Source organism: Citrobacter sp. Res13-Sevr-PEB04-36 (assembly GCF_015672735.1).
Lineage (GTDB): Bacteria > Pseudomonadota > Gammaproteobacteria > Enterobacterales > Enterobacteriaceae > Citrobacter.
Map to the genome: position 1 here is coordinate 57672 of NZ_JADABY010000005.1, position 55036 is coordinate 112707.

56 protein-coding genes, 1 tRNA gene and 2 pseudogenes (1 of these 59 running past the window's edge) are annotated in these 55036 nt (G+C 48.6%); 25 read left to right on the plus strand and 34 right to left on the minus strand.

Annotated features, from left to right (window positions below):
• Together fliD and lafA are read right to left on the minus strand one after the other, a co-directional pair.
• Positions 1 to 911, minus strand: the 5' portion of a protein-coding gene (gene fliD / locus IMQ48_RS00915; RefSeq protein WP_196207521.1) for a flagellar filament capping protein FliD. It extends 415 nt beyond the left edge of the window; only the first 911 of its 1326 coding nucleotides appear in the window; the start codon lies at positions 909 to 911; the stop codon falls past the left edge of the window.
• A 204-nt stretch (positions 912 to 1115) separates the two neighbouring features.
• The gene (gene lafA / locus IMQ48_RS00920) at positions 1116 to 2030 is read right to left on the minus strand and encodes a lateral flagellin LafA (RefSeq protein ID WP_196207522.1); all 915 of its coding nucleotides are present in this window, start codon (positions 2028 to 2030) and stop codon (positions 1116 to 1118) included.
• 565 nt (positions 2031 to 2595) lie between these two features.
• On the opposite strand from lafA, the gene IMQ48_RS00925 reads away from it, so the two are divergent.
• Both IMQ48_RS00925 and IMQ48_RS00930 read left to right on the plus strand, forming a co-directional pair.
• A complete protein-coding gene (locus tag IMQ48_RS00925; RefSeq protein ID WP_196207523.1) occupies positions 2596 to 3549 on the plus strand; it encodes a transcriptional regulator in 954 nt (317 codons plus the stop codon).
• On the plus strand, positions 3527 to 4006 hold the full coding sequence (locus tag IMQ48_RS00930; protein ID WP_196207524.1) for a hypothetical protein: 480 nt from the start codon (positions 3527 to 3529) through the stop codon (positions 4004 to 4006). The genes IMQ48_RS00925 and IMQ48_RS00930 overlap by 23 nt, the downstream gene beginning before the upstream one ends.
• On the opposite strand, the gene IMQ48_RS00935 is transcribed toward IMQ48_RS00930, so the two are convergent.
• The 12 genes and pseudogenes from IMQ48_RS00935 to flgB all read right to left on the minus strand — a co-directional run bounded on the left by IMQ48_RS00935 (position 4003) and on the right by flgB (position 14110).
• Positions 4003 to 5004 carry a flagellar hook-associated protein gene (locus IMQ48_RS00935; protein WP_196207525.1) on the minus strand — a complete coding sequence of 334 codons (1002 nt, stop codon included), beginning with the start codon at positions 5002 to 5004 and terminating at the stop codon, positions 4003 to 4005. The genes IMQ48_RS00930 and IMQ48_RS00935 overlap by 4 nt on opposite strands.
• A 25-nt stretch (positions 5005 to 5029) precedes the next feature.
• Positions 5030 to 5959 carry a flagellar hook-associated protein FlgL gene (gene flgL, locus IMQ48_RS00940; protein WP_196207526.1) on the minus strand — a complete coding sequence of 310 codons (930 nt, stop codon included), beginning with the start codon at positions 5957 to 5959 and terminating at the stop codon, positions 5030 to 5032.
• A gap of 17 nt (positions 5960 to 5976) precedes the next feature.
• Positions 5977 to 7353, minus strand: a complete 1377-nt coding sequence (gene flgK / locus IMQ48_RS00945; protein WP_196207527.1) for a flagellar hook-associated protein FlgK — start codon at positions 7351 to 7353, stop codon at positions 5977 to 5979.
• A gap of 100 nt (positions 7354 to 7453) precedes the next feature.
• The gene (locus IMQ48_RS00950; RefSeq protein ID WP_230326238.1) at positions 7454 to 7762 is read right to left on the minus strand and encodes a rod-binding protein; all 309 of its coding nucleotides are present in this window, start codon (positions 7760 to 7762) and stop codon (positions 7454 to 7456) included.
• Positions 7762 to 8883 (minus strand): flagellar basal body P-ring protein FlgI, encoded by a 1122-nt coding sequence (locus tag IMQ48_RS00955; protein WP_304520290.1) that lies wholly within the window; start codon positions 8881 to 8883, stop codon positions 7762 to 7764. The genes IMQ48_RS00950 and IMQ48_RS00955 overlap by 1 nt, the downstream gene beginning before the upstream one ends.
• A 14-nt stretch (positions 8884 to 8897) precedes the next feature.
• Positions 8898 to 9563: a flagellar basal body L-ring protein FlgH gene (gene flgH, locus IMQ48_RS00960; RefSeq protein ID WP_196207528.1), complete on the minus strand. Its 666-nt coding sequence runs from the start codon at positions 9561 to 9563 to the stop codon at positions 8898 to 8900.
• Between the two features lie 57 nt (positions 9564 to 9620).
• Complete coding sequence (flgG, locus tag IMQ48_RS00965) at positions 9621 to 10406, minus strand: flagellar basal-body rod protein FlgG (protein ID WP_196207529.1); 786 nt, start codon at positions 10404 to 10406, stop codon at positions 9621 to 9623.
• Between the two features lie 30 nt (positions 10407 to 10436).
• A complete protein-coding gene (locus tag IMQ48_RS00970; protein ID WP_196207530.1) occupies positions 10437 to 11174 on the minus strand; it encodes a flagellar basal body rod protein FlgF in 738 nt (245 codons plus the stop codon).
• A gap of 11 nt (positions 11175 to 11185) precedes the next feature.
• Positions 11186 to 12418 carry a flagellar hook protein FlgE gene (gene flgE, locus IMQ48_RS00975; protein ID WP_196207531.1) on the minus strand — a complete coding sequence of 411 codons (1233 nt, stop codon included), beginning with the start codon at positions 12416 to 12418 and terminating at the stop codon, positions 11186 to 11188.
• 26 nt (positions 12419 to 12444) lie between these two features.
• Complete coding sequence (locus IMQ48_RS00980) at positions 12445 to 13329, minus strand: flagellar hook capping FlgD N-terminal domain-containing protein (RefSeq protein WP_196207532.1); 885 nt, start codon at positions 13327 to 13329, stop codon at positions 12445 to 12447.
• Positions 13329 to 13760 (minus strand): annotated as a pseudogene (gene flgC, locus IMQ48_RS00985) (flagellar basal body rod protein FlgC). The gene IMQ48_RS00980 and the pseudogene flgC overlap by 1 nt, the downstream one beginning before the upstream one ends.
• A gap of 2 nt (positions 13761 to 13762) precedes the next feature.
• Positions 13763 to 14110: a flagellar basal body rod protein FlgB gene (gene flgB, locus IMQ48_RS00990; protein ID WP_196207533.1), complete on the minus strand. Its 348-nt coding sequence runs from the start codon at positions 14108 to 14110 to the stop codon at positions 13763 to 13765.
• Positions 14111 to 14246: 136 nt separating this feature from the next.
• Here flgB and flgA point away from each other — a divergent pair, with 136 nt between their 5' ends.
• The 8 genes from flgA (at position 14247) to IMQ48_RS23160 (ending at position 21915) form a co-directional block, all read left to right on the plus strand.
• Complete coding sequence (gene flgA / locus IMQ48_RS00995; protein ID WP_370551822.1) at positions 14247 to 14963, plus strand: flagellar basal body P-ring formation chaperone FlgA; 717 nt, start codon at positions 14247 to 14249, stop codon at positions 14961 to 14963.
• A 96-nt stretch (positions 14964 to 15059) separates the two neighbouring features.
• Entirely contained in the window at positions 15060 to 15347 is a 288-nt protein-coding gene (flgM, locus tag IMQ48_RS01000; RefSeq protein ID WP_196207535.1) for a flagellar biosynthesis anti-sigma factor FlgM, read from the plus strand.
• 12 nt (positions 15348 to 15359) lie between these two features.
• A complete protein-coding gene (gene flgN, locus IMQ48_RS01005) occupies positions 15360 to 15788 on the plus strand; it encodes a flagellar protein FlgN (RefSeq protein ID WP_196207536.1) in 429 nt (142 codons plus the stop codon).
• A 145-nt stretch (positions 15789 to 15933) separates the two neighbouring features.
• Positions 15934 to 16878: a lysine-N-methylase gene (locus IMQ48_RS01010; RefSeq protein WP_196207537.1), complete on the plus strand. Its 945-nt coding sequence runs from the start codon at positions 15934 to 15936 to the stop codon at positions 16876 to 16878.
• 56 nt (positions 16879 to 16934) lie between these two features.
• Positions 16935 to 19496 (plus strand): glycosyltransferase, encoded by a 2562-nt coding sequence (locus IMQ48_RS01015; RefSeq protein WP_196207538.1) that lies wholly within the window; start codon positions 16935 to 16937, stop codon positions 19494 to 19496.
• 337 nt (positions 19497 to 19833) lie between these two features.
• Positions 19834 to 20733 (plus strand): CDP-glycerol glycerophosphotransferase family protein, encoded by a 900-nt coding sequence (locus IMQ48_RS01020; RefSeq protein ID WP_370551820.1) that lies wholly within the window; start codon positions 19834 to 19836, stop codon positions 20731 to 20733.
• 20 nt (positions 20734 to 20753) lie between these two features.
• Positions 20754 to 21476 carry a hypothetical protein gene (locus IMQ48_RS23155; protein ID WP_370551821.1) on the plus strand — a complete coding sequence of 241 codons (723 nt, stop codon included), beginning with the start codon at positions 20754 to 20756 and terminating at the stop codon, positions 21474 to 21476.
• On the plus strand, positions 21385 to 21915 hold the full coding sequence (locus IMQ48_RS23160; protein WP_370551823.1) for a polysialyltransferase family glycosyltransferase: 531 nt from the start codon (positions 21385 to 21387) through the stop codon (positions 21913 to 21915). Before IMQ48_RS23155 ends, IMQ48_RS23160 begins: the two co-directional genes overlap by 92 nt.
• A 104-nt stretch (positions 21916 to 22019) precedes the next feature.
• Here IMQ48_RS23160 and IMQ48_RS01030 read toward each other — a convergent pair whose 3' ends face one another.
• The 10 genes from IMQ48_RS01030 to IMQ48_RS01075 all read right to left on the minus strand — a co-directional run bounded on the left by IMQ48_RS01030 (position 22020) and on the right by IMQ48_RS01075 (position 31232).
• On the minus strand, positions 22020 to 23075 hold the full coding sequence (locus IMQ48_RS01030; protein ID WP_196207539.1) for a class I SAM-dependent methyltransferase: 1056 nt from the start codon (positions 23073 to 23075) through the stop codon (positions 22020 to 22022).
• A 434-nt stretch (positions 23076 to 23509) separates the two neighbouring features.
• The gene (locus tag IMQ48_RS01035; RefSeq protein ID WP_196207540.1) at positions 23510 to 23902 is read right to left on the minus strand and encodes an adenylyltransferase/cytidyltransferase family protein; all 393 of its coding nucleotides are present in this window, start codon (positions 23900 to 23902) and stop codon (positions 23510 to 23512) included.
• A gap of 35 nt (positions 23903 to 23937) precedes the next feature.
• Positions 23938 to 24618, minus strand: coding sequence for a class I SAM-dependent methyltransferase (locus tag IMQ48_RS01040; protein WP_196207541.1), 681 nt, complete (start codon positions 24616 to 24618; stop codon positions 23938 to 23940).
• 49 nt (positions 24619 to 24667) lie between these two features.
• Complete coding sequence (gene fliJ, locus IMQ48_RS01045; protein WP_196207542.1) at positions 24668 to 25105, minus strand: flagellar export protein FliJ; 438 nt, start codon at positions 25103 to 25105, stop codon at positions 24668 to 24670.
• A 2-nt stretch (positions 25106 to 25107) separates the two neighbouring features.
• Positions 25108 to 26448, minus strand: a complete 1341-nt coding sequence (gene fliI / locus IMQ48_RS01050) for a flagellar protein export ATPase FliI (protein ID WP_196207543.1) — start codon at positions 26446 to 26448, stop codon at positions 25108 to 25110.
• A complete protein-coding gene (fliH, locus tag IMQ48_RS01055; protein WP_196207544.1) occupies positions 26441 to 27151 on the minus strand; it encodes a flagellar assembly protein FliH in 711 nt (236 codons plus the stop codon). Before fliH ends, fliI begins: the two co-directional genes overlap by 8 nt.
• 3 nt (positions 27152 to 27154) lie before the next feature.
• Entirely contained in the window at positions 27155 to 28171 is a 1017-nt protein-coding gene (locus tag IMQ48_RS01060; protein ID WP_196207545.1) for a flagellar motor switch protein FliG, read from the minus strand.
• Positions 28149 to 29831 carry a flagellar basal-body MS-ring/collar protein FliF gene (fliF, locus tag IMQ48_RS01065; protein ID WP_196207546.1) on the minus strand — a complete coding sequence of 561 codons (1683 nt, stop codon included), beginning with the start codon at positions 29829 to 29831 and terminating at the stop codon, positions 28149 to 28151. Before fliF ends, IMQ48_RS01060 begins: the two co-directional genes overlap by 23 nt.
• A gap of 4 nt (positions 29832 to 29835) precedes the next feature.
• Positions 29836 to 30198 carry a flagellar hook-basal body complex protein FliE gene (locus tag IMQ48_RS01070; RefSeq protein WP_196207547.1) on the minus strand — a complete coding sequence of 121 codons (363 nt, stop codon included), beginning with the start codon at positions 30196 to 30198 and terminating at the stop codon, positions 29836 to 29838.
• 47 nt (positions 30199 to 30245) lie between these two features.
• Complete coding sequence (locus IMQ48_RS01075; RefSeq protein ID WP_196207548.1) at positions 30246 to 31232, minus strand: sigma-54-dependent Fis family transcriptional regulator; 987 nt, start codon at positions 31230 to 31232, stop codon at positions 30246 to 30248.
• Positions 31233 to 31829: 597 nt separating this feature from the next.
• Here IMQ48_RS01075 and IMQ48_RS01080 point away from each other — a divergent pair.
• The 7 genes from IMQ48_RS01080 to flhA are packed head-to-tail and all read left to right on the plus strand — an operon-like array spanning position 31830 to position 38074.
• Positions 31830 to 32693 (plus strand): FliM/FliN family flagellar motor switch protein, encoded by an 864-nt coding sequence (locus tag IMQ48_RS01080; RefSeq protein WP_196207549.1) that lies wholly within the window; start codon positions 31830 to 31832, stop codon positions 32691 to 32693.
• Positions 32686 to 33054: a FliM/FliN family flagellar motor switch protein gene (locus IMQ48_RS01085; protein WP_196207550.1), complete on the plus strand. Its 369-nt coding sequence runs from the start codon at positions 32686 to 32688 to the stop codon at positions 33052 to 33054. The genes IMQ48_RS01080 and IMQ48_RS01085 overlap by 8 nt, the downstream gene beginning before the upstream one ends.
• Positions 33051 to 33809: a flagellar type III secretion system pore protein FliP gene (gene fliP / locus IMQ48_RS01090; protein ID WP_196207551.1), complete on the plus strand. Its 759-nt coding sequence runs from the start codon at positions 33051 to 33053 to the stop codon at positions 33807 to 33809. Before IMQ48_RS01085 ends, fliP begins: the two co-directional genes overlap by 4 nt.
• Positions 33810 to 33811: 2 nt before the next feature.
• The gene (locus IMQ48_RS01095) at positions 33812 to 34084 is read left to right on the plus strand and encodes a flagellar biosynthetic protein FliQ (protein WP_196207552.1); all 273 of its coding nucleotides are present in this window, start codon (positions 33812 to 33814) and stop codon (positions 34082 to 34084) included.
• A gap of 1 nt (position 34085) precedes the next feature.
• Positions 34086 to 34868, plus strand: a complete 783-nt coding sequence (gene fliR, locus IMQ48_RS01100; protein ID WP_196207553.1) for a flagellar biosynthetic protein FliR — start codon at positions 34086 to 34088, stop codon at positions 34866 to 34868.
• On the plus strand, positions 34858 to 35997 hold the full coding sequence (flhB, locus tag IMQ48_RS01105) for a flagellar type III secretion system protein FlhB (RefSeq protein WP_196207554.1): 1140 nt from the start codon (positions 34858 to 34860) through the stop codon (positions 35995 to 35997). The genes fliR and flhB overlap by 11 nt, the downstream gene beginning before the upstream one ends.
• Positions 35981 to 38074 carry a flagellar biosynthesis protein FlhA gene (flhA, locus tag IMQ48_RS01110; protein ID WP_196207555.1) on the plus strand — a complete coding sequence of 698 codons (2094 nt, stop codon included), beginning with the start codon at positions 35981 to 35983 and terminating at the stop codon, positions 38072 to 38074. Before flhB ends, flhA begins: the two co-directional genes overlap by 17 nt.
• A 37-nt stretch (positions 38075 to 38111) precedes the next feature.
• Here flhA and IMQ48_RS01115 read toward each other — a convergent pair whose 3' ends face one another.
• Positions 38112 to 38873 carry a C40 family peptidase gene (locus IMQ48_RS01115; RefSeq protein WP_196207556.1) on the minus strand — a complete coding sequence of 254 codons (762 nt, stop codon included), beginning with the start codon at positions 38871 to 38873 and terminating at the stop codon, positions 38112 to 38114.
• Between the two features lie 348 nt (positions 38874 to 39221).
• Here IMQ48_RS01115 and dpaA point away from each other — a divergent pair, with 348 nt between their 5' ends.
• Positions 39222 to 39962, plus strand: a complete 741-nt coding sequence (dpaA, locus tag IMQ48_RS01120) for a peptidoglycan meso-diaminopimelic acid protein amidase (RefSeq protein WP_196207557.1) — start codon at positions 39222 to 39224, stop codon at positions 39960 to 39962.
• On the opposite strand, the gene IMQ48_RS01125 is transcribed toward dpaA, so the two are convergent.
• Positions 39933 to 40700 carry a class II glutamine amidotransferase gene (locus IMQ48_RS01125; protein ID WP_115259356.1) on the minus strand — a complete coding sequence of 256 codons (768 nt, stop codon included), beginning with the start codon at positions 40698 to 40700 and terminating at the stop codon, positions 39933 to 39935. The genes dpaA and IMQ48_RS01125 overlap by 30 nt on opposite strands.
• 111 nt (positions 40701 to 40811) lie before the next feature.
• Positions 40812 to 41390: a D-sedoheptulose 7-phosphate isomerase gene (gene lpcA / locus IMQ48_RS01130; protein WP_196207558.1), complete on the minus strand. Its 579-nt coding sequence runs from the start codon at positions 41388 to 41390 to the stop codon at positions 40812 to 40814.
• Positions 41391 to 41629: 239 nt separating this feature from the next.
• Here lpcA and fadE point away from each other — a divergent pair, with 239 nt between their 5' ends.
• The 3 genes from fadE to IMQ48_RS01145 all read left to right on the plus strand — a co-directional run bounded on the left by fadE (position 41630) and on the right by IMQ48_RS01145 (position 45517).
• Complete coding sequence (gene fadE / locus IMQ48_RS01135) at positions 41630 to 44074, plus strand: acyl-CoA dehydrogenase FadE (protein ID WP_196207559.1); 2445 nt, start codon at positions 41630 to 41632, stop codon at positions 44072 to 44074.
• Between the two features lie 110 nt (positions 44075 to 44184).
• Complete coding sequence (locus IMQ48_RS01140; RefSeq protein ID WP_196207560.1) at positions 44185 to 44952, plus strand: amidohydrolase; 768 nt, start codon at positions 44185 to 44187, stop codon at positions 44950 to 44952.
• Positions 44953 to 45106: 154 nt separating this feature from the next.
• Positions 45107 to 45517 (plus strand): Spy/CpxP family protein refolding chaperone, encoded by a 411-nt coding sequence (locus IMQ48_RS01145; protein ID WP_196207561.1) that lies wholly within the window; start codon positions 45107 to 45109, stop codon positions 45515 to 45517.
• A gap of 98 nt (positions 45518 to 45615) precedes the next feature.
• Here the strand turns inward: IMQ48_RS01145 and IMQ48_RS01150 are convergent.
• Both IMQ48_RS01150 and dnaQ read right to left on the minus strand, forming a co-directional pair.
• Positions 45616 to 45692 (minus strand) — tRNA-Asp (locus tag IMQ48_RS01150).
• A 133-nt stretch (positions 45693 to 45825) separates the two neighbouring features.
• Positions 45826 to 46554, minus strand: coding sequence for a DNA polymerase III subunit epsilon (gene dnaQ, locus IMQ48_RS01155; RefSeq protein ID WP_196207562.1), 729 nt, complete (start codon positions 46552 to 46554; stop codon positions 45826 to 45828).
• On the opposite strand from dnaQ, the pseudogene rnhA reads away from it, so the two are divergent.
• Positions 46508 to 47084: pseudogene (gene rnhA / locus IMQ48_RS01160) on the plus strand (ribonuclease HI). The gene dnaQ and the pseudogene rnhA sit on opposite strands and share 47 nt — an antisense overlap.
• Here rnhA and IMQ48_RS01165 read toward each other — a convergent pair.
• Positions 47081 to 47803: a class I SAM-dependent methyltransferase gene (locus IMQ48_RS01165; protein ID WP_196207564.1), complete on the minus strand. Its 723-nt coding sequence runs from the start codon at positions 47801 to 47803 to the stop codon at positions 47081 to 47083. The pseudogene rnhA and the gene IMQ48_RS01165 overlap by 4 nt on opposite strands.
• Before the next feature lie 33 nt (positions 47804 to 47836).
• Between IMQ48_RS01165 and gloB the strand changes: the two genes are divergently transcribed.
• Together gloB and mltD are read left to right on the plus strand one after the other, a co-directional pair.
• A complete protein-coding gene (gene gloB / locus IMQ48_RS01170) occupies positions 47837 to 48592 on the plus strand; it encodes a hydroxyacylglutathione hydrolase (RefSeq protein WP_196207565.1) in 756 nt (251 codons plus the stop codon).
• A 71-nt stretch (positions 48593 to 48663) separates the two neighbouring features.
• Positions 48664 to 50022 carry a murein transglycosylase D gene (gene mltD / locus IMQ48_RS01175; RefSeq protein ID WP_196207566.1) on the plus strand — a complete coding sequence of 453 codons (1359 nt, stop codon included), beginning with the start codon at positions 48664 to 48666 and terminating at the stop codon, positions 50020 to 50022.
• Between the two features lie 49 nt (positions 50023 to 50071).
• Here mltD and IMQ48_RS01180 read toward each other — a convergent pair whose 3' ends face one another.
• From IMQ48_RS01180 to IMQ48_RS01190, 3 genes are all read right to left on the minus strand, one after another.
• Positions 50072 to 50842 carry a class I SAM-dependent methyltransferase gene (locus IMQ48_RS01180; RefSeq protein WP_196207567.1) on the minus strand — a complete coding sequence of 257 codons (771 nt, stop codon included), beginning with the start codon at positions 50840 to 50842 and terminating at the stop codon, positions 50072 to 50074.
• Positions 50843 to 50920: 78 nt separating this feature from the next.
• On the minus strand, positions 50921 to 51721 hold the full coding sequence (locus tag IMQ48_RS01185; RefSeq protein ID WP_196207568.1) for an endonuclease/exonuclease/phosphatase family protein: 801 nt from the start codon (positions 51719 to 51721) through the stop codon (positions 50921 to 50923).
• A 131-nt stretch (positions 51722 to 51852) separates the two neighbouring features.
• Positions 51853 to 53028: an MFS transporter gene (locus IMQ48_RS01190; RefSeq protein WP_196207569.1), complete on the minus strand. Its 1176-nt coding sequence runs from the start codon at positions 53026 to 53028 to the stop codon at positions 51853 to 51855.
• Positions 53029 to 53132: 104 nt separating this feature from the next.
• Between IMQ48_RS01190 and yafC the strand changes: the two genes are divergently transcribed.
• Positions 53133 to 54047 (plus strand): DNA-binding transcriptional regulator YafC, encoded by a 915-nt coding sequence (gene yafC, locus IMQ48_RS01195; RefSeq protein WP_196207570.1) that lies wholly within the window; start codon positions 53133 to 53135, stop codon positions 54045 to 54047.
• A gap of 29 nt (positions 54048 to 54076) precedes the next feature.
• On the opposite strand, the gene dkgB is transcribed toward yafC, so the two are convergent.
• A complete protein-coding gene (dkgB, locus tag IMQ48_RS01200) occupies positions 54077 to 54880 on the minus strand; it encodes a 2,5-didehydrogluconate reductase DkgB (RefSeq protein ID WP_196207571.1) in 804 nt (267 codons plus the stop codon).
• Positions 54881 to 55036 lie beyond the last annotated feature (156 nt).

Here is a 55036-nt window from a genome sequence, read left to right on the forward strand (position 1 = left end):
TCACCGGCAAAAACCCCAGCCGCCGTATCGTCATCACCATAACTGGTCAGGGAATCGATGGTGTCCACTAGCGTGTTATAAGCATCGACAAAGGTCTGGACTTTGGCCTGCGATCCGCTGGAGTCTTCCGCCACAGTAAAAGTCGTCACATCATTAGGATCATCAGGATCGCTGACCTCAGAAAAAGTCATCGTCACGCCGGGGATAACATCATCGAAGGTATTGGTGCTACTGGTAATTTCAGGACCACTCTGGTTTCCCAGATGAATCTCCGCGTCCTGCGCTTCCGTAACATTATTCTTACTGGTAGCAATCGCATCAGAAAATGTATCATTTCCCGTTACGCTGACTGAAAATCCACTTTGCTCTCCCGTCGTATCAGAAGTCAGCATAATGGTGGTCGTATCACCCGTTTTGACCAGCGCCGCCGAGACACCGGGGTTGTCGTCAGAATCATTAATCGCATCGACCAACTCGCTGGAATCAATAAAGTTGTCACCATCCTGATCGGCTGCTGCCAGATCGATATCCATGGTCGTGCCATCATCCATAGAGAGTTCAAACGTACCGGATGCGCTGAACTGGTCATCGCTCATACTGAACGTTGTCTGCTGTGCCTGGGCCAGTTTTGTGACGTAAAATGAGTAGGTCCCCGGCTGTGCCTGCGAGTTTGCCGATACTGTATTCGACTCATTGTTCGACGTAGCTGAAAACGTCAGCGGGCCATCGGTGTCACTGTTCAGGGCATCAATAGCTGACTGAAAATCCGTAAGAGCCGTACTTAACGAGTCCAGTCCAGCGCTCTCTGCGTCCAGGTCTGCCTGCTCGTTCTGCAGGTTAGCCGCCTGCGTGGCAATATCCGCGTAGGCAAATTGTTGTGCTAATTTTTGGATCGGACTCGTAAAGCTCATGATTGATGACCCCGTGTAATGTTATTTATGTATTAGCAAAATACATGCCAAAATTTTTATTAATTAAATTCAATGGATTATTAGGGTAACGGAAGCCACCCTTCCCTTTTTCTGGAAGGTTTTCAGACGTATTCTCTGGGGCTGAAAGCACAACACCGCCAGTCGGCGGTGTTGTGAATGGCGTCATTTCACCACTAAACTGAATTACTGCAGCAGGCTGGAAACCATGCTGGACATGCTGTTGGACTGCTTCAGCATGGTGATACCGGTTTGCATCAGCACCTGTTGCTGGGTCATGTTGGACGCTTCCGTCGCGTAGTCGGTATCCATAATGTTACCGATCGCCACTTCAGTGTTGTCCTGCATGCTGGTCAGGTTAGCTGCGGTATCATTCAGACGGTTGATAGATGCACCCAGTTTGGACTGGATCTTAGACACGTCATCCATTGCAGTTGAAATGCTTGAGATCATTTTGTTTGCTGAACCTGACACAGTCAGTTCGGTACCGCCTGAAACACCCGCAGTTCCGCTAGTATCAGCCTGGTCTGCCCGGAAGGACGTACTGATACCTGACAGATGAACAGTCAATGTATCCAGTTGGCTAGAAATATTCACTGTCATGGTGTCGGACTCTTCAGCCCCGACCTGGAAGGTAACAGAATGCTGGAACAGACCGTCAGTTTTTGTATTGCTGGTACTAGAAACACCGAACAGATTGGTGCCGCCGTAGGTGGTGTTCTGCAGCATGTCAGACATCTGCTGACCCAGTTCGTCATACTCATCCTGCATTGACTGCAGATCTTCGTCGCTATACGTTCCGTTCGCTGCCTGGGTAGACAGGTCTTTCATGCGGCCCAGTACGTCGGTCATTTCATCAAACATGCTGTCTGCAGTCTGCAGCATTGCAGTTGCGTCCTGAATGTTGCTCAACGCAACGCCCATACCGCTGGACTGCGCAGTCAGGCGATTAGCAATCTGTTTGCCCGCGGCATCATCTGCAGAAGAGTTAATGCGGTTACCTGTCGCCAGACGTTCCATAGAGGTAGACAGAGATGCGCTGCTTTTATTAATGGCATTCACCGATGCCATTGAGGCGGTATTAGTATTAATCGATAACATGGTACAGCTCCTTGGTAAAAATCGTTTTCGTTTCGATACTCTGTAAAAACGACCAACCATCTGCAAAACTTAAAGCACGGTAAAAATTTTTTTCTCGGTATCAACATCTGTTCATCTGGCTTGATGAAGAACCTGCTCCATTGAAATTTAGCTTTTCATGCCATTCCTTATACATCAACCCATTACTACAGGAAGAACGCAATCAACATTAATTAAAAAATTATTAGAAATACCTAATCAAAGATAAATTAACTACAAATCAAAATAGCTAACATCATGAAAAAAATGAGATTAAACTCACCAGTGTTTTAATAAACCCAAACTTACAGGCCATTGATTTACATTTAGTTGCAAATACGACCAACTTTTGTATTGTGCGTTTCAGGCTCTTTCGTTACATTTCTAGTCCAATTTAGGACCGCTCAAAAAAAAACCAACACCAATGATGCTGGCATTTTTATCCGAACAGCCAGAAAGACATCTCCGTTTTTCATAATTCTAATACTTTGATTTTTAACAGTATGACGCAAGGGATATTAAAGATCTTTCACGGGCAGATAACACTATGAGTATTGTAGTCAACCACTGGCGGATGGATTCTTCGCTTAATGCATTAATCCATTGTGAGACAGGTGAAACGCGTCGTTTGGGCGAATACCATTTTATTCTGTTAGAAACATTAGCTAAAAATGCCGATACTGTTTTATCACGTTCATTTTTAATGACTGAGGTTTGGAAGAATCGCATCGTTGGTGGAAATAGCCTCCCAACAGCCATTCATGCGTTACGCGTCGCTATCGATGATGATGGCAAGCAGCAAGAAATTATCAAAACGATCCCTAAAAAAGGGTATTTGTTTAATAAAAATTACCTAACCGAAATCATTGACCTTAATATTAATGTGGTCGAAATCCCCAGCCATGATGAAGCGCTAGTTAATCCAGAAGATGAAGCGACTGACGACATAATCAGCATTAATAAAACAAACGATAAAAACATACAAAATCAGTCCATTACTGGAATGATTGAAGAAAAAAACAACAAGGTAGTGGGTAGCAAACAGCATACTTACCGGGCCGCTTTGATTACGCTGTCGGTTGTCGTGACTACTCTCTTTCTGCTGGCTATGATCTTTTATTTCAAAGTACCTTCCATGACCAAAACGGAAGAAACCCCTCAATTAGTAAAAGAGAGTCTTGAAAACGCCAATCGCATTACGGTTTTCCATCTTTACGATGCCGGTGAAAATAATAAAAAATCATCGCCAATCTCACAACATATCCTTCCCGGAGTACAGCAAGTTAATCAACTGTTGCAGACGTACGATGCCACAATGACGATGTATTACAGGGTCTCACTGAACAAATTTTCGCTGGATATGGTATTAAGCAATCAATGTAATGACCAGTGGCAGTTGGCCCTGAGTTTCGACGACTGGCTAAATAAAGATAATGAGATGAATGGAATTTTAATTAAAGAAGTGGAGAAAATGTTAAATGAAATACCAAAATGCAAATAGTTATTTTTTCTCCGCACTGTCTGTCTTGACGTTATTTTCCAGTTTCGTGGCGCACGCCCATATTGAAAACACGGTGATTTCTAGCTACAACCTTACCACGGGTAAAAATGTCCACTATGAACTGTTGGTCAGCCCACGAAATCAAAACACCACAGTTACTCTTGTTCCTCTTGAGCAAAATAACAAAGCGGCTTCAATTTTTAAGATTTCAGCGTGTATTAATCGTTATACGGGTTCATCTAAACAGGGTGAGTTTCATTTTAGTGCGGCAAAAGCTGCTCAAAATGACCCTCGCTTATCAAACTTTGGTACCTTTGTGACTGAGCATAATTTGCACACCTGGTGGATTCATTTAAATGCAAAACAGAATTTGCTTTTTACTCAGGATGTTGGAGGTCTGTTAGTCACAGACCCCTCTACATTTTTATTCTCAACAAAACCCTGTCAGACCAATTAACGTAATAAACTGCGAACGGTCTGACTGGACAGTCGGGCCTGGCCATTAACCGCTTGCGCTAACACCTGATAATTATGGTTAGCGTGATTTAATACCCCACCGAGTGACTCTGATGCTTTTACCGCACTTTCCGCCTGCGGAAAACGCGCCATACCGTCAATCAACTGTCGGGCCTTTTCCTGCTGGGCGGCCATTTGAGCACGCTGGTCGCCAATAAAATCCAGCGCCTGTTGTAACCCATCTTGCGAACGGGAGTTGCTCTGCAATACGCTTTGCTGCAATTCGTCCGTTCGGCAAGGATCGGCAAATGTCTTCAACACAGTGAACGCCGATGATTTCGCGTCCACATCACGCATACTCAACGTTTGCTCGACCTGCGGCCACTGTTTTTCCGTGGTAGAGAAGGCCAGCGCCCCCTGTTGTTCATGGATCTGCACGCCAACACGCCGCAGTGCATGGCTCATTATCATCTGGTACTGGCCAGGTTCAGAATTCTCATCTACCACAACAGCCGAGTGCTGAGTCTGCCGACCATCAGAAACACTAAACATTCGCGAGCCCATCGCACTTTTTTGTAGCATCTGAGCCAGGTCCGGCGAGTGAAATGTCACTCTCGCCTCTCCCTGTAGCATTGGGCGTAACTGCCTGTCGACTGCACCACCTGATAATGACGCTCTCTTTTCCAGCCATTGGGAAAGTTCAGCGCCCTTCTGCTGCTGCGCCTGTCCGCCCCGACGAGAAGCATGGCGGTAATCCAGTAAATGCTGCTCCAGTTGTCCCAGGTAGTGATCGGCCTGTTGCAGCGTGGTGAGCTGGTCGTTGAGCTGAACGCTGTAACGCTGAGGCCGGGTTGTAATGAGTGGGGAGGCCGGGTAATCACTCGCCGTGGCGGGTAACTTTTGACGGACAGGGGCATTCTGCGCAACCGCATGGGGCTGCACAGAAGGATTAAGTGCTCCGCTACCGGAGAGTGACGTTGTATTTAAACCGACCTGCATACTATTCCTGGGCTGCTGCTTACTGTTAAATCACACTGAAAAGGTTCAACTCACTCACTTTCGAGTAGGTTTTTAAGGTGGCTTCCATCGCCATTTCCAGACCAGTGAAGGTAATGGAGGCGGGACCGTAATCCAGATCGCTTAATTGGCCAATGAGCTGATCGTTAGAAGTGGAGATATCCGTCTGGGCACCGCTTAGCATGCTCATCGTATTCTGTGTTTCACCGATGGTGGCAATAGAGGCATTGAGCGCGTCAGACGAATCATCCACCGTATTGATGGCATTCTGAATGTCACTTTGCACCTGCGGATCTGAAGGGTCAACCGACGGGTCCTGGAGCTCTTTCGACAGCGACGTCAGGGTGTTCAATACATCCAGGCTGTCGCCGAAGAAATCGCTGACCGCAACGTTAGTGTCGACCTCAACGCCGTTAGATACCGTTGTTTGGCGATGATCGCTATTTCCCTGATAGGTATAGCTGTCAGTCACGCCATCTCCATCATCATCAACCGCGACAATCGGCGGCTGATCGTTGATCGTCCCACCAAACACATAGTGGCCGTCTTCGTCCTGGTAATTTAGCGCCGCCACCATAGCTTCAGTCATTGACTGAATATCCTGCCCCAGGCTGGATAACGACTCGGCAGTATTGGTACCGTTTGCCGCTTCCAGCAGATCGTCACGAATCGCTAACAGATCGTTATTAACACCATCAAGAATTGATTCCTGCTGGCTCATGCCCGCCGACGCGGAATCAATATTACTTTGATACTGGTCAAGGGCCGATTGCTGGCGATTAAGCTGGGTGATACGCGTTGCAGAGATCGGATCGTCTGACGGTAACAGAATACTTTTCCCTGTCGCCATCTGCGTGACGACATGGGACAGATCGCTGGAGAGGTTGTTAAAACTCTGCGTCATAGACACATAGGATTGTTGGGTAGATACGCGCAAAATAATAGCCCTCCAGGTTAGCTACACATTTCCAGCACAGAATCGAAAATATCCGCGCCCGTTGAGATGACTTTCAGGTTAGCCTCATAAATCTGCTGATAGGTAATGAGGTTTACCGCTTCTTCGTCCATACTGACGCCACTGACGCTACTTTGCTGGTTCTGTGCTTCGGAGTAGACGTTCGCCGCCGCTTCAGCTTCCGTCTGGTTTTGCTGGCTGTAGATACCAATGTTACTGATGATCGACGAGCAGGCTTCGCCCACGGTTACGCTGCCGAGACCGTCTATGTCCAACGGTTCGGTAGAGATGTTGATCAGCGCCTGCAGGTTATCGCTGTTGCCGCTTTCGTCAGGTGAACTGGAAAAAGCCAGTTCATCGGCGGTAATATCAGGGTTAACTTCCAGCGGTCCATCTGATGAGTTTTCATCATAAATAAACAGCGGTTCACCGGGATTACCGTTCAGATCATAACCCTGCGCCAGTTGAGTGTTCACCGCATCGGCAAATTGCTCTGCCATACTATTAATGGTGCCGGTCAGCGGTGTCAGCACCTCATTTTGGTAATCAAACAACGCGCCCATAGAACCACCTGTATCGGTGTCCATTGACGATGTTGTCCCCGCGAACGTCAGCGACATGCTCTGTGTGCCGTCGGCGTTGGTATCCAGCTCAATGGTGGAACTCTCCTGTCCGCTGACCAACGGCTGACCGTTTTGCAGCGTAACATCGTAGTTGCCCTCATCATCAATATTGACCTGGACATCCATGATGCCACTGAGCTGCTCAACCATTTGGTCGCGGGCATCGTACAGCGCAGACGCATTATCACCGTTGGCTTCCGCTTCAGTGATCTGCTGGTTGTAGCTGGCAATACCGCTGGTAAGCGTATTCACCTGCGCAACCATCGCCTGCTCCTGGCTAACGATTTCACTACTTTGCGAATCGATGTAATCCAGGGTGTTATCCACGCGCAGCGCCAGCGCGCCTGATTCACTGATCACCTGCTCACGCAAAGCAGAATCATCCGGGCTGGTCGTCGCCGCGTTCAGTGCGGAAAAAAAGTTATCAAAGCCCCCGCTAAGGCTACTGTTATCATCGCTAAGTACAGTTTCCAACTGGGTTAAATACTCCTGTTGGGTATTGTAATAACCGTAATCACTGGCGGCATACCAGACTTGATTAACCTGATACTGGTTTGAAACACGGCGAATGCTGTCTACTTGTACCCCATTCCCGGCACTGTTTGACGACCCCGAACTGGCACCAATAGTACTGGTCACAGCAACCTGTCTGGTGTAACCATCCGTCATGGCGTTTGCGGTATTCTGCGCGGTAACGTTAAGCTCCACCTGCGCCGTAGATGCGCCGCTGTAGCCAATATTAATCATATCCATCAAAGAGTCCTTGCCGGGTAATCATCCGGTCTGTCGTTAACAACCTTGCCGTTAAAGAGCGGCGAAAGTGGTTCAATTCTTAAGTCGCCGCCGGTGTTCATCATTTGTTATGCGGAGAAAGTTGCTTAACGAGCATGGCTGCAATCCCAATACCGTGATGCTGGGCCAGGCTGTTGCACAGCTGGTCATCATAAAAACCCTGCATCATCCGTACTGAATCGCTGTTAAACGGGTTATCTTTGGAATCAAAGATCTCATTGGTTTTACGCATCTCTTTCATCATGTTGCGTAAGAAAATCGCCTCAAACTGCTGAGCCGCTTTCTGTAAATCGTTATCTTTGATTTTGGGTCCCATTAACGCATCGCTACCGTCAACGCCCCCGCTATGCCTCACCTTGATATCAGACATTAAATCACCTCCAGGTCAGCATCCAGCGCACCGGCTTCATGCAGGGCCTGCAAAATAGACATAATGTCGTCCGGCGTCGCACCCAAGCTATTGAGGGCATTAACCAGCGTTTTCAGGCTGCTGGACTCCGGCAGGCTAATCATGCCCGGACGCGCGTGGTTAACCGAAATATTGCTCTGCGGTGTAACTGCAGTACGACCACCCGCAAAAGCGTTTGGCTGGCTAACATTACTGCTTTCATTGATAGATACCGTCAGGCTGCCATGAGAAACGGCCGCCGCATGCAGCGCAATGCCTTCGCCCATCACCACCGTGCCGGTACGTGAGTTAAACACCACACGAGCACGTACTTTTTCAGCCTGCACCTGCACGTCATCCAGTTGCGACATAAAGGCGACGCGTGCGCCTGGGCTGGTCGGTGCACGAACGCTGACGTTGGTTGAGCTTTGTGCTGTAGCAATGCCGCCAAACGCAGCATTGATCGCTCCCGCTATATTATTAGCGTCTTTAAAGGAGGGACGTTTCAGATTGAGCGTGATGGTATCGCCCATCTGGAAATCGCTGGGGATTTCACGTTCCACCGACGCGCCATTCGGTATCAGACCGGCCGTCGGCGTATTCACGGTCACGCTGGAACCACTGGCGCCGGTCGCATTCATCCCGCCAACCACCACGCTTCCCTGCGCCAGCGCATAAACCTCACCATCAGCGCCATGCAGTTGGGTTAACAGCAAGGTACCGCCGCGCAGGCTTTTGGCATCGCCAATCGAAGAGACCGTGACATCAATGGTCTGCCCACGTGAGTACATGGGTGGTAACGATGCACTGACTGCCACCGCCGCGACGTTTTTCACCTTTGGATCGATTTTACTCGGCAACTGCACACCAAACTGACGCAGCATGTTAGTAATAGTCTGGTTGGTAAACTTCACCTGGTTTTTATCACCCGTACCGTCCAGACCAACGACCAGACTATAACCGACGAGTTGGTTTTCCCTGACGCCCTGAACATTGACCAGAGACTCCAGAGATTGTGCCTGCGTCGTACCGGGCAGAATCAGGCTCAGGGCGATAACGAAGCCGTTTAACGCCTTCATCCAGCGCCCGCTTAAGTGTTGCATAGTAAAATCCTGCATTAGATCGGGAACAGTGGATGGTTAAACAGACGCGTCAGCCAACCCGCCGCATTGGCGTCGCTCAACGCGCCGCGTCCTGCATAGGAGATGCGCGCATCCGCAATTCGTTGTGATGAAACCGAGTTATCATTCTGAATATCATCAGCTCGCACCAGGCCACTCAGGCGAATGTACTCATCCCCCTGGTTGAGGGTGAGCCATTTTTCACCGCGAATTTCCAGAATGCCGTTCGGCTGAACGGAGTGTACCGACACCGTAATTTCACCGCGCAAACTGTTCTGCTGCTGCGACGTCGCCGTACCGTTGAAATCACGATTGGCGTCGACCGAGGCAGACAGATTATCTTTGGTATGACCAAAAATAGTCGGCGCGCCAATATCAACGGTATTGTTCTTCCCAAAGTTGGTTTTCGCCTGTTTGCTCGACTGGGTCGATTCTTCCAACATAACGGTCAGAATGTCCCCAACCCGATAGGCGCGTCGGTCAGCCGTCAGCGACCACTTGTAGCCTGTTTCAAACACACCACCCGCACGGCCATCCGCCGTTGGTTGCGCCTCCGTTTTGGGGGGCGCAAAGAATTCGTCATTTTTTTTGACCAGAATAGCCTGAGATTCGCACCCACTTAACAGGGGGAGCAGCACCATCAGCCAGAGATAATTTTTCACGTTCTGCCTATTTCTGCCGGATAGCGCCAGGCTTATCCGGCATTTCACGTTCTTGCTTTACAGCGTCTGACTAATAAACTGCAGCATATCGTCTGCCGCAGAGACCATTTTTGCGTTCATCTCATAGGCGCGTTGCACGGTAATCATCGCCACCATTTCGTTAACGATATCTACGTTCGAACCTTCCAGCGCGCTGTCCTGTAACGTTCCCAGACCATCTTCTCCTGGGATACCCTCCGTCGGTTGACCGCTAGCTGCCGTTTCCACATACAGGTTGTCACCTTCGGCTGAAAGCCCGGCCGGATTGGCAAAATTCACCAACGTCAGCTGCCCCAGTTCGGTTGGATCGCTGTCGCCGGGAAGAATCGCCGTGACGGTGCCATCTTCGCCAAATGCCACGTTAGTCGCCCCGGACGGCACATCAATTTCCGGTTGCAGGGGCAAGCCTTCGGCGTTAGTTAGCACTCCGTCAGCGTTGATCTGCATGTTGCCGTCACGGGTATAGGCGATATCCCCGTTGGCCTTTTGCACCTGCCAGAAACCCTGTCCCATGATGGCGACATTCATCGCATTGTCGGTCGTTTCCACATTCCCTTCAGTGAAGGTTTTCTGTGTTCCGACAATACGGACACCACTACCGAACTGCATACCCGTCGGCATGATGTTGTTTTGATCGAGCATCGCACCCGGTGCTTCCTGGGTCTGATAAAACAGATCCTGGAACATGACGCGGTCGCGCTTAAAGCCTGTGGTATTGACGTTTGCGATGTTGTTGGCAATCGCACTCATCTCAGCATCCTGAGCTGACAGGCCGGTTTTACTGATCCATAACGCTGCGTTCATAAAACTTTATTCCTGATTAAAGACAGCGACTCAGGAGCCGCGTAACAGCCGGTTACCTGAGTCGCTGAGATCTTCGGCGGTTTTCATCATCTTGATTTGCGCTTCAAACTGGCGGTTCATCGCAATGGAAGACATCATTTCGCTCACTGCGGATACGTTACTGCTTTCCAGAAAGCCGCCGCTCACTTTGATGTTTTCATCACGCTGCGCTGGCACGCCGTCTGCGGTTACCAGCATACCTTCGCCATTTTTCGCCAGATTTCCGACCGGGATATCCACCAGTTTGAGACGGTCAATATCCATTGTGGCGGTTACATCACCATCATCTGGCGTGACTGAAAGCGTGCCGTCGCTACCAAAAGAGGCAATCGAATTTGGCGGCAAAATGATGGGACCGTTATCGCCGAGGACAATATTGCCGTCGATCGTCAGTTGCCCCTGATCGTCCTGCTGAATATTGCCGTTGCGGGTATACACCTCATTTCCGGCTTTATCCTGTACAGCGATGTAACCAGTGCCTTGAATGGAAACATCTAACGGACGTTCAGTTTTTTCCGCCACGCCCGTGCTGTCATTCACGCCGCTGGGACTTTCCTTCGCCATATAACGTGTATCAAATCCACCGCCCTTCACTTTGTCATTACTCGCCATCGCCATGTCTGCACGAAAACCATTGGTATTAACATTAGCAAGGTTATTGGCACTAATTTGCTGTTCCAGCAGCGTCTGGGTAGCCCCGCTCAGTGCGGTATATATCAAGCGATCCATTTATTCATGCCTTACATCGCCTGGAAGAGAGCCTGATCCAGCTGCGTACTGGTCGAGATCACTTTCGTGTTTGCCTGGTAATTACGCTGGGCCGTCATCAGATTGACCAGTTCGTTGGTGATATCCACGTTGGAACTTTCAAGCATGCCGGAGGACAGCGTGCCGCAAGTCCCAGAACCAGGGACGCCAATCAACGGCGTGCCGGATTCACCCGTTTGCACCCAAGCGGTACCGCTCACCGCTTCCAGACCGTTCTCGTCCGGGAACGTCGCCAGCACAACCTGACCTTGCAGCATGCGTTCGCCGTTGCTGTAGGTGGCGTAAACTTTACCGTCGTCATCAACCTGTACGCCGTTCTGTGTTGCAGAGGCATAGCCGGTTGCGGAGTTAGTCGTTACCGAAAAATCAGAGCCGTATTGAGTACAGTCTGAGTAATCGATGGTCATAGAAATGTCTGCAGCTTCCCCAGTACTAAACGTGATAGTTTCCGGTGCGATAGGGTCTGTCAGCTTGCCAGTTGTCGGGTCAAAGATCAGCGTTTGCGTCGGGGCGGAGCCCTGCGCTTCACCATCGAAGGTATAATTCACTTCCCAGGTGCTATCCGCCGTCTTGGTAAAATACTGGCTGACCGAGTGCTCATTACCCAACGAGTCATACACGGTGGTGGTGTAGCTGTCGGTATAGGTATCACTGTTGTTCGGGTCAAAGGCGACCCCAGCAACTGGAGGTTCCGCAGTAGGATCACCTTTACGATCAATAATTTCATCGCTGGCATCAAAGTTGGCCGTGAAGGTCATGCTGTCCGTGGCCTGTGCAGGAATGTTACCGGTCTTAATCTGGATGTCGGTTACTGTACCGGTTTGCAGCGTGCCGCTGTCATCAACCGGATAGCCCTGCAGATAATCACCTGTCGCATTGACGATATAACCGTTTTTATCGGTCACGAAGGAACCGGCGCGGGTATAGGAGATGTTCCCGGCGCTGTCGCACATCACGAAAAAGCCATCATCGTTGATGGCGAGGTCTAACGCATTGCCGGTAGAAACCATGGATCCACCGGTGGAGATACTTTGCGCTGAACCCGCCACGCTCACACCCATCGCCTGAGTCCCGGCGTACATGGCAGAGAACTGGGTGGTCATCGATTTGTAACCCACCGTACCGGAGTTAGCGATGTTGTTACTGATCCCATCCAACTGTTCGTTAACGGCGTTCAACCCCGTCGCTGCAATTTCATAACTCATTGTTTATTCCTGTAATTTAAACGAAATCAGATCACGCTATCGCTGTCAGAATTATCACTGCCGCCGTCAGTATCGGGTGGCGTGGTGTCATCAGTACCGCCGCTGCCATCAGTGCTATCGGGTATGCCGAACTGAGTTATCATGGTGAAAGGCACTTCCCCAACGCCGTCCACGTTGAGAACCGGTGTGCTGCCATCAAGCGGAATACGTACGTCTTCAACCTCACCGGTAACTTCAATGGGTATTTCTTCTTCCCCGGTATTAGTCACCACTGACACGTTGTAATCCCCCGCCGGAATACCGTAATCAGCAGGGTTTATATCGAAATCAACCTGTCCTGGCCCGACGGAGGTTTCCCCTTCCGGGATCAGTGATACGGTGTAGTCATCACCGGCTTCATCAGTGAAATGCAGATCAACGTCCGTACAACTGTCATCCAGCGTGACGCGGCCCTGAATTTCTTTGCTGTTATCGGCAATATCCAGCGTGGTGGTTTGCACCATAATGTCGTCACCCACCAGATTCCCCAGTGCCATCACCTGAATGTTGCTCATCAGCACGGCATTGGTGTTTGCCTGAACACTCATTTCCTCCATCATCGCGACCTGCGCCATTGAAGAAAGCTGGTCGATGTAGGCCGTTGGGTCGGTAGGATCGGTAGGATCCTGGTTTTCGATTTCCGCCACGAACAGCGTCAGAAAAGTTTCCACCCCAGAGGTTTCTGTAGATACTGTCGTTGTTGGGGTGTTGGTCGTGTCGCTGGTATCCGTTGTTCCTGAAGTTGTAGAGGAACTGCTGTCCCCCAAATTTGTGCTTTGCGTCGCGGTGGCCACATTATTTTCTGCGACCGCCGTCTTCTCCTGAGAAGAAGCCAGAGCCTGAGATTGGGCATACAGAGCCAGGGTGTTCATTACACTTCTCCCAGTTTGAGTAAACTTTGCTGCATACTTTTGACGTTATTCAGTACATCTACGTTGGTTTCAAAATCTCGTGACGCAGACATCATGTCGGCCATTTGTTCGACCACGTTGACATCCGGATACCAGACATAGCCATCTCTATCCGCCATCGGATGATGAGGTTCATAGCGCTTCACCGCCCCACCGCTTTGCATCACGTCTTGCACCTAAACGCTGGCACCATCAATAGCATGATGGTTATGCCCTCCCATCAGGCTGTTGTTGTAAACAGCAGCAAAGACGGGGCTTCTCGCTTTGTAAGCCTGCGCCTCGCTGCTGGCAGGAGATTCTGCATTCGCCATGTTACTGGCGACGGTATTCAGGCGAATGGTTTGCGCCGTCATCGCTGAACCGGAAATCTGATAAATATCAGTAAACGACATGGTTATTTTCCTTCAATGGCCTCGTTGATACCGCTAAGTTGCAGATTCAAAAAGGTCAAACTACTTTGATAATCCATACTATTTTGTGAAAACCGGGCCTGCTCGGTATTCAGCTCTACGGTATTGCCGTCCTCTGAAGGTTGCATCGGCACGCGGTATTTCACGTCAACCTGTGGTTGCACATTAGTCCGACTTGCCCGTTGCATCTCAGCGGCAAAATCAATATCTTTAGCTTTGAAATTTGGTGTATCGACGTTTGCCAGATTCGCAGTCAGTAGCTCGGTCCTCTCAAGACGTAACTTCACTGCCTGCGGATGTACACCCAATGCCTGCTGAAAACTGATTCCCATTTCTTGCATCACTCCTGGATCAATATTGTTTATTTAAGCAATATACATGCCAACTTTTAAGTGACTGATGAGAAATGATTTTATGAAAGTACCGAATAACAGAAGGAAGCCATTTTTCCCCTTTGCCGCGGAAATCATGCTGGCTTTATGCTTTGTCTTACCCGTTCATGCCACCGTCCATCCCGTTCAACACAGCGCCCGGGAACAGATCAATGCTCAGGTACTCAATGCCGCAAGCCATGAAATTGAGGCCCTGGCGCAGAAACAGCAATGGCATGATTACCGTTACAGCTTCACTATCTATATCCCCTCAGCAGTGAGCACCCATATGCCTTGCGCTTCTTCTCCCCAGATAACGTCTGCCTCATCCCCAGAAATGGCTTTATCACGAATGAATTTCATCGTGAACTGTCCTGGTAGCGCAGGCTGGCAGGTTAACGTCGCGGTACGCCCCGACGTGTCGGTGCCGGTGGTGATGCCAAAGTCGTTGATTGCCCGGGATACGGTGATTACAGCCGACGACCTGCAGCTCAAAAAATTCAATATCAGCGGCCAGCGAGAAGGGTTGATGATGAATATGGATGAGGCAATTGGCCTCACCAGCAAGCGCGCCCTGCAGCCAGGCAAACCGCTTACGCGTTCCGAGCTGGTCCAGCCCGTGCTGGTCAAACGCGACCAACCCGTGGTGATCGTGTCTCATATGGCGGGGATCACCGCCTCAATGCCAGGCACGGCTTTGAAGAATGGTCGCAAAGGAGATGTGATAAAAATCCGTAACACCAGTAGCCAGCGGATAATTAGCGGCGTGGTTGAGGAGACGGGTATCGTCGCAACGCTCACAGCGGAACAGTAAGGTGATTTTTTGTGATGTGACTAAAGTTTTCTCCAACTGCGGTCGCTTTTAGCTGACAACAGCAAAACAACCCAACGGAATATACACGAGGTTGATATGAAGATTACACCAACCCTACCGGGTAACCGCCCAACATCGGCGACCGGAACAGAACGTTCAGACAAAAGCACCGCACAAACCAGTGCGACCAGCTCTACGACGCTATCCGCCGATGACATTACGCAGGCTGGATTACAGACAGCTCAGCAAACGCTGAACAGCGATACGCAAAGCGACGTTGATTACGACAAAGTGGCGCAAATGCAGGCCATGCTGGCATCTGGCAACATGCAGGTTGATACCGATCAGCTGGCTGGCGATATGCTCAGCTTTTTCCAGAAATAAGAGGCCAGAAAAGTGAGCACCAGGCTACAGCAGGTAAAAACCCTGCTTCAGGGCATTCGTGAAGACGAAACATTATATGACACGCTTCGAACCCAGCTTGAGCAGCAGCGTTTGTGTATGATCCGTCGCGCCAGCGAAGAGTTGTTGGCGGTAAATGACTGTATTCAAGAACATTATGAGCGTTTGAAAAACAGCAGCCAGCAGCGTCGTTCGATCCTGCAGTTATTAGGCGTTAGCGTCAATCGCGCGGGTCTTGAGCAGGTGTTTAGCTGGTTACCCACACCGCAGAAAATCGCAGCGCAGGTCTGGTGGCAAAACCTTGAACAAAAAGCAGAACGTTGCAAAGCCTATAACGAAAAGAATGGCGAACTGCTGATCCGGCAATATGAATTTATTCAGTCATTTTTAGGGACTGAGCCAGATTTTATCTACCACCGCTAAAATTTCCTTCCCTGACGCGGAAACCGGCTTTCCGCGACTCACCTAACTAATTGATATAAATATAATTAAAATTCAGGCATGGATATTGCATTACTAAAAAATAGTATAGCCAGATTTTGAATATTGGGATTGCTGAGAACAAATTATGAGTATGATTGATTGCTATGAACCTGACTTTGTCCGGTCGTTTTTATCCCACCATCCGGATTCCGCTTTACTGGTCAAAATACGCTGGAAAACGGAAGTTCGTCAGAGTCTGGCCTTAATCGATCCTGCCAGCTGTCAGGCTGCATTAGGCGATCCGAATGCCTTTGTCTTGCATACGTCAAAATGTGCGACCAATCCAGACTGCCGGGCGCTATCCCCACGCGATCAGGTATTAAATCAGTCAGCTCTGAATACCATCACTCTTCCAGGATTATCGCCGGAGCTGCGCCTGTATGCGCTGGGCATTATGCTGTCTTTTTCCGAGAAATGTCCCGGCGATAGCGAATCTACGCTGGAAAAATTGGCGTCGTTACCGCAGATTCTGGCGGATCATGCGCAAAGCGGAAAATTGCAGGATCAGTTCGCGCAACTGCCCAGCCTGCCCCAACTTCAACGTGAATTAATTACCCGCATGGGGAGTTGTGAATTTAACTGGGATCTACTACCGGAAAGTACGCGTAAGCTGACATTGCCTCTGCAGGTGAGCCTGCTGATGCTGCAGGATGCTAACAGTGAGGCTTTACTCCAGCAGCAGTTACAGGAGCAATGGCTTAAAACCCATGAGCAGTATTTCGCACAGGAAGCGTGGATCTTCAGTAACTATCTGATTTACCGCCTGTATCATGATACTTTCCCACAACATGACAGCGAAGCCGTTATTCAGCGTTATTTCGACCTCACCACCGATTTCTTTATGATTCGGACCTTGCTTTGCCTTTGGACAATGGATGACTCCACGCTGAGTCATGACGACATTTATGCTCTTTTTGCCTTGTTTGAAGACTGGCGAAGCAGCAGCGATGCTATTTCTCTGCGACAACACATTCTGAGTATGTTGCCGGGAGACCCCCTGCTCTCCGCATTTTCACTGCTCACACGTTAGCGCCTGTTGACCGGGCGAATGCCCGGTCCTTTTTCAAACTGCGAACACAACTCACCATGTCTGAATCCTCTAAAGCACGCCCTGTCATGTCTGGCATTGTTAAAACACTGGATACTGGCCGCAAAAAACCCTTTGTCAGCGTCGTCACCCCAACGTGGAACCGCGCAGCTTTCTTACCTTATTTGCTCTATATGTTCCGTTACCAGGATTACCCTGCCGACCGCCGGGAGTTGGTGATCCTCGATGATTCCCCGCAAAGCCACCAGTCGATCATCGATAAGTTGACCCAGAATCACCCTGAGAAATTCAATATCCGCTATATCTATCATCCAGAAAAACTCGATCTGGGTAAAAAGCGTAATATGCTCAACGCGTTGGCACAGGGCGAGTATATCGTTTGCATGGATGATGATGACTACTATCCAGCAGATAAAATCTCTTACACCATCGAGATGATGCAGCGCCATCGGGCATTAATTTCAGGTTCCGATCAGATCCCAATCTGGTACAGCCATATTAATCGCATCTTTAAAAGCCGTAGTTTTGGACCACAAAATATCCTTAATGGTACATTTTGCTACCACCGCAATTATTTAAAAAAGCACCGTTACAATGATGAATGTAATTTAGGTGAAGAAGAAGGTTTCACCAATAATTTCACCGTCAATCCTCTGCAATTGCCGGGTGAACGCACTATTATTTGCATCTCACACAGCCACAATACATTTGATAAAGATTTTGTACTGGGGGCAAGTGAACCACTGGATACGACCCTGGCCCAGTCTATCGCGGATCCTATGCTGAAAAACTGGTATCAAAGTCTTCATAATGCGACCCATAATCAACCGATCCGCTGGGATAACATTGATCAAGTCGTGATCGTGAATATGAATTCACGCCCAGATCGTTTGACGCTCATTCAGCAAGAGCTCGTGCAGCTCAATATTCCTGCAGAAAAAATAACCCGTCTGGCAGCATGTGAAGCTAAAAATGGACAAACGGGTCGACGCCAGTCCCACCTTCAGGCACTCAAACTGGCTGAACAACAGCGCTGGAAGAACTATCTGTTGCTGGAAGATGATAGCATTATCCTTAAACAGGAAAAGCATATACATGTACTGAATTCTCTACTCAATATTCTGCCAACTTTCCCATGGGAAGTGATCATCTTCGGTGGGGAAATCAAACGAGGGAATGAACTAAAAAGCCTTAACGGCATAATCCATGCGCGCGATTGCAATAAAGTCTGTGCCTATCTGGTAAACAGCCATTACTACCCTACGCTGGCTCACCAGATGGAAAGCGATCTATCACATACGCTTGAAAAACAATGGCAACGCTTACTGCATAAAGGTAAATGGCTCGCCTGCTATCCAAGCATTTGCTATCAACGCGCAGGTTATAGCGATATCGAGAAAAAAGAAACTGATCATATTGGCTATTACTTCAATAAAATAAATAAATCGCCAGAACCTCAGAAAGAAGCAACCTCCAGCCAAATACGACCGGCTTATACAAGTCACAATACGATTGGCTTCTATATGGAAACGTCTCTGCATTATGCCGTTTATCAGCCCATCATTACTGCGCTACAAGCTATGGGTCATTCTTGCTCACTGTTAGTGAGTGATAGAACCCATAAATCATTTTTAGATGAAATGTTAGCAACGATCAAAACCATTAATGATCCTGCACTGGGAGGTATGCCTCTTTCAGAGGTAATTGAACAACGCCTGCGCTACAAATGCCTTGTTAGCCCTTATTACACACCATTACTCTCCGGTCTTTCTGATCTTCACGTCCGCGCCATGTATGGGTTGGCAAAAGAAGAGTGGAATCATGCCTGGTGGAATGCTTTTTATCATCGCATTCTTTGCTACAGCCACTACAGTCAGCAGGCGCTTGATATTGGTGGAAGTGCAAAAGTGGTTGGCAATCCCCGTTTTGATGCCTGGCACAACGGCCACTATGATACCACGCTTCCTGCCAGCCTAAAGCTGGATGCTAAAAAACAGACGATCCTGTATGCCCCAACTTATGGTGCGCTAAGTTCACTCCCACACTGGGCGGAAAAGCTAGGCCGACTCAGTAATGAGTATAATATTGTCACCAAACTACACCACGGAACCCAATACAGACCAGAAGAAGCGTCATCTCTCGCATTGGCACACCGACATTTAAAGAAAAGGATCGATTGCCCTCAACATCTCCTGGCGCTTATCGCACACGTTGATTACATTCTGACAGATAGCAGCGGGTTTATTTTTGATGCTATTCATATGAATAAGCGCGTCATTTTACTGAGCTGGTCAGGTATGACTTCACTACTGGATGGCCAGCAAAGTTTCTCCACCCCCGATAGTGCAGATCAGCGTATCCGCGAGTTCCTGCCTGTTGCAAACGATATTCAGACATTACGCACCTCGTTATCTGGTGATTTTGACTGGGCTACATCGAAAATACCGCTAGATGAAATTCGCCACCACTATTGTGATGCGTTTATGGATGGCCGGGCGGGAGAACGAGCCGCTAAAGAGATCGATAGCCTGTTAAATCCTCCACTTCCGTTAGATATGAATACGTTACTGCAAAGTCTGCAGAAAAAACTGTTTAGTTGATAATCAATAAAAAATGAACCCATGGGAATTTAAGCATGACGATGAATAGCTACCCAGTTATAGACAGTCAACTTTGTCAGGTACTATCACAAGTTTCACGCAAAAAGAAAAAGAACAAAAAACGTATTCTTTTTTTTGATCGTGATGCTTTTTCTGATAATACGAAATACCTATATCTACATATGGTAAAAAATCAGCAGATAGAATGCATTTGGTGCACATGGAATGAGTCTGTCTATGACATGTTAATACAGCATAACCTTCCAGTGCATTTAATAGGGAAAATAATGATGCAACTATCAATTTATTTCTGGAAGCAAAAATAGCTATTTTTTGTGTGAACCCACATCATAGCTTACACCGTAATTGGTCATATTTCGCCAGTCTTGAAGGTGCCAAGCACATTCAACTTTGGCATGGTATCTCTGTAAAAAACTTATTATTACAGCTTACCCCTTATTTCAGCATGAGCGATCCAGGTTTTGGCACATCTTTGGCCTGGGCTTCTCGTGCGGACTATGTGTTAAGTACAGCAGAGATACTAAATGATTATTGGCAGGATGTCTTTGGCTGTCACAACATTATAAATACCTCTTATCCACGTAATGAAGTATTGCTACGTAATGTCACGCCACTGGAACTTTTGGGTTCAAAACTCGATACCAGAACCATGAAAGGAATCGCCAGTAAAAGGAAAAAGATTTTTATTGCCCCTACATGGCAACGTTTCGACAACACCGAAGTTTTAAGCAAAGAAATGCTCACACAGATCCTTCTGTACACGAGCAAAAACAACATAGATGTGTTTATAAAAACCCACCCATACCGCGCAGTCAATTTTGATAGTAATGCTTTGAATATTAATAACTTTTACTTTATCGATGCCGATACTGATGTCTATCCATTTTTAAATCGTTTTGATGCATTGATCACAGACTACTCATCTATCATGTTTGATTTTCTGTTAACTAAAAAACCGATCTTAACACTGGATATTGCGCCAGGCGCACATGCTAATTTTGAACCAAACTATGAACTATTGCCAATAAATAATGAATTCCGTTATCCATTCACTACAGATAATATTACCAGCGTGTTATCTAAAGCATTATTTAAAGATGACAAAACAATGGACAGAGAGCTGGCTTCCTCAAGATTATTCCCTGGTGACAGTACTCATGCCTGCCGGCAAATGGAGACTTTAATCATAGATATTTTAAACGATACTGTATGTTAGAAAAAAACAGGATTAACGTTATGAATATTTTGAAAATCTATCTTTCATCAGGTTCAGTCCCTGTCATCCCTCAGATGTTAGACTTTGCTGAATGTGCATATGATACAAGCATTCTCAAAATAATATGTTGGTATAGAAATGAGCTGACGCCATTCCAGCTAAAAGGCACTAATGCTTATTACATCAAACAAAAATACGCTGTCACCCATAATTTCATCTCAAAAATCATCAACATAATTAAAAAATATCATCCTGACACGGTCGAAATTCACTCGAATATTGTATTTACCAATGTTGAACTTTACCCGATCATTGCATTTATATCTAACATATTGAAAAGAGAGCAAATACGAATACATTTGTATGACGATGGTATCAGAAGTATAGGTGAACGATATGAACTTGATAAAATACGCAGTGACATTTTCCCTGAAGTAAGTAACGCCCACATTAATTATTTAAAAACTATTCTGCAAGATGAAACCAACCCTTTCTCCGATTATCTTAGAGAATCTTGGCCATTGTTAATGAATTATCTATGGCATAATTTTTTTAATGTAACCTATCATTTAATGGATTGGGAATCATCACCCCACTCACCTTTTCAAAAACACATACAAAAAAAATACGGCAGTATTAAAAACTGCGAATATCAAAACTCTCAACCCCAGAAATCTAGCATTTTGTCTATCACTGTTAAACTTAACAAACACCACTATCAACGAAATAAAAAGAGAAATTAAGCAAGAAAATAGTTTATTGTATATGGGGGCGGGATATTTTAATCGTCAAAAAGATGATGCTATTACAGAAAAACAAGTCACAAAAATCCATAAGTTGAAAGCGGCAGGAATCATCAAATCAGATGACAAAATCATTTTCAAGGCGCATCCAATTAATCATGCTGATAATAGAGAAAAAATAATTTCAGCATTAGGTGAAGATAGTATATACACGTTACCTAATAATATACCATTTGAGATTCTACCCGTGATCGGTTTAGCCCCAACTGCCGTCATATGTAATTTCAGCACTATCTTATTCACTGTAGAACCACGACTTTTCAAACATATTATAGTAGATGCCGACACAAGAGATAAGGCGCTCAAAAATCCGATTATCTTGCGATTAATAAAATCTGGAGTGATTAGAAAAAGAGTCGTTAGTGGTTGGTTTGATTGATTGATTGATTGATTGATTGAAAACAAATAGCCACATTCATTCAAAACAGTTTAATTTAAAATTTAAACTGTTTTGATTATTTAAAAATAAATTGATATACAATGTTATCTATTGTTTTCAAAAACTAGAGTAGTAATCCTACTATCTCGACCTATATTCCACGGAGACCTATTATAGCGTTCATATTCTCGCTTTATTGATTTCATTAGCTTAAATCCTAACTCAGACATTAGCAATATATAATCCTCAGGATCTCGGTTATAAACAGGTGGATTCCCCCCTCTACGCCATCTTGTATCCATAAGTTCAGAAATAACTATCTTAGTTTTATTATTACAAACTTCTTTTAGAAAATCATAAATTACACTATCTGATATATGTAGCAAGACTGTATACAATAACACTGAAGTAGCTTTTGGATAACAACACCCTTTATCATGAATTCTAAAATAGTGTGTTGGCAGTACATTTCTGGCTTTTACTAGTGCGTTTGGATTAACATCAACCCCTATATATTTGTCTGCATCAAATAACTTTGCAATTCGCCCAATTCCACAACCAATTTCCAAAACGGGAAAAGATCCCTCAATAGCATCAAAGAGCATATCTTTTAAATAGTCCCCTTCAGGATATTCAAATTTTGTATTCGGAATTATATTTGACACACCTTCATCAATCCAAAATAGCTCTTCAGGCGTTCGCCACAAACAATTTATTTGACGATTAAACTTACCTTCATCTGTAATTTTTAAAACTTCATGAAATACACTTTCATTTCTTTTTTTTAATAATCTAGATGCTTGCCAATATTTAATAACCGGTGGGCTAAACTCGGTAGCACCATCAATTTGCAAATATTCTCTTGCCAGAAAAAACGTCTTCAATGGATGCAAGCAATTAATATCACACCAAGCTGATGATAAATGTTCCTGGTCCCAAGTAAAAGGATCTGAATGACACCTTAAAACCCATTGCTTAAGCAATTTACCAGCTAAGTCAGTCTTACCAAAATATAACGTTCCTGATGCAAACTGCCATCCTGAGTCAGGATTTTCAATATCCCACGTCCATTTATGAATAGCAAAGTCTGCATTAAGACTAGAAAATAATTCTGGTTTTCTTTCTAATGTCGCGTCAGCATCCAACCAAACAACTGGCACATCGGATTCTTGCCATATCTTGTATATATAGTCGGCTTTATAGGCACAATTATTCTCCCAGTCACCATTGCTTTCAATAGCAGAAATAACATAGTCAACGTTATACTTTATTAAACTTTTTTCTAATCTTTTAGCATACGATGTATAATACTCATCCGTGGTATGAAATGATATTACTTTGAATCTACCGCTACCATTCCCAGGTTTAATATCACCAACTATCGTTACAGGCTCTCTATCATTAATTGTATCCCGGCCAATAAATCCACATTCTTTTTTTTGTTATTATAATCACCTTGATTTACTATTTCAGGAAAAGAGAACTGTGATATGAAATTCAAGTCATTATGTGAGAAAATATTTTTAACGCGCATGCAAACCTCAAAGCAGTCATTAATATAGGTTATAAGATATATTCAAGGATTAAATTAAAATCACATCCCCTTTGCAACTTCAATAATAGAAGCTGTTGAAATAGATGGCGTTCTAGGCAAGTAGACCACATCGCAAGCACAAGAAAAACTATCGAATTTACCTTGCCAGTCATCCCCCATCACAAGTACATCAGCATGGTAACGATTTATATACTCTAATTTTCTATCTAGCGATTCTTCATAAAAAACGTCATACACACATTTTAACCCATGAATAATTCTAAACCTATCAGATTGTCCATAAATTGGATTTCTATTTTTCTTATAGACATTTAATTCGTCTGTAGAAACCCCAACAATCAAACGATCCCCTAGTCGACTTGCTTGTTCGAGAATATTTAAATGTCCAATATGGAAGACATCGAATGTACCAAAGGTGATAACTATTCTCATAGTTCAACTCTCTCAGCAAAAAGTAATATGCAGAACTAAATATTAGTAAACCTTTTCATACGATCATGATGAATTCGTTCTTTTTCCAGCATAGCCACTTTAACCAATATCTCATCAGGCGCAATTCTGATGTTCTGTTCCTTCACTACAAACCAAGTTGGATACTGACAATATTTTTGAGATTCAACATTTCTGGTAACTGTTAGTTGTAGTCCTGTTTTTTTAACAAAATCGTTTACAGCCCATACGACTAATGGCCAATCAGCGTGGTAATCATCACCAGCAAGAACCCCACCTACTTTTAATTTGCAAAACCAATCTGCAATTGTTTTCCCTCCCTCTTCCCCCGTATGAGCAAAACCATCTATATAAATAAAATCAAAGTACTCATCATCAAATACATCAAGTGCATCATCAAAAGACATTCTAAGTAGTTTGTAATTGTTTTCAAATCCAACGTACTTTATTGTTTCCTTATATTCCTTAGTGTCATGAATATCACCATATAAATCCACACCATAGTATGAAGAAAACTTCCCACTTTCCATCATTCTCTTTGAGAAGATACCTTTTGCCACACCCAACTCTATACCAATGCACGAGAGATCATCAGCCCCATTGACAATCTCATGTCTGTACATGTTATCAATATAGTTTACTGTGATTGCCGGAGTAAGTTTTTTACTTAATTCCGCTATCCAACTTTCATTAAACATTAATACCTCTTAAATATATCTACAAATCCCGATGTGCTTATTTATAGTGTTAGCTCAGCATCTTCTGTCTTAACCAGCACTGCGTGGCAATCTCATCCACCACTTTTTGTTCTTTAACAATCGCCTCATGATTTAATTCGTGGCGCTTATCATCCAGCGTCATGGCGACAATTTTCTCTTCACATGCCGCTGATACCAGGTTTTTCTGAATACGCTGCTCTTTGATTTTAGCCAGCGTTTTCTCTTGCTCCTGCCAGGCAATAACCGTGCGCAGCGTGCCCTTGTATCCGGTCACATTTTTGAGTGATTCAACGGAAGGCGCCTCAACGCCGGTGCCGGTTTTTTGAATAAGATAGCCGAGGGCTTTGATGTTATTTTCAAACCCCGTACAAACCTGCTGCTGTTTAGCAAGCTGCACCGTCATATCTTTTACCGATTTATCTCGCAGACGCTGCAATTGTGCGAGGGTATCAATAATCTGCCGCATCCTTATTTACCTTCAGTTTTCTTTGCCACTGGGAAAAGGGCTTTCAAGCGGCTTTGTAACAGTTCAAGGGAAGCGGGCTCGCTGACTTCCTGGCGCAGAAAACGCTCAATGGCGGGGAACACTTTGACGGCTTTGTCGACACTTGGGTCGGCACCAGCCACATAGCCACCTAACGGGATCAGAGGCTTTATTTCCATGTAGGCTGCATAGTTTTGCTTTAATAACCGGGCCGACTGCTGGTGCTCGTTGGGGATCACTTGATTCATACAGCGGCTGATCGACTGACCAATATCAATAGCCGGGTAATGCCCGGCTTCCGCCAATTTGCGGGTCAAAACAATATGTCCGTCCAGTACCGCACGGGCGCAGTCAACGATCGGATCCTGCTGATCGTCCCCTTCTGCCAGTACCGTATAGATGGCGGTCATCGAGCCAGTGCTTTCACTGTTACCTGCGCTTTCCACCAGCTTTGGGATCATACCAAATGCCGACGGCGGATAGCCTTTAGTCGCCGGAGGCTCGCCCAGAGAGAGGGCTATTTCACGCTGCGCCATGGCGTAACGGGTGAGTGAATCCACCAGCAGTAAAACATGATGACCACGGTCGCGGAACCAGGCAGCGATTGAGTGGCACAGCTCGGTGGCTTTTAAGCGCATAAGGGGGGATTCATCTGCTGGAGCGGCAACAACAATCGATTTTGCCAGCCCTTCCGCACCCAGCGAGTGATCGATAAACTCTTTGACTTCACGCCCGCGCTCGCCGATCAGCCCAACCACGACAATATCGGCCTTGGTCTGGCGGGTGATCATTCCTAGCAGCACGCTTTTCCCCACGCCGCTGCCGGCCATCAGCCCGACACGCTGACCTTTACCGATAGTCAATAAACCGTTGATCGCTTTCACGCCAACATCCAGCGGTTGATTGACCGACTGGCGGGTAAGCGGGTTGATTGACGGGGCTTGAGACGGCAGCACGTCATTGCCGGTCAGTCGTCCTTTGGCATCCAGTGGTTCGCCAAGGCCGTTGATCACCCGGCCAAGCCAGCTTTCGCCGATCAAGATATCCTGGGCTTTTTCTTCCGGAAAAACACGAGCCCCCGCCATCAACCCAACGGGATGTTTGAAAGGCATCAGGTAGGTAATGTCGCGATTAAACCCCACCGCCTGCGCATCGATTAACGTGTGGTTAGCGCTTTCGACACGGCATAGCTGGCCGGTCATTAGCGGACAGCCCACGCTCTCCAGCAAAATACCGTTCATTCGTACCAGCCGCCCGGCAACTCGGGCGAGCGGGATCGACTCAATGGAACGCAGCGCGTTGTCAAAGAATGAAAGGTCACTCACCCTGTGACTCCGGTAATAGTGTCTCTTTTAATGCAGACATGCATTGGTCAAGACGGTGTTCGCAACCGATATCCAGCTCTGACTTATCGGTAATGACCCGGCATTCGCCCGCCTGCAAATCAGCTGAGGGGGTCAGTCCCCATTCATTGACCTTTTCCGGGGCAGCATCTTTGATGCGGTTAAACTCTTCGTTACTCAGCAGAACCTGTAATGACTCGGGCATGGTCGGGAAAGCTGAGATCGCCTCTTCGACCAGTGAGAGCAGTTGGGTGGGCTGTAGCGCCAGCTCACAGCGAATCACCTGCCGGGTCACCTTTTCTACCAGCTGTAACAGGTCTTCCCGCTGTTTACGCTGAATGTGTGCCAAATAGTCATTCACTTTGCCAGAAATACCATCCAGCGGTTGTGCTGCTTGGGCAAACTGTTTACGTCCTTCCTGCTGCCCGGCAAGGCTACCTTCGGTATACCCTTGACGCGTACCTTCTTCCTGCCCTTTTTGATAGCCTTCCTGAAAGCCCTGCTCCTGTCCCTCAGCCATTCCTTGCTCAAAGCCTTTTTGCAGCCCTTCCTGGAAGCCATCCATTAACTGACGCTGATAGTCCGCCGGGGTAATACCTGGCGTGAGCTGTTCAGCCTGAAGATGACGCTGACGAGGAGGAAAGCGGTGCAGCCGGTAACGACCACGAATGGTTTCAATCGCCATGGTTTACTCCGCAGTCTGTTCAGCAAACAGCTGTAGCTGAATTTCACCCGCTTCTTCAAGCTCACGGGCAATCCCCATGATTTCACGGCGGATTTGTTCAATACGGCTGACAGGTACCGGGCCAAGTCGTGAGGTAATCGATTCCAGCTGTTGGACCTGACGTTTCGGCATGACGGCATAAATAGAACGACGTAGCAGTGCTTCGGTTCCTTTCAACGCCACCGCCCAGTCTTCCATCGGTACTTCGTCGAGTAGACGACGGCGCACTTCGTCGCTTTGGCGACTCAGGATGAAGAAGTCATACATTTCATCTTGCAACTGTTCCAGAACATCTTCATCGCGTTCACGAAGCTGGTCGAGGATCTGCTGTTGATTACCCTGGAAGCGGTTAACAATATCCGCGGCCTGCTTGATACCCTTCACTTTCGAGCCATGTTCGGACAGTACCGACAGCCCGCGCTCAATCAGACGATCCAGTTCATCGACAACGTCACGGTTTACATCATTCAGTTTCGCCACCCGATAGAGGATTTCGTTTTGCACCGATTCACTCATGTAAGACAGCACTGTGGCGGAGATCTCCGGGGTCAGAAACGCCAGAAATACAGCCTGCAACTGCAAGTGTTCTTCTGAGATCAAAATGGCCAACTGACGCGGCTCAACCCACTGCAGACGCGCCATACGCGAGCGGATCTCATCGCCGTAAATCCCATTGATCACACTGCTGGCGATTTCGCTCCCCAGCGCTTTATTCAGGATCCCTTGCAGCATTGAGCGTGACGCGCCGTTGATGCCGCTTTGCTCACGGAACTCATCAAAAAAGTTATTAATCACTTTTTTCGCCATGCTGGTTTTCACTCCAGACAGACGCGCCATATTTTCACTCAGACGAACGACTTCTTCGCGACTGAGCTTCTGCATCACCGTCGCAGCCGCTTCCTCTCCCAGACACAGCAATAAAATTGCAGCCTGCTCCAGGTAGCTGTTGTTACTGCCGTTACTTATTGTCAATTCGCTCATTGCTGGTTATCCATTGTCTGAGAACTTCAGCTACGCGATCGGTGTCGCTCATCGCCAGTTTTTGCAGGAACTCCAGCTTCACTTCCAGGCCGGAACTCTGCGAAGGCAGGCTGTCGTCGCCAGGGAATGAAGGCAGTTCGATATTTTTGCGTTCGTCATCAGCCGCCGCAAAATTTGGCGCGACCACAGGAATAGCAACCGGAGAGGCGTCCAGCGCCAGCTCAGGTGCCGTAGTCTTGCGACGCTCAGCGGTAAGACGTTTCATTAATGGACGTACGACGAATACCAGTAACAGTAGAGCCAGCAAGCCGCAGCCAATCAGGCGAACCCAGGCCAGAATGCTGTCATCCTTCCACAGAGGGATTACCGGCTCGGCAGGTACCGACTGCGGAACAAAATTGAGCAGCGATAGCGAAAGATTATCGCCGCGCTGTGCATTAATCCCGGCGGCGTTATTTAACAAGGCCGTCAACTGCGCGATTTGTTCCGGTTTCCAGTCCTTCAAAGCTGGCGCACTCTGGTTGAGCACAACGGCTACATTCAAACGTTTAATCGCGAATCCAGGATGCTGAATATGCTCGACGCTACGGTCCCAGGAGTAATCCCGTTTATTTTCACTATGTTTCGACAAGGCAGCAGGTTGACGAGGCTCCGTCGCGTTATTCGCGCCATTTCCGGCGTTCGCAGGCTGGTTCTCAGCGACCGGCGGGCGGTTGCTTAACGAACCCGGTATCCCCATTGCGATTTGGCTGGTATCACTATCAAGAATATTTTCTTCACGATTCAGTTTCGGTGCGTCGCCATAATGCTCTTGAGTCTCATCAATATTGCTGAGATCGAGGTCCGGCATAACGCTCACCCGGTAGTTGCCAGCGCCAACCAGAGAGTCGAGGACATTTTCCATACTGGAGCGGGTTTTATCCTGAATATCCTTCAGAATCTGGTCACGTTTACGCGTCGCCGCAGAAACCGCTTCACCAGCGCCAATACCGTCAGACAGTAAATTGCCAGCCTGATCAACAACACTGACCTTATTGGCATTGAGATTAGGAACGCTACCAGACACCAAATGTACAACGGCATTGACCTGGTCCATATCCAGCTTACTGCCGTAATGAAGACGAACAACAACCGAGGCGCTGTTTTGCGGTTCGTCGCTAACGACAAACGAGCTATCTTCATTCAATGCCAAGTGCACACGGGCATTCTCTACAGAATCCAGTGTCATAATGCTCTGGGCCAGTTCACCTTCCAGGCTCCGCTTGTAGCGGATGTTCTGCACAAACTGGCTGGCACCCAGCACTTCATCTTTGTCCATCAGCTCATAGCCGCTGGGCAACATCGCCTGCACACCTTTGGCGGCAAGGGTCATCCGCGTTTTGGAAAGCGCATCTTCCGGAACCAGAATCTGCCCACTTTGCGGATCGATACGGTATTCCAGCTTTTCACCATCCAGCACCGTGACAATCTGTGAAACCGGCAGGTTTTCCTGGCGACCGTATAGCGAGACATAGCCATGATTCCCGTTCCACAGCATGCTGACAATAATCGCCGTGGCAGCAATAGCGGCTGCCGCCAGTAACGCCCAGCGCTTATTCCCGTCCAGTTTTAAGGATACAGCAGGGAAAGATTGCGTTAATTTTTTTATCAATTCATTCATAGCGTTAGACTGACATGCTCATCAGGTCGTTGAATCCAGAAGCCACTTTATTTCTTACTTGCACCAGTGCGGAAAACGATAATGATGCCTGCTGGCTGGCGATCATTGTCCCCGCAAGATCATCGCTTTTGCCCATGTCGATGTCCGTCTGCTTTTGTTCTGCAACCTGCTGGAATTGATCAACATGATTCAACGCGCCTTGCAGGATCTGACCGAATGAGACCGGAGATGACGCTGGCTGAGCGCCAACGGTGTTAATCTGCATTGGCGAGAGGACGGGTGCCTGCGCGATCGATTTCATCTGCTGCATGTCCTGCATCATCTGCGTCTGCATCGTGCTGGCTGGGGTTATCGTATATATGCTCATGACCTACTCTTAAAATTAAAAAAATGCTCGCTGCACCACCAACGGATTCAGGAGAAGATTTCGATTCCCTGTTTTCGCATTGACGCCAGACGATAACGAAGCGCGCGTGGAGTAATGCCTAACAAATCTGCAATTTTGGTTTTATTACCCTGATATTTGCGCATCAGATCGGCAATATATTGATATTGCGCACTACGGCCATGCTGACCCAGATTATCGCTTTCACTTATTTTCGGGCTAGTCTGAGGCTGCCATTCTGGCTCACTCCAGGAATCTGACTCCACTGACGGAAGTCCCAAGGTATCGGGATAAATTACGCCATCACGATTCAGGATCATGCCACGTTGAATAGCATTTTCGAGTTGGCGCACGTTACCCGGCCAGGTGTAGCTGAGTAATGCTCGCCGTGATGATTCCGAGAGTTTGATATTTTTTGCCAGCACCGTGGAGTATTTTTTGATAAAGGATTCAGCCAGCGGAATAATATCTTCCATGCGCTCGCGCAGCGGCGGCATCGTCACTGGTATAACCGACATACGATAAAAGAGATCTTCCCTAAAACGTCCAGCGGCAACTTCAGCTTCAAGATTTTTATTGGTGCAGGCAATTAAGCGAAAGTTAAGCTTAATTAAACGATTACTGCCCAGACGTTCAACCTGTTGCTCCTGCAAAACACGCAAAATCTTCGCCTGTAGCGCTAACGGCATATCACCAATTTCGTCGAGCAGTAAAGTGCCATTATTGGCTAATTCCATTTTTCCCGGCACGGTCGTGACGGCGCCGGTAAATGCACCTTTGTCATAACCAAACAACGTGGCTTCGAGCATGTTTTCAGGAATAGCAGCACAGTTAACACCGATATAAGGTGCCTGAGAGTCCTGTGCAAATGCAATAGAATGTATAAATTTTGCAACACACTCTTTACCTGTTCCTGTTTCGCCATGAATAAGAACAGGAACATTAAAAGCAGCAATACGTCTGGCCAGTGCAAATGCATTGATGCTGGAAGCAGCTTCGGCAATAAGTTCAAACATGATTATTTTACACTTAGAAGTAAAGTTAACATCCATAACGAGAAATATACAAATCATTCAAAAAAAAGCACATTATCGAATAATAAATATCGCCCGTGCCATGTTTTAATCCCATCCTTGTTCATGTTCTACCGCCCCTTCACAGAGCAGCCCTGTTGAGGACTATGCTCAAATAAGGTTTTTCCTAAAAAAATATTACCACTGGTGGTGAGAACAATCTTAAATTAAAAGATAATAAAAATATTATTACAATAAAAACAGCAAGTTACATATAAAGCAGAATAAAAAAAACGCTATTCAAACACCCCAAAAAGAGCGAACTCGCTGAAGGACAAGGTCACATTTATACAATTAATTATTTTTTAATTATAGAAGCGCGTCATTAATAACTTGCAGAGTGAAGTGACAAATAATCTAATATTCAGCCCTGCATCATAGACGATCGCAGGTAGCGTAACTCATAGGTAATGGATTCCAACGACAGGGGAAAAGCGTCAAGGATGAACAATAAATTAAATGGATCTGTATTTTTTTTGATAACTGCGGAACTCGATATAAATTCATCCGCTCCCAAATTTACAGCTGAGAAAGTGTACCATGCTGAAATATAGTCAAACTCCCGGAATCTTTAAACTTGAAGGAAACCGGCTTGGACGTCCATATCATCGTCTGCCGACTATGTTTACGGGTAATTTCGATACAATTGAATCACATCTCGGAAACTATTTTCTGAAAAAGCATCGCACAAATATAACACTTAAAAAAATACATTGTGAAATGGATGTTGTTAATAAGAGTGCTGAACTGTTAGTTTCTCAGATAGGTCATCTGGCCTTTGATATAGATCGTTCATTACTGTTAACGCTGTTAGGTAATTTTTACGGATTGGAATCTTCTATTAATGATGAAAAGCCGCAGGATGATTTACCAACTAAAACAGAAAGCAGGCTGAAAAGTCGACTGGCTGTGGATATCAGCAACCTCATTTTTAATAAAAATATCTCAGGTATTCCGCTCACGTTAAAACCTGACAGCAGCACGATACAAACGCACTGGGCCTACCAGCTCACATTTGTATTGGGTGATGACGAGAAGTGCAGTTTTAGAATCTTGCTGGATGATTCACATACGGATTACATTCTGAATTTAATTCGTCGTAGCGAACATGGCGATAAAAAAAGGCAGATTGATAAAGCAAGTACCGAAACGCGTAAAAAAGTTCTGATAAAAGAGATCATTAATACGCTGCCGCTCACCATGAACGTGAAGATTGCAGAAATCCCCCTCAATGTTGCCGATCTGACAACCATTAAGCCGGGGGATATTTTACCTATTGCAATGCCTGATAGTTTCCCTGTGTATATCGGGAAATCTGAATTATTTAACGCAATGATCGTAGAAGATAAAGACAAACTGTTTTTATCCGAGTTAACGAGTAAGACTGAGAAATCCTATGAGTAAGCAAGAAGATATTTTAGAGCAAAGTTTTGAGTTAGCCACTGAAGGTACGCCACCCGCACACTCTGTTACCGAAACGCTGGTGGCGCGTTTAGAGGATCGTTTTTCCGAGTCAATGACGCTACTCAAGCGTATTCCGGTAACGTTAACGCTGGAAGTCTCTTCTGTAGAAATAATGCTATCCGATCTGCTGAATATTGATGACGACACCGTTATTGAGATGGACAAACTCGCGGGCGAACCACTGGATATTAAAGTAAATAATATCCTGCTGGGTAAGGCAGAAGTGGTGGTGGTTAATGAAAAATATGGCCTACGGGTCCTTGAATTCAACACCCATGAAATCAACGACTTGGCCCCATGAAACGCGCGTCTACCTTCACCCTGGTACTGGGTATCTCGCTGCTCATCCTTTCTCCCTTTGCCTGTGCGCAAGGGGGAGATATCCCGTTACTGAACATCATTTCACACGGTAACAGCCAGGAATACAGCGTCAAGATTCAGGTTCTGCTGCTGATGACGCTGGTAGGCATTTTGCCTACGCTGGTGCTGATGATGACCTGTTTTACCCGCTTTATTATTGTCCTCTCTCTGCTACGTCAGGCGCTGGGGCTGCAGCAAACACCGCCTAACCGCATCCTGATTGGCATTGCACTGTCGTTAACCATGCTGGTGATGCGGCCCATCTGGATCAACATCTACGACCATGCGGTTGTGCCTTTTGAAAACGACCAGATCACACTCCCGGATGCACTCAGTACCGCCGCCTCGCCACTGAAACGCTTTATGCTGGCGCAGACCAACAAAAAAGCCATTGCGCAGATCATGACGATCGCCAATGCGCAAGGTAACGCAGCGGATCAGGATCTCTCCATTGTTGTCCCTGCTTATGTTCTGAGCGAACTGAAAACGGCCTTTCAGATAGGCTTCATCATTTACATTCCGTTCCTGGTGATCGACCTGATTGTCGCCAGTGTGCTGATGGCAATGGGGATGATGATGCTATCGCCGTTGATAGTTTCTCTGCCCTTTAAGCTGATGCTCTTTGTACTGATCGATGGCTGGGCGTTAACTGTAGGAACGCTCACCTCCAGTATTCGCGGTCTGGGGCTAGGATAATCATGTTAACTATTGATGTAGCAGCCGATATTGTCGCCAGCGGTATAAAAGTCGTGATTATCCTGGTCTGCGTGCTGGTCGTGCCCAGCCTGTTGGTCGGTATACTGGTCAGCATTTTCCAGGCGGTGACGCAGATTAACGAACAGACCCTCAGCTTTTTACCCAGACTGATTGTCACGCTGGCGGTATTAGGGATTGCCGGGAAATGGATGATCGTCCAGTTGAGTGATCTCTGCGTGCATCTGTTCACTCAGGCCGCCATTCTGGTGCACTGACATGCGCGAAACCGATATCACACAGCTAAGCAGCCTGATCCTGGGCATGTGGTTTCCGTTTGTGCGCATTATGGCGTTCATACACTATGCGCCTGTGCTGGATAACGCCGCGCTGACTGTCCGCGTACGCATTATTTTGTCCCTGGCGCTGGCATTCATTATTACGCCGCTGATCCCCCATCCCATCCCCACCAGCCTGCTGTCAATGAACAGCATCATCCTGACCGCAGAGCAGTTTCTGTGGGGTATGTTGTTCGGCCTGATGCTGCAGTTTTTGTTTTTAGCACTCCAGTTAGCCGGGCAGATCCTCTCGTTTAATATGGGAATGAGCATGGCGGTGATGAACGATCCCAGCAGCGGTGCGTCAACGACGGTACTGGCGGAAATGCTCAACGTTTACGCGGTAATTCTGTTCTTTGCGATGGATGGGCATCTGCTGCTGGTGAGCATTTTATTCAAAGGCTTTACCTACTGGCCGATTGGCAATGCGCTGCATCCACAATCTCTGCGCACTATTTCCCTGGCGCTGGGCTGGGTACTTGCGGCAGCCACACTGCTAGCGCTACCGACCACGTTTATCATGCTGATTGTTCAGGGCTGCTTTGGCCTGCTGAACCGCATTGCGCCTCCGCTTAACCTGTACTCCCTGGGTTTTCCTATTAACATGCTGGCAGGCTTGGTCTGTTTTGCTACCCTACTTTACAACCTACCCGATCACTATCTGCACCTGGCCAATTTTGTCCTGCAGCAACTCGATGCGCTGAAGGGGCACTATGGCGGATAGCAGCAGCGAAGAAAAAACAGAAAAACCCTCGGCGCAAAAACTTCGCAAAGCCAGACAAGAGGGGCAACTCCCACGCTCAAAAGACATGGGGCTTGCCGCCAGCTTGTTTGCCGCATTTATGGTGATTTCCAGCAGCTTTCCCTGGTACGAAGATTTCGTGCGCGAAAGCTTCATCAGCGTGCATCAGTACGCACAAAACATTAATGATCCAGACATCATCGGCCAGTTTCTCGAACATCATCTGCTGATTCTCGGGAAATTTATCCTGACGCTATTGCCGATGCCGGTTGCCGCCCTGTTTGCCTCGCTGGTGCCGGGAGGGTGGTTATTCCTGCCGAAGAAAATTTTGCCGGACTTCAGCAAATTAAGTCCGATGAAGGGAATAGGCCGTCTGTTCTCAACCGACCATCTGGTGGATACAGGCAAAATGACGCTGAAGGCACTCGTGCTTTTGGTCATGCTCTGGATAACCCTGCGCAACAATTTTGTCTCGTTTCTCGGGTTACAAGAACTGTTTTTTAAACAGGCGATTAGCGACGGCCTGTCGCTCTACAGTAGCGTGATGCGTAACTTTGTCATCCTGTTTATCTTTTTTGCTCTCGTGGACGTCCCTCTGGCGAAAAAAATGTTCACCAAAGGCCTGAAAATGACCAAGCAGGAAGTTAAAGAAGAATATAAAAATCAGGAAGGTAAGCCGGAGGTTAAGGCGAGGATCCGCCGTTTGCAACGGCAAATGGCGATGGGTCAAATTCGCAAAGTGGTACCGAAAGCCGACGTGGTAATCGTCAACCCGACGCACTACGCCGTCGCCTTACAGTATGACCAGGCCCGCGCCGCCGCGCCGTTCGTTGTCGCTAAAGGCACGGATGAAATTGCACTGTATATCCGCCAGGTAGCGGCAGAAAACAATATTGAAGTCGTTGAGTTTCCCAAGCTGGCACGCTCTGTTTATTACACCACCCAAGTGAATCAGCAAATTCCGTTTCAACTTTATCGGGCGATTGCCCACGTCCTGACCTACGTCCTGCAAATGAAACACTGGCGTGACGGTGCACAAGCACGCCCTTCACTGAACAGACATATTTCCATTCCAAAAGAGGTTCTTAAACTGGATGCCGAAAACAACTAAACAATTCCTGGCACTGTTGCGTAACGGCAATATCGGCGTGCCGCTGGTGATCCTGTGTATTCTGGCGATGGTGATCCTGCCGTTACCGCCTGCCCTTTTGGATATTCTGTTCACCTTTAACATCGTGCTGGCGGTGATGGTGCTGTTGGTGGCCGTTTCCGCTAAACGACCGCTTGAATTCAGCCTGTTTCCAACCATTTTGCTGATCACTACCCTGATGCGACTGACGCTAAACGTGGCGTCAACACGCGTGGTGTTGCTGCATGGACATATGGGTGCCGGTGCCGCTGGTAAAGTAATTGAGTCTTTCGGTCAGGTGGTGATCGGCGGTAACTTTGTGGTCGGTTTTGTGGTGTTTATCATCCTGATGATCATCAACTTTATCGTGGTCACCAAAGGTGCTGAACGTATCTCCGAGGTGTCCGCCCGCTTCACGCTGGACGCAATGCCCGGTAAACAGATGGCGATTGATGCAGATCTGAATGCCGGGTTGATCAACCAGGCACAGGCGCAAACGCGACGTAAAGACGTCGCAGGTGAGGCTGATTTCTACGGTGCAATGGACGGTGCCTCAAAGTTCGTGCGCGGGGACGCCATAGCCGGGATGATGATTCTGGCGATCAACCTGATCGGCGGCGTCTGTATTGGGATATTTAAATATGATTTAAGCGCTGAAGCGGCGTTCCAACAGTACGTGCTGATGACCATCGGTGATGGCCTGGTTGCACAGATCCCGTCTTTGTTGCTGTCGACGGCGGCGGCGATTATCGTCACGCGCGTCAGCGACAGCGGCGATATTGCCACCGACGTACGTAGCCAGTTGCTGGCCAGCCCCTCAGTACTCTACACCGCCACCAGCATTATGTTCGTGCTGGCCGTTGTGCCGGGTATGCCACATTTCCCGTTCCTGGTTTTTACGGCGTTGTTAGGGTTCACCGCCTGGCGCATGAGCAAGCGTCCGAAAGTCGCCGAGACCGAAGAGAAAAATCTCGAAACGCTGACCAAAACCATCACCGAAACCACCGAGCAGCAGGTCAGTTGGGAAACCATTCCGCTCATTGAACCTATTAGCCTGAGTCTGGGCTATAAGCTAGTGGCGCTGGTCGATAAATCCAAAGGTAATCCGCTGACCCAGCGTATTCGCGGCGTGCGGCAGGTGATTTCTGACGGCAACGGCGTGTTGTTGCCTGAGATTCGTATCCGCGAAAACTTCAGATTGAAACCCACGCAGTACGCCATTTTTATCAATGGGATTAAAGCGGATGAGGCGGATATCCCTTCGGATAAGCTGATGGCACTGCCCTCCAGTGAAACCTACGGTGAAATAGATGGCGTATTAGGTAACGACCCAGCCTACGGTATGCCCGTCACCTGGATTGTACCGGCGCAAAAGGCCAAAGCGTTAAATATGGGGTATCAGGTTATTGATAGCGCCAGCGTCATTGCCACGCACGTGAATAAGATTATTCGTCGCTACATTCCCGATCTGTTTAATTACGATGATATTACGCAGTTGCACAACCGCCTGTCCTCCATGGCTCCGCGTCTGGCGGAAGATCTCAGCGCGGCGCTGAATTACAGCCAGTTATTGAAGGTCTATCGGACGCTGCTTATTGAAGGCGTTTCATTGCGCGATATCGTCACCATTGCCACCGTGCTGGTCGCCAGCAGTGCAACCACCAAAGATCCTATTTTGCTGACAGCAGATGTGCGTCTTGCGCTGCGCCGTAGCATTACCCACCCATTTGTGCGCAAAGATGAGCTGGCGGTCTACACCCTCAATAGTGAGCTGGAGAACTTACTGGCAAACGTGGTCAATCAGGCACAGCAAAGTGGTAAAGTGATGCTCGACAGCGTACCGGTCGATCCGAATATGCTTAATCAGTTCCAGACCAATATGCCGCAGATAAAAGAACAAATGAAAGCTGCGGGTAAAGAACCGATATTGTTGGTCGCTCCACAGTTACGTCCGCTGCTCGCTCGCTACGCACGCCTGTTCGCGCCGGGGTTACAGGTACTGTCTTATAATGAAGTGCCGGATGAGCTGGAATTAAAAATCATGGGAGCGTTGAGCTAACGTGTGATTAGGCGGTGCTGAAAGTACCGCCTTTCTATTAAAGGATCGTATTCTCCGTAAGAATACGACGGGCGCCGAGATAATGATCCTGCCAGAAAGGTTCAGACAAGGTGCTGATTCGGATCGTTTCGCCGGTGCGTGGTGACTCAATAAATTGCCCCTGCCCCAAATAGACGCCCATATGATCGGCAATATCCCGGCTGTGAATATGGAAAAACAGTAAATCTCCGCGCCGTAGATCGCGGTTAGAGACAATCGTCGCCCGCCGGTAGTGATACATTTCATTAGCAGTACGGGGCAGTTTCGCCGCCAGAATTTTATTGTAGGCATAGAAAATCAGACCGCTGCAGTCAAACCCCTCGTCCGGACTAGTGCCACCCCACTGATATGGTTTACCTAACTGCTGCTCAAGACGATGAATCGCCACTTCGGTGATGTTGTGCAGGTGATCGCTGCTGAGGAAATGGGGATTTTCAGCAAGTTCCTGCCAGCGATGATCGCTGGCTTTAAGCGGGCCTGGGAACCATTCCGGGTGCTGTTTTATCAGTACACGATTCTGCTGGCGCAGCGCTTTTTTACTTTCCGCATTACCTTCTACCACGTAGCTGGCCTGTTTTTTTACCTGCGCATGATACTGCTTCAACAACCGGGCACGATTACGCATACGCGACTGCGCCGCATAGCTTAAGGAGGCATTAGATAAGGGTGGCTGAACTTTGGCGATACACGGTAATGACAACACGACACACAAAGACAGCAGTCCCGGCAAAAGGCGTCGGGATGCAGTAGCAACAGACATGAAAAAAGAATACCTGGTCAAACACGTTCGGCGCAGTCTATCGCTATTGGCGGACAATCTTTTTTAATATTTGATTATTAATAGATTAATTTTTTAAATTCAATAGATTAGAAAGTCAGTATTAATCTTATACGGCGGACGGATAGCGCCGACAAATTACGCCGCTGTCTGACTGCCTTTAAGTCCAATTTTGCGTATAAAGAGAAACTAAAGTGTAAACGCAGCACGAGAGACTTGCGAAAAACTTTCTTGGTGCTAATGTGAGCGCTCCAAATCCAGATTTTTCCGATTTGGCGACTCTATTTGCCGTCCTGGCGTGTGTAACCGTTTTATCAAGGAATAAGCAGTATGCGTAAAATCGCATTTTTTCTTGCGATGCTTTTATTACCGTGCGTTTCATTTGCCGGTTTGCTGAGCAGTAACAGTCCGACCACGCCTGTCAGCAAAGAATATAAGCAGCAATTGATGGGGTCACCTGTCTATATTCAGATCTTTAAAGAAGAACGCACGCTGGATCTGTACGTCAAGATGGGCGAACAGTATCAATTGCTCGACAGCTACAAGATCTGTAACTATTCCGGCGGGTTAGGACCCAAGCAGCGTCAGGGTGATTTTAAAAGCCCGGAAGGGTTTTACAGCGTACAGCGCGGTCAGCTCAAGCCGGATAGCCGCTTCTATAAAGCGATTAACATTGGCTTCCCCAACGCCTACGACCGCGCGCACGGTTACGAAGGCAAATACCTGATGATCCACGGCGCCTGCGTTTCCGTCGGCTGTTATGCCATGACCGACAACGGCATTGATGAGATTTTCCAGTTTGTCACCGGGGCATTGGTATTTGGTCAGTCCAGCGTGCAGGTAAGCATTTACCCGTTCCGCATGACCGATGCCAACATGCAGCGCCATAAGTTCTCTTATTACAAAGAGTTCTGGTCGCAGCTAAAACCGGGATACGACTACTTTGAGCAGACGCGTAAGCCACCGACCGTTTCCGTCATCGATGGCCGTTACGTTGTCAGCAAGCCGTTGAGTCATGAAGTCGTTCAGCCGCAGCTGGCGTCAAACTACACGCTCCCCGAGACAAAATAGCGCCCACTCGCCTGGCATAATCTTTTGCCAGGTTTCATTGCCCGTTAGCGGTTGAGTGGCAATCACGGTGACCACATCATTCGGTGTGGTCTCTGAGCTAAAGTCGATTTCCACATCCTGATCCAGCAACGTGGCCACACCGAATGGCGCACGGCGGGTGATCCAGAACAGATTGGTCGAGCAGAAGGCCATCACATAGCGCCCGTCGGACAACAACATGTTGAAAACGCCCTTCTCACGTAATTCCCCGGCCAGCACGGCAATATATTTAAACACCGCAGTCATGTTGCCAGGCGTACGCGGATAACGCTCAACCAGCTTGTGTAGCAACCAGCAGAATGCTTTTTCGCTGTCGGTTTCACCGACCGGCCGGAAATTGCCGGTTTCCAGCGACTTATAGCCGCTTAGCTGCCCGTTATGAGCATAGGTCCAGTTGCGTCCCCACAGTTCACGCGTGAAAGGATGGGTATTTTCCAGCGCCACCTCACCACGATTCGCCTGACGAATATGGGCGATCACGGAACAGGATTTGATGGGATAGTCTTGTACCAGTTTGGCGATAGGCGAATTAAAGCTGGGTTGCGGATCTTTAAATGTACGGCAGCCCTTACCTTCATAAAACGTAATCCCCCAGCCGTCTTTGTGCGGCCCGGTACCTCCACCACGCTGAACCAGCCCGGTGAAGCTAAAGCAAATATCGGTCGGCACGTTGGCGCTCATCCCGAGCAGTTCGCACATATATCACCTACCTTAAAACGCTGAACTGCCTGATGGCGTTACGCTTATCAGGCCTACGCAAAACGCAAGTAGGCCGGATAAGGCTTCAGCCGCCATCCGGCAATAGCCTTCTTACTTAACCATCTCTTTTTCGATCAACTGAATCAGAATATGAATCACTTTAATGTGAATTTCCTGAATACGGTCAGCATAGCCAAAGTGCGGGACGCGAATTTCAATGTCGGCGCTGCCAGCCATTTTGCCGCCACCTTTCCCGGTCAGGGTGATCACTTTCATTCCTTTCTCGCGCGCAGCGGCAATCGCTTTGATCACGTTTGCTGAGTTACCGGAGGTCGAAATGCCTAACAGGATATCCCCTTCACGCCCTACCGCTTCAACATAGCGAGAGAAAATATAATCGTAACCGAAATCGTTGCTGACGCAGGAGATATGGCTGACGTCAGAAATGGCGATCGCCGGGTAGCCGGGACGGTTTTCGCGATAGCGCCCGGTCAGCTCTTCAGCAAAGTGCATTGCATCACAATGGGAGCCGCCGTTACCGCAGGAAAGTACCTTGCCACCCGCTTTAAAACTGTCTGCCAACAGGACCGCCGCGCGCTGAATGGCGTGAATATTGGCGTCATCTTTTAAAAAATTAGCCAGCGTTTCCGCCGCTTCGCTCAGTTCGTTACGAATAAGATCCTGGTACATGAGGATATCCTTCAGCATGAATGTAAATGACAAGATGCAGTGTACCGGATAGCGCTACAGGCGAGAAGCACAAGCCACAGGAATGGCTGTGGCTTTTGATTTTTTGTGCCGGTGAAAACAACAACAATGTGAGCTTTGTTGTAATTATTTTGTAAACACATTGCTAAAAGAATTTACATCCACTACAACCATATCATCACAAGTGGTCAGACCTCCTACAAGCAAGGGAGCTTTTCGATATGATGATTTTGAGTATTCTCACAACGATTGTTCTGCTCGGCGTATTGTTTTATCACCGCGTGAGCTTGTTTCTCAGCAGCATAATTTTGCTCGCATGGACGGCTGCGCTCGGCGTAGCTGGCCTGTGGTCAGTCTGGCTGCTGGTCCCTCTGGCCATTATTCTGGTGCCGTTTAACTTTACACCGATGCGTAAATCCATGATCTCTGCGCCGGTGTTCCGTGGTTTCCGTAAGGTCATGCCACCGATGTCACGCACTGAGAAAGAAGCGATTGATGCCGGTACCACCTGGTGGGAAGGCGATCTGTTCCAGGGCAAACCGGACTGGAAGAAACTGCACAGCTATCCGCAGCCTCGTCTGACAGCAGAAGAGCAGGCTTTTATTGATGGTCCGGTTGAAGAAGCGTGCCGCATGGCAAACGACTTCCAGATCACCCACGAATTAGCGGATCTGCCGCCAGAACTGTGGGCGTATCTGAAAGAACACCGCTTCTTCGCAATGATCATCAAGAAAGAGTACGGCGGTCTGGAATTCTCTGCCTATGCACAGGCTCGCGTTCTGCAGAAACTCTCCGGCGTCTCCGGGATCCTGGCGATCACCGTTGGCGTACCTAACTCATTAGGCCCGGGTGAACTGCTGCAACACTACGGCACCGAAGAACAGAAAAACCATTATTTGCCGCGTCTGGCGCGTGGTCAGGAAATCCCTTGCTTTGCGCTGACCAGCCCGGAAGCGGGTTCCGACGCAGGGGCGATTCCGGATACCGGCGTAGTTTGCATGGGTGAATGGCAGGGTCAGCAGGTGCTGGGTATGCGCCTGACCTGGAACAAACGCTATATCACGCTGGCCCCTATCGCCACCGTGCTGGGCCTGGCGTTTAAACTCTCCGACCCGGAAAAACTGCTGGGCGGCGAGGAAGATCTGGGCATTACCTGCGCGCTAATCCCCACCTCAACACCGGGCGTAGAAATTGGTCGTCGCCACTTCCCGCTGAACGTCCCGTTCCAGAACGGCCCGACACTGGGTAAAGATGTCTTTGTACCGATTGATTACATTATCGGCGGCCCAAAAATGGCCGGTCAGGGCTGGCGCATGCTGGTGGAATGTCTGTCTGTCGGTCGTGGCATTACACTGCCATCGAACTCAACAGGTGGTGTGAAATCGGTCGCCATGGCAACAGGTGCCTATGCGCATATTCGTCGCCAGTTCAAAATCTCTATCGGCAAGATGGAAGGTATTGAAGAGCCGCTAGCGCGTATTGCTGGTAACGCCTATGTGATGGACGCCGCGGCGTCGCTGATTACCTACGGCATTATGCTCGGCGAAAAACCGGCGGTGCTTTCCGCTATCGTGAAATATCACTGTACCCACCGCGGGCAGCAATCAATCATTGATGCGATGGATATCACTGGCGGTAAAGGCATTATGCTGGGCGAAAGCAACTTCCTGGCGCGTGCTTACCAGGGTGCCCCAATCGCCATCACCGTTGAAGGCGCCAACATTCTGACCCGTAGCATGATGATCTTCGGCCAGGGGGCGATTCGTTGCCATCCGTACGTGCTGGAAGAGATGGCGGCGGCGCAGAACAACGATGTGAATGCGTTCGACAAGCTGCTGTTTAAGCATATTGGCCACGTCGGCAGCAATAAGGTGCGCAGTTTCTGGCTCGGCCTGACGCGCGGGCTCACCAGTAGCACACCAACCGGTGATGCCACCAAACGTTATTACCAGCACCTGAACCGTCTGAGCGCCAACCTGGCATTACTCTCAGATGTCTCCATGGCCGTGCTGGGCGGTAGTCTGAAGCGTCGCGAGCGTATCTCCGCGCGTCTGGGTGACGTGTTAAGTCAGCTGTATCTGGCCTCTGCCGTACTGAAGCGTTATGACGATGAAGGCCGCAATGAAGCCGACCTGCCGCTGGTTCACTGGGGCGTACAAGACGCGTTGTATAAAGCAGAACAAGCGATGGACGACCTGCTGCAAAACTTCCCTAACCGTTTAGTCGCTGGGTTGTTGAATGTGGTTATCTTCCCGACCGGTCGCCACTATCAGGCGCCTTCTGACAAACTGGATCATAAAGTTGCGAAGATTTTGCAGGTGCCGAGCGCAACCCGTTCACGCATCGGTCGCGGTCAGTACCTGACGCCAAGCAAGTACAATCCGGTTGGTTTGCTGGAAGAAGCGCTGCTGGACGTGATTGCTGCCGACCCTATCCACCAGCGTATCTGCAAAGAGCTGGGTAAAAACCTGCCGTTTACCCGTCTGGATGAACTGGCGCGTAATGCGCTGGCAAAAGGGTTGATTGATAAAGACGAGGCCGCCCTTCTGGTGAAGGCCGAAGAGAGCCGTCTGCGCAGCATCAACGTAGATGATTTTGACCCTGAGGAGCTGGCGACCCAGCCGGTAAAGTTGCCAGAGAAAGTCCGTAAAGTCGAAGCCGCTTAACGTTCACGCTCGACTTTTCAGCCCCGCTTAACGCGGGGCTTTTTATTGCCACATTTTCAGTAATGCTCATGCTACAGTGTCAAAATGCTGTTCAACGAGGAGCCTCGATCGTGCCTGGTTTGAAAATTACCCTGCTGCAACAACCGCTGATCTGGATGGATGGCCCAGCCAATCTGCGCCATTTCGACCAACAGCTTGAAACCATCACCGGACGTGACGTCATTGTATTGCCCGAGATGTTTACCAGTGGGTTTGCGATGGAAGCAGCCAGCACATCGCTTACGCAAGAAGAGGTTGTTGGCTGGATGCACGCCAAAGCGCAGCAGACAAATGCGCTGATCGCTGGCAGCGCCGCGTTACGCTCAGAGCGTGGCCCGGTAAATCGTTTTTTACTGGTAGAACCCGAGGGGCACGTTCATTTTTATGACAAACGCCACCTGTTCCGCATGGCGGACGAGCACCAGTATTATCAGGCTGGAGAAGAACGCACCATCGTTGAATGGCGCGGCTGGCGTATTTTGCCTCTGGTCTGTTATGACCTGCGCTTTCCGGTATGGTCGCGCAATCTCGATGATTATGACCTGGCGTTATATGTCGCCAACTGGCCTGCACCACGCTCGCTGCACTGGCAGGCGCTACTGACCGCCCGGGCGATTGAGAACCAGGCTTATGTAGCAGGATGTAACCGCGTGGGCAGCGATGGTAATGGCCATCATTATCGCGGGGACAGCCGGGTAATCAACCCACAGGGTGAGATTATTGCCACCGCCGAGCCGTATCAGGCCACACGGATAGATGCTGAGCTGTCGCTTGCAGCATTGCGGGAGTATCGCGAGAAGTTTCCAGCCTGGCAGGATGCCGATTCGTTCACACTATAATTATCTCCCTAATCTCCCGCTACGGAACATTATCCTCGTGGCGGGATTGTTTCACTCCGTAACTAACCGCAAAACAAATTCGCGTGGCCACATCCCTCAGGCAACGTATTCTGAAAATGATAATCACACGTAAATTCCCTTTCAGGATATTAAGATGAAGAAATTCGTACGCATGACTTTGCTGGCCGCTACCCTGGCGGGCGCCTCTTTTAGCACACTTGCAGCAAACGTATCCAACGTTCCGGCCCCGGCCCAGGATCCAGTGGTACAACACCTGAAACTGAGCAACGACCAGGTGGCGCAGATTAAAAAACTGCACCAACAGCTGGAAACCAATGTCAGTCAGATTTCGGTGAATGACGTTAAAGACGGCGTGCTGATTGACGTGATCAAGTCCGGAAAATGGGATGATGCCGCCGTTAAGAAACAGCTTGCCGCGTTCAGCAACATCGAACAACAGGCGCGTTATTACCGCGTGAAATACTATTTTGACCTGAGCAAAGTCCTCACACCTGAGCAGCGTAAGCAGGTGCAAAAAGATATCGCCCAGACGCTGAGCGAGTAATGCTGAAAGCTCGTTACCTCTGGTAGCGAGCTTTTATTTTTTTGGCAGACTGAAACGACGAAAGCCTGAATCATTGCTGATTCAGGCTTTCTTAATAGTGGCGGAATGGACGGGACTCGAACCCGCGACCCCCTGCGTGACAGGCAGGTATTCTAACCAACTGAACTACCACTCCGCGTTGTGTTCCGCTTGGGAACGAAGCGAATATTACGGATTGCCTCGCGACTCGTCAACGCTTTTTCTCACGTTTTTAATCGTTTGCTGCAAAAATCACCCGAATAGCCATTTTTGCACGTTAAACACGCAAACTATGCCCGCCAGAGGCAACTTCCACCTTTCTTCTGAACCAGGTCGAGGCGAGACTCATGGGCCGCTAACTCTTCATCAGTGGCGAAAACAACGCGTAAATTGCCGGACTGACGGACAACCCGTTGGATCCCTGTGTCATTCTGCTGCTGACTGTCACCCTCCATTGAAAATGCCATGGCGGTCTGCCCGCCGGTCATCATCAGATAAACGTCAGCCAGAATCTGGGCATCGAGCAATGCGCCGTGCAAGGTACGCTTGCTGTTGTCTATCTCATAACGCGAGCATAGCGCATCAAGGCTGTTACGCTTGCCAGGAAACATCTTCCTCGCCAGCGCCAGGCTATCGGTCACTTTACAGAAGGTGTTCGTTTTCGGAATATCACGATGGAGCTTCGCGAACTCGTAGTCCATAAAGCCGATATCAAACGATGCGTTATGGATGACCAGCTCCGCACCGCGGATATAGTCGAGAAACTCATCGGCAACATCGGCAAAAGTGGGTTTATCGAGCAGGAATTCATCCGCGATGCCGTGTACGCCAAACGCTTCCGGGTCCACCAGCCGATCGGGCTTCAGGTAAACGTGGAAGTTATTGCCGGTCAGGCGTCGGTTCACCACTTCAACCGCACCGATCTCAATGATCTTGTGGCCTTCGTAGTGGGCACCGATCTGGTTCATACCGGTGGTTTCGGTATCGAGGACGATCTGCCGTGTAATTCCAGTGCTCATAGCGGTCATTTATGTCAGACTTATCGTTTATATCGATCTCTAAAACAGGAAGTCTACCAGAGATGCTTAAACAGGTAGAAATTTTCACCGATGGTTCTTGCCTGGGAAATCCAGGACCCGGCGGCTATGGGGCAATTTTACGCTTTCGCGGGCGGGAAAAAACCTTTAGCGAAGGATACAACCTCACCACCAATAATCGTATGGAGCTGATGGCGGCCATCGTCGCGCTGGAAGCGCTTAAAGAACAATGCGAAGTGGTACTCAGTACCGACAGCCAGTATGTGCGCCAGGGTATTACCCAGTGGATCCACAACTGGAAAAAACGCGGCTGGAAAACCGCAGACAAAAAACCGGTCAAGAATGTCGATCTCTGGAAACGTCTGAATGCCGCGCTGGGCCAGCACCAAATCAAGTGGGAATGGGTCAAAGGCCACGCGGGCCACCCGGAAAATGAACGCTGCGACGAGCTTGCGCGCGCAGCTGCGATGAGTCCTACACAAAATGATATTGGGTATCAACCCGAAGCTTAAACGTCCGGTTTACGGTATTGCCGGGTTGCACCAACGGCCTGGCGGATACGCGCTTTGCTTTTGTTTTGTTTCATCGGGTTAAGCGTAAGCGGAATAGTTCGCTTGCGCGCGACAACCAACTGTATGCATCCCAACGCAGGAATATGTGCGCTTAACATTTTACCCCCGAGCTTCTTCCAGGGTAAAACGTGAAAACGGCTGGCGTGCAGCACTTCAAAATTCAGCAGTGAGAGCCAATCCAGTTGGCGCATCAGCGTAAACATCCGGCTGTTATAAGGTGGCGTTTTACGTAATACCGGCACCAACTTGCGCAACCCCATCAGGCTGACCGGATTGAATCCGCTCAGAATTAACCAGCCATCATCGATAAGCACACGATCGGCCTCACGCAGTAACCTGTGAGGATCGGAGCACCACGGCAGCGTATGCGCCAGCAGGCAGACATCAACGGATTTATCGGCAAAGGGAAGATGTAGAGGATCCGCCAGCACCTGCATCGGCGAGCCTTGCGAAGAAATATTCACCTGATGAGAAACCGCGCACGCTTCAGAATTGATTTCTGCGCTTAAATTGCCAATCTTAAGCAGATGAAAACCGTACATTTTTGCGAACCACGGGTTAAGCTGATGCTCCAGCGCCTCACGATAGTGTTCGCCCCAGGGTAAATCATCCCAGCTCACGGGCGCTACGACAGTTTGAGGGAGCCTTGCCGGTTTCATCACAACCTTCCGTTTCGCATTGAGAGGTAATTTATGAATCTTAACAGTATTCCCGCCTTTGATGACAATTACATCTGGGTCCTGACCAATAATGAGAACCGTTGCCTGATTGTCGATCCCGGCGAGGCGACTCCGGTACTGCAAGCCATTGCTGAGCACAACTGGGTGCCAGAGGCCATTTTACTCACCCATCACCATCATGATCACGTTGGCGGCGTGAAGGAACTTGTGCACCGCTTTCCACAGATAGTGGTCTACGGACCAGCTGAAACGCAAGATAAGGGAACCACACGCGTAGTCGAAGATGGCGATACCGCACTCGTTTTAGGGCATGAATTTAGCGTATTTGCTACTCCGGGTCACACTTTAGGACATATCTGTTACTTTAGTCATCCTTATCTGTTTTGCGGCGATACGCTCTTTTCCGGTGGCTGCGGTCGACTTTTTGAGGGTACAGCATTACAGATGTATCAATCACTTAAAAAAATATGTGCACTTCCGGATGATACGTTAATTTGTTGCGCACATGAGTACACTTTAGCAAATATGAAGTTTGCCTTAAGCATCCTCCCGCACGATCCGTCCATAAATGATTATTATCGTAAAGTTAATGAGTTACGCGTAAAAAAACAAATGACACTACCCGTAACTCTGAAAAATGAGCGCAGAAATAATATTTTTTTAAGAACGGAAGACATTGATTTAATTAATGAAATTAACAAAGAAACAATATTGCAACAACCTGAAGCGCGTTTTGCGTGGTTAAGGTCAAAGAAAGATACGTTCTGACAATTCCGGGTTGCCTTTTGAAAACTTCGCCGTTATGATCGGTCGTCTTTTAAGCAACTATTGACACACACATGAAGGCAAAAGCGATATTACTCGCCTCTGTCCTGCTTGTTGGGTGCCAGAATACTGGTAACGTCCAACAACACGCACAGAGCCTTTCTGCAGCTGGTCAAGGGGAAGCAGGAAAGTTTACGAGTCAGGCGCGGTGGATGGACGATGGGACATCTATCGCCGCCGATCAGGATTTGTGGGCTTTCATTGGTGACGAGCTAAAGATGGGAATTCCGGAAAACAACCGGATTCGCGAACAGAAACAGAAGTATTTACGCAATAAGAGCTATCTCCACGATGTAACGTTACGGGCAGAGCCGTATATGTACTGGATAGCCGGGCAAGTTAAGAAACGTAACATGCCGATGGAGCTGGTACTCCTACCCATAGTGGAGAGCGCTTTTGATCCTCACGCAACGTCTGGCGCCAATGCCGCAGGTATTTGGCAGATCATTCCGAGCACGGGGCGCAATTATGGTTTAAAGCAGACTCGCAGTTATGATGCACGTCGCGACATTGTGGCTTCCACCACTGCCGCGCTGGATATGATGCAGCGTCTGAACAAGATGTTTGATGGCGACTGGCTGCTGACCGTTGCCGCTTATAATAGCGGTGAAGGTCGCGTGATGAAGGCAATGAAAGCGAACAAAGCTCGTGGCAAGCCCACTGATTTTTGGTCGCTCCCTCTGCCTCAGGAAACGAAGCAGTATGTGCCCAAAATGCTGGCATTGAGCGACATCCTCAAGAACAGCAAGCGTTATGGCGTGCGTCTGCCAACCACAGACGAAAGCCGCGCGTTGGCACGTGTTCGCTTGAACAGTCCGGTTGAGATGGCCCAGGTTGCCGATATGGCGGGTATTTCCGTCAGCAAGCTGAAGACCTTCAATGCTGGCGTGAAAGGCTCCACGTTGGGTGTCAGCGGCCCGCAATATGTGATGGTGCCAAAGAAGCACGCGGAGAAACTGCGTGAGTCTCTGGCGTCAGGCGAAATTGCAGCCGTACAGTCAACGCTGGTCGCGGATAACACGCCGCTGAGCAGCCGTAGCTACAAGGTTCGTTCTGGCGATACGCTTTCCGGCATCGCTTCACGTCTTGGCGTGAATGCGAATGAGCTAAAGCAGTGGAATAATCTGCGTAGTTCGACTCTGAAAGTGGGCCAAAGCTTGACCGTAGGTGCAGGCACCAGCGCGCAGCGACTGGCTAAAAACAGCGATAGCATTACCTATCGTGTACGTAAGGGCGATTCGCTTTCGAGCATTGCTAAACGTCACGGGGTTAACATCAAGGATGTGATGCGCTGGAACAATGATACCGATAATCTGCAGCCGGGCGATCAGCTGACGTTGTTTGTGAAAAACAACGGTATGCCGGACTCCTGATAGCAGCATAAACATTAAGGCACTGGTTTCCCCCCAGTGCCTTTTTTATTTATGCTGCTTTATGCGCCTCAACCATAATCGTGTCACTGGTGAACGACCCGTCCTTCTGTAACGCAAAGTAAGCCTGCACTTCGGCAGACGCACTCTGCTGGTATAAACGAACCGCGTCGATCAACACCTCAGGGGTACGCATGCGCGCAACCCATGAGCTAAACACCAGCGGCAGGCGGTCCGTCAACACCGTATCGGCAATCAGATTGGCATCATTCATCAAGGACAACCACTCACCGCTGGAATAGTTGCGCACATGTGAGGTATCGCGTAACGCTTCAACGGTTTGCAGCCAGATATCCCGTACCGGGTGCCCTGGTGACATGACATCCATCACAATCACCACGCCACCTGGTTTCAATACACGATTCACTTCCCGCAGCGCGCGTCCGACATCATGCCAGTGATGCGCAGAGTAGCGGCTAATCACCACATCAAAAGAGCCATCCTCAAAAGGCAGACTTTCGGCATACCCTTGCCGGGTAGCGATATTGTCTAATCCCTTCTCTTTTGCCGCCTGCACGACCACATCGAGCATCTGCGCCGATAAATCATACGCCACGACCTGTTTTACATGCTGTGCCGCCGTAAAACTGGCGTGCCCCGCACCGCATCCCATGTCGAGAACGCTGGCCTGTGGAAATGCCGACAGCCTATCCGCCAGCCGTTGTAAATCATGGCCGGAGGCGTGTACCGTGCTGGTTAAATAGGCGTTCGCCTGCGAGCCAAACTGTTTTTCGACATTGTCATGATGAGAGCGTGTTGTCATTGTGTTGTCCTTCGGTTGTGGTGAAATATAAAGGGCAGCACCATGACAGGCCTGCCCCACGGCAGACCTGACACACCTTTATTGTTCAGGTTTGCCGGGACTAAATTCAACGAGTAGTGGATTATGATCGGATGCGCGCGTCACCAGCACAGAGGCTTCACTGACGTTCAAACCACGATAGAACACAAAATCAAGCGGGCGACCAAATGCGCGTCGGCGCTGATCGTCGGTAAAGCGCACCTGACGCAGTGACATTTCACGCGCAAAACGGTACAGCGCGTTCATCCGTCGACGGCTCCAGGCATTGAAATCACCGGCCATAATCACCGGGCCGCTGTGATGAGCAATCTGATCGCCGATGGGAAGTAACTGCTTACTATAGACATCAACCCCGAGACTAAAGTTAACCGCGTGGATGTTCACCACCATCAATAAACGTGAATCAGGCAGGGGATATACCGTCACCAGCGCAGACTTTGCCAGCCGTAAAATAGGCTCACGTTCGCGCAGAGGACAGCAGTAAACAGGATGTGCAGCAGAAAGCGTCATGACGCCAGAGGGGTGCTGAGGTAGTACAAAAGCAGGAACCTGATCGGCAGCAAGATAGTTAGCGGTCGCAAACTGCACCAGCTCCGGCGTGGTTTGGGCTTCCTGCAATAACACCAGATGTGCGTCTTTGCCAAAATTCTTCAGCACCGACAACCATTCTGCCCGCTGCTGTTTAAAAATATTCCACACCAGCACGCGAATACGGTCTTCACTGCTTAAGGGTACGCCGGCGGGTAATGCCTGACCAATATGCGCAAACGACCCTGGCGGTAAAATCCGCTCAACGGGTTGTCCGGCAACATAGCGCATAGCATAAGTGTTTTTTCGCACTGTAGACTTTCAAACCTCTGTAACGTCAACCAGTCCGCAGCCGGACTGGTTCTTCAGTTATAGGGACTTTAGGGCTTACTTTCAACGAGCAATTGCAGTTTGTTTTGTAAGTAGGTACTTACATCAATGATTTATCCCAGCGTGATACGCGCAGGTTTATCAAGACGACCGCTGATACCCATCAATAAGAAAGCAGCCAGGACGATAAGCGCGCCAATCCACGGCGTCTGCGCTAAGCCATAATACTCTACCGTTTGCCCGCCAATCACCGACCCCAGTGCAATACCGACGTTAAACGCCGCAATGTTCAGTCCGGAGGCAACATCAACCGCGTTGGGGGTAAATTGTTCTGCTTTCTGAACAACATAGACCTGCAATCCCGGTACGTTACCGAAAGCAAAGATCCCCATCACCAGTATTGTTGCCAGCGCTGCATACTGCGTGGATGCCGTTAACTGGAAAAGCATCAGCAGAACAAACAGTGCAGCAAAAATGAACTTCAATGCAGGGACAGCGCCATGTTTATCCGCCAGTTTACCACCCCAAATATTACCGATAGCCACAGAGACGCCGTATCCCAATAAGATCCAACTTACCGCTGTCGGGGAGAATCCGGCCAGATCCTGCATCATCGGTGCAAGAAAGGTAAACGCAGTAAAGACACCACCATAGCCCAGCGCCGTGACTGCATAAATCAGCAGCAGACGAGGATGGGTTAAGACTTTCACCTGATCGCGGATGCTGGCGGCAGCCCGACCTGGAATATTCGTCGGGATCAGTAACTGGCTACTAATTAGTGCAATGACGCCCAGCATTGAGACTGCGAGGAAAGTTTCACGCCAGCCAAAATGCTGACCGATAAATGTGCCCAGCGGAACGCCTGTCACCAGGGCCACCGTTAAACCACCAAACATAATGGCGATGGCCGAAGCCGCTTTCTCTTTGGGCACCAGACTTGTTGCAATGGTTGAACCAATCGAGAAGAACACGCCGTGTGCAAGGCCGGTCAGCAGACGGGCAACAATTAAGGTCATATAGCCCGGTGCCTGCCATGCCAGCAAATTACCGGCAGTAAACAGCACCATCAGCGCAACCAGCAGCTGTTTACGCGGCAGACTCCCGGTCAGAGCGGTCAGCACTGGTGCGCCAATAGCCACCCCCAACGCATAAATTGAAACCAGCATCCCCGCAGAAGGCAAAGAGATTGCCAGTTGTTCAGCAATGGTCGGTACCAGGCCAACAATCACAAATTCGGTCGTGCCAATGGCGAAGGCACTTATCGTCAGTGCAAATAAAGCGAGCGGCATAAATAACTCCATATCATCAGTAATCAGATGACACGCAGTATGCCGGGATGCTTTAATAACAAAAATATTTAAAATATCAATATAATTTTGCTTCAGGTGCAAAAATGAAAGCAACCTCAGAAGAACTGGCGATTTTTGTGGCTGTTGTGGAAAGCGGCAGCTTTAGCCGCGCCGCAGAGCAGTTAGGACAGGCCAATTCCGCCGTCAGCCGGGCCGTCAAAAAACTGGAGATGAAGCTGGGCGTCAGCTTGCTCAATCGGACCACCCGACAGCTAAGTCTGACCGAGGAAGGTGAACGTTACTTCAGGCGCGTACAGCTGATCTTGCAGGAAATGGCCGCCGCAGAGACGGAAATTATGGAGTCTCGCAATACACCGCGTGGCTTACTGCGCATTGACGCTGCAACGCCGGTCATGCTGCATTTTCTGATTCCCCTCATCAAGCCTTTCCGCGAACGCTACCCTGAAATGACGCTGTCGCTGGTCTCTTCAGAGACGTTCATCAATCTTATTGAACGAAAAGTGGATGTAGCTATACGTGCAGGCACGCTGACTGATTCGAGCCTACGCGCACGTCCATTATTTACCAGCTATCGTAAGATTATTGCTTCGCCTGACTATATTGCGAAATTTGGTATACCAGAGAGCGTCGAAGCGCTTAAACAGCACCTGTGCCTCGGTTTTTCTGAACCGGTTTCACTCAATACCTGGCCGATTGCCTGCAGCGATGGACAGCTTCATGAGGTTGAATGCGGACTATCTTCTAACAGCGGCGAAACACTAAAACAGCTTTGTCTGAGCGGAAACGGTATTGCCTGTCTTTCAGATTATATGATTGATAAGGAGATCGCACGAGGTGAACTGGTCGAGTTGTTGACGGATAAACGCCTGCCGGTAGAGATGCCGTTCAGCGCCGTTTACTACAGTGATCGGGCAGTAAGCACTCGCATTCGGGCATTTATCGACTTTTTGAGTGAACATGTAAGAACAGCTCCCGCAGGAGCTGTGAAAGAGGGGTAAAGTGCACAGAGGGTCGCAGGGTCAAGCCATTAGTCCCACTCGGGTGCCAGACCTTCCGGGCTAACCAGGCGATCGTTGCAGTCCAGCGCCGCGATCGCCGCGTTGTCTTCAGCATCCAGACGCAGGTCCAGCGCCAGCAAGTTACTAGACAGATTTTCGCGCTTGGTCGAAGAAGGGATCACCGAGTATCCCTCACCCATCGCCCATGCCAGGATCACCTGAGCCGGTGTCGCATTATATTTCGCGGCAATACCGGCAATGACTTCATCTTTCAGTGCCTTACCGTATGCCAGTGTCATGTAAGACGTGATGTGAATACCGTGCATTTTGGCCCAGTCAACCACCTGACGGCTTTGCAGATACGGGGACAACTCAATCTGGTTAGTCGCGATGTTCTCTGCACCCACTGCAGCAATGGCTCTTTCCATCAGCGGAATGGTGAAGTTAGAGATACCAATTTCGCGGGTCAGGCCCTGTGCTTTAGCTTCCAGTAGTGCCTGCATAAATTCTTCAACAGAAACAGCATCGTTTGGAGAAGGCCAATGGATCAGCGTCAGATCAACGTAATCAGTACGCAGTTTCTTCAAACTCTCTTTCAGACTCGGGATCAGTTTTTCTTTGCTTAGGTTCTCAATCCAAATCTTGGTGGTGATATACAGCTCACTGCGCGGCACACTGCTTTCAGCAATCGCCTGGCCAACCGCGGCTTCGTTATCATAGATTTGTGCGGTGTCGACGGCACGATAGCCCAGCTCCAGAGCCGTTTTAACAGAAGTGATAACGACGTCGTCTTTCAGGCGAAAAGTCCCTAAACCGAATGCAGGGATAGTCATAAATTTCCTCTTTTTAATCATAGTGTTCGCTACTGGGAGGAGTATGACCTTCTAACGTGTAGATAAAAAGAGCGTAAAACGCAGAGGATTTTTGCAGATTTAGCAATAATTGAATGACAGGAAAAGAAAAAGCCCTGAGCGTTAGCTCAGGGCTTT

Excerpts from the sequence above, each read along its gene's own strand:
- lafA (WP_196207522.1), bottom strand. The coding sequence starts at position 2,030 with ATGTTATCGATTAATACTAATACCGCCTCAATGGCATCGGTGAATGCC.
- flgB (WP_196207533.1), bottom strand. The coding sequence starts at position 14,110 with ATGGGAATCAGTTTTCAGCAGGCATTGGGTGTACATCCGCAGGCAGTG.
- IMQ48_RS00980 (WP_196207532.1), bottom strand. The coding sequence starts at position 13,329 with ATGAACACCCTGGCTCTGTATGCCCAATCTCAGGCTCTGGCTTCTTCT.
- flhA (WP_196207555.1), top strand. The coding sequence starts at position 35,981 with ATGCCGAAAACAACTAAACAATTCCTGGCACTGTTGCGTAACGGCAAT.
- IMQ48_RS01180 (WP_196207567.1), bottom strand. The coding sequence starts at position 50,842 with ATGACAACACGCTCTCATCATGACAATGTCGAAAAACAGTTTGGCTCG.
- lpcA (WP_196207558.1), bottom strand. The coding sequence starts at position 41,390 with ATGTACCAGGATCTTATTCGTAACGAACTGAGCGAAGCGGCGGAAACG.
- IMQ48_RS01080 (WP_196207549.1), top strand. The coding sequence starts at position 31,830 with ATGCTGAAATATAGTCAAACTCCCGGAATCTTTAAACTTGAAGGAAAC.
- IMQ48_RS01010 (WP_196207537.1), top strand. The coding sequence starts at position 15,934 with ATGAGTATGATTGATTGCTATGAACCTGACTTTGTCCGGTCGTTTTTA.
- IMQ48_RS01070 (WP_196207547.1), bottom strand. The coding sequence starts at position 30,198 with ATGAGCATATATACGATAACCCCAGCCAGCACGATGCAGACGCAGATG.
- IMQ48_RS23155 (WP_370551821.1), top strand. The coding sequence starts at position 20,754 with ATGAATATTTTGAAAATCTATCTTTCATCAGGTTCAGTCCCTGTCATC.
- IMQ48_RS01040 (WP_196207541.1), bottom strand. The coding sequence starts at position 24,618 with ATGTTTAATGAAAGTTGGATAGCGGAATTAAGTAAAAAACTTACTCCG.
- fliF (WP_196207546.1), bottom strand. The coding sequence starts at position 29,831 with ATGAATGAATTGATAAAAAAATTAACGCAATCTTTCCCTGCTGTATCC.
- IMQ48_RS01145 (WP_196207561.1), top strand. The coding sequence starts at position 45,107 with ATGAAGAAATTCGTACGCATGACTTTGCTGGCCGCTACCCTGGCGGGC.
- IMQ48_RS01095 (WP_196207552.1), top strand. The coding sequence starts at position 33,812 with ATGTTAACTATTGATGTAGCAGCCGATATTGTCGCCAGCGGTATAAAA.
- flhB (WP_196207554.1), top strand. The coding sequence starts at position 34,858 with ATGGCGGATAGCAGCAGCGAAGAAAAAACAGAAAAACCCTCGGCGCAA.
- IMQ48_RS00955 (WP_304520290.1), bottom strand. The coding sequence starts at position 8,883 with ATGCAACACTTAAGCGGGCGCTGGATGAAGGCGTTAAACGGCTTCGTT.
- fadE (WP_196207559.1), top strand. The coding sequence starts at position 41,630 with ATGATGATTTTGAGTATTCTCACAACGATTGTTCTGCTCGGCGTATTG.
- IMQ48_RS01060 (WP_196207545.1), bottom strand. The coding sequence starts at position 28,171 with ATGAGCGAATTGACAATAAGTAACGGCAGTAACAACAGCTACCTGGAG.
- flgA (WP_370551822.1), top strand. The coding sequence starts at position 14,247 with ATGCTGGCTTTATGCTTTGTCTTACCCGTTCATGCCACCGTCCATCCC.
- IMQ48_RS01190 (WP_196207569.1), bottom strand. The coding sequence starts at position 53,028 with ATGCCGCTCGCTTTATTTGCACTGACGATAAGTGCCTTCGCCATTGGC.
- IMQ48_RS00925 (WP_196207523.1), top strand. The coding sequence starts at position 2,596 with ATGAGTATTGTAGTCAACCACTGGCGGATGGATTCTTCGCTTAATGCA.
- fliH (WP_196207544.1), bottom strand. The coding sequence starts at position 27,151 with ATGGCGATTGAAACCATTCGTGGTCGTTACCGGCTGCACCGCTTTCCT.
- IMQ48_RS00970 (WP_196207530.1), bottom strand. The coding sequence starts at position 11,174 with ATGGATCGCTTGATATATACCGCACTGAGCGGGGCTACCCAGACGCTG.
- flgG (WP_196207529.1), bottom strand. The coding sequence starts at position 10,406 with ATGAACGCAGCGTTATGGATCAGTAAAACCGGCCTGTCAGCTCAGGAT.
- IMQ48_RS00950 (WP_230326238.1), bottom strand. The coding sequence starts at position 7,762 with ATGTCTGATATCAAGGTGAGGCATAGCGGGGGCGTTGACGGTAGCGAT.
- IMQ48_RS01125 (WP_115259356.1), bottom strand. The coding sequence starts at position 40,700 with ATGTGCGAACTGCTCGGGATGAGCGCCAACGTGCCGACCGATATTTGC.
- dnaQ (WP_196207562.1), bottom strand. The coding sequence starts at position 46,554 with ATGAGCACTGGAATTACACGGCAGATCGTCCTCGATACCGAAACCACC.
- yafC (WP_196207570.1), top strand. The coding sequence starts at position 53,133 with ATGAAAGCAACCTCAGAAGAACTGGCGATTTTTGTGGCTGTTGTGGAA.
- fliJ (WP_196207542.1), bottom strand. The coding sequence starts at position 25,105 with ATGCGGCAGATTATTGATACCCTCGCACAATTGCAGCGTCTGCGAGAT.
- IMQ48_RS01035 (WP_196207540.1), bottom strand. The coding sequence starts at position 23,902 with ATGAGAATAGTTATCACCTTTGGTACATTCGATGTCTTCCATATTGGA.
- gloB (WP_196207565.1), top strand. The coding sequence starts at position 47,837 with ATGAATCTTAACAGTATTCCCGCCTTTGATGACAATTACATCTGGGTC.
- IMQ48_RS01165 (WP_196207564.1), bottom strand. The coding sequence starts at position 47,803 with ATGAAACCGGCAAGGCTCCCTCAAACTGTCGTAGCGCCCGTGAGCTGG.
- dpaA (WP_196207557.1), top strand. The coding sequence starts at position 39,222 with ATGCGTAAAATCGCATTTTTTCTTGCGATGCTTTTATTACCGTGCGTT.
- IMQ48_RS01015 (WP_196207538.1), top strand. The coding sequence starts at position 16,935 with ATGTCTGAATCCTCTAAAGCACGCCCTGTCATGTCTGGCATTGTTAAA.
- IMQ48_RS01115 (WP_196207556.1), bottom strand. The coding sequence starts at position 38,873 with ATGTCTGTTGCTACTGCATCCCGACGCCTTTTGCCGGGACTGCTGTCT.
- fliP (WP_196207551.1), top strand. The coding sequence starts at position 33,051 with ATGAAACGCGCGTCTACCTTCACCCTGGTACTGGGTATCTCGCTGCTC.
- IMQ48_RS00930 (WP_196207524.1), top strand. The coding sequence starts at position 3,527 with ATGAAATACCAAAATGCAAATAGTTATTTTTTCTCCGCACTGTCTGTC.
- dkgB (WP_196207571.1), bottom strand. The coding sequence starts at position 54,880 with ATGACTATCCCTGCATTCGGTTTAGGGACTTTTCGCCTGAAAGACGAC.
- flgE (WP_196207531.1), bottom strand. The coding sequence starts at position 12,418 with ATGAGTTATGAAATTGCAGCGACGGGGTTGAACGCCGTTAACGAACAG.
- IMQ48_RS01085 (WP_196207550.1), top strand. The coding sequence starts at position 32,686 with ATGAGTAAGCAAGAAGATATTTTAGAGCAAAGTTTTGAGTTAGCCACT.
- IMQ48_RS00935 (WP_196207525.1), bottom strand. The coding sequence starts at position 5,004 with ATGCAGGTCGGTTTAAATACAACGTCACTCTCCGGTAGCGGAGCACTT.
- flgM (WP_196207535.1), top strand. The coding sequence starts at position 15,060 with ATGAAGATTACACCAACCCTACCGGGTAACCGCCCAACATCGGCGACC.
- flgK (WP_196207527.1), bottom strand. The coding sequence starts at position 7,353 with ATGGATATGATTAATATTGGCTACAGCGGCGCATCTACGGCGCAGGTG.
- mltD (WP_196207566.1), top strand. The coding sequence starts at position 48,664 with ATGAAGGCAAAAGCGATATTACTCGCCTCTGTCCTGCTTGTTGGGTGC.
- fliR (WP_196207553.1), top strand. The coding sequence starts at position 34,086 with ATGCGCGAAACCGATATCACACAGCTAAGCAGCCTGATCCTGGGCATG.
- IMQ48_RS01075 (WP_196207548.1), bottom strand. The coding sequence starts at position 31,232 with ATGTTTGAACTTATTGCCGAAGCTGCTTCCAGCATCAATGCATTTGCA.